Source organism: Flavitalea antarctica, assembly GCF_054461535.1.
Genome location: NZ_JBTLQG010000001.1, coordinates 57,672 through 115,342 on the forward strand (window position 1 = coordinate 57,672; position 57,671 = coordinate 115,342).

47 protein-coding genes (2 of these 47 cut by a window edge) are annotated in these 57,671 nt (G+C 43.6%); 30 read left to right on the forward strand and 17 right to left on the reverse strand.

What is annotated here, in order from left to right:
* The 7 genes from ACX0G7_RS00155 to ACX0G7_RS00185 all read left to right on the forward strand — a co-directional run.
* On the forward strand, positions 1-639 hold the 3' end of the coding sequence (locus ACX0G7_RS00155) for a M28 family metallopeptidase (RefSeq protein ID WP_458921367.1). It extends 1,023 nt beyond the left edge of the window; only the last 639 of its 1,662 coding nucleotides appear in the window; the start codon falls outside the window, past its left edge; the stop codon is at positions 637-639.
* A 575-nt stretch (positions 640-1,214) separates the two neighbouring features.
* A complete protein-coding gene (locus tag ACX0G7_RS00160; protein ID WP_458921368.1) occupies positions 1,215-1,895 on the forward strand; it encodes a DUF6565 domain-containing protein in 681 nt (226 codons plus the stop codon).
* A gap of 184 nt (positions 1,896-2,079) precedes the next feature.
* Positions 2,080-4,263, forward strand: coding sequence for a carbohydrate binding family 9 domain-containing protein (locus tag ACX0G7_RS00165; protein ID WP_458921369.1), 2,184 nt, complete (start codon positions 2,080-2,082; stop codon positions 4,261-4,263).
* 80 nt (positions 4,264-4,343) lie between these two features.
* Positions 4,344-4,691, forward strand: coding sequence for a nuclear transport factor 2 family protein (locus ACX0G7_RS00170; RefSeq protein WP_458921370.1), 348 nt, complete (start codon positions 4,344-4,346; stop codon positions 4,689-4,691).
* Positions 4,692-4,829: 138 nt separating this feature from the next.
* The gene (locus ACX0G7_RS00175) at positions 4,830-5,561 is read left to right on the forward strand and encodes an ImuA family protein (RefSeq protein WP_458921371.1); all 732 of its coding nucleotides are present in this window, start codon (positions 4,830-4,832) and stop codon (positions 5,559-5,561) included.
* Positions 5,536-7,065, forward strand: a complete 1,530-nt coding sequence (locus ACX0G7_RS00180; protein ID WP_458921372.1) for a Y-family DNA polymerase — start codon at positions 5,536-5,538, stop codon at positions 7,063-7,065. The genes ACX0G7_RS00175 and ACX0G7_RS00180 overlap by 26 nt, the downstream gene beginning before the upstream one ends.
* Positions 7,066-7,079: 14 nt before the next feature.
* The gene (locus ACX0G7_RS00185; RefSeq protein WP_458921373.1) at positions 7,080-10,307 is read left to right on the forward strand and encodes an error-prone DNA polymerase; all 3,228 of its coding nucleotides are present in this window, start codon (positions 7,080-7,082) and stop codon (positions 10,305-10,307) included.
* Between the two features lie 645 nt (positions 10,308-10,952).
* Here the strand turns inward: ACX0G7_RS00185 and ACX0G7_RS00190 are convergent.
* Complete coding sequence (locus ACX0G7_RS00190) at positions 10,953-11,738, reverse strand: hypothetical protein (RefSeq protein ID WP_458921374.1); 786 nt, start codon at positions 11,736-11,738, stop codon at positions 10,953-10,955.
* A 227-nt stretch (positions 11,739-11,965) separates the two neighbouring features.
* Positions 11,966-14,587 (reverse strand): GH116 family glycosyl hydrolase, encoded by a 2,622-nt coding sequence (locus tag ACX0G7_RS00195; protein ID WP_458921375.1) that lies wholly within the window; start codon positions 14,585-14,587, stop codon positions 11,966-11,968.
* A 365-nt stretch (positions 14,588-14,952) separates the two neighbouring features.
* On the opposite strand from ACX0G7_RS00195, the gene ACX0G7_RS00200 reads away from it, so the two are divergent.
* From ACX0G7_RS00200 to ACX0G7_RS00215, 4 genes are all read left to right on the forward strand, one after another.
* Positions 14,953-15,501, forward strand: a complete 549-nt coding sequence (locus tag ACX0G7_RS00200; protein WP_458921376.1) for an RNA polymerase sigma factor — start codon at positions 14,953-14,955, stop codon at positions 15,499-15,501.
* A gap of 2 nt (positions 15,502-15,503) precedes the next feature.
* A complete protein-coding gene (locus ACX0G7_RS00205) occupies positions 15,504-16,319 on the forward strand; it encodes a HEAT repeat domain-containing protein (protein ID WP_458921377.1) in 816 nt (271 codons plus the stop codon).
* A gap of 158 nt (positions 16,320-16,477) precedes the next feature.
* The gene (locus ACX0G7_RS00210) at positions 16,478-17,260 is read left to right on the forward strand and encodes a DUF4097 family beta strand repeat-containing protein (protein WP_458921378.1); all 783 of its coding nucleotides are present in this window, start codon (positions 16,478-16,480) and stop codon (positions 17,258-17,260) included.
* 69 nt (positions 17,261-17,329) lie between these two features.
* The gene (locus tag ACX0G7_RS00215; RefSeq protein WP_458921379.1) at positions 17,330-17,974 is read left to right on the forward strand and encodes a DUF4097 family beta strand repeat-containing protein; all 645 of its coding nucleotides are present in this window, start codon (positions 17,330-17,332) and stop codon (positions 17,972-17,974) included.
* A 44-nt stretch (positions 17,975-18,018) separates the two neighbouring features.
* Here the strand turns inward: ACX0G7_RS00215 and ACX0G7_RS00220 are convergent, their stop codons facing one another.
* Entirely contained in the window at positions 18,019-18,402 is a 384-nt protein-coding gene (locus ACX0G7_RS00220; protein ID WP_458921380.1) for a group III truncated hemoglobin, read from the reverse strand.
* 61 nt (positions 18,403-18,463) lie between these two features.
* The gene (locus tag ACX0G7_RS00225) at positions 18,464-21,613 is read right to left on the reverse strand and encodes a glycosyl hydrolase (RefSeq protein ID WP_458921381.1); all 3,150 of its coding nucleotides are present in this window, start codon (positions 21,611-21,613) and stop codon (positions 18,464-18,466) included.
* Positions 21,614-21,958: 345 nt separating this feature from the next.
* Here ACX0G7_RS00225 and ACX0G7_RS00230 point away from each other — a divergent pair, with 345 nt between their 5' ends.
* Both ACX0G7_RS00230 and ACX0G7_RS00235 read left to right on the forward strand, forming a co-directional pair.
* Positions 21,959-24,325: an ABC transporter permease gene (locus ACX0G7_RS00230; protein WP_458921382.1), complete on the forward strand. Its 2,367-nt coding sequence runs from the start codon at positions 21,959-21,961 to the stop codon at positions 24,323-24,325.
* Between the two features lie 202 nt (positions 24,326-24,527).
* Positions 24,528-26,951 (forward strand): ABC transporter permease, encoded by a 2,424-nt coding sequence (locus ACX0G7_RS00235; protein ID WP_458921383.1) that lies wholly within the window; start codon positions 24,528-24,530, stop codon positions 26,949-26,951.
* Between the two features lie 71 nt (positions 26,952-27,022).
* On the opposite strand, the gene ACX0G7_RS00240 is transcribed toward ACX0G7_RS00235, so the two are convergent.
* Complete coding sequence (locus tag ACX0G7_RS00240) at positions 27,023-27,169, reverse strand: hypothetical protein (protein WP_458921384.1); 147 nt, start codon at positions 27,167-27,169, stop codon at positions 27,023-27,025.
* 274 nt (positions 27,170-27,443) lie between these two features.
* On the opposite strand from ACX0G7_RS00240, the gene ACX0G7_RS00245 reads away from it, so the two are divergent.
* Both ACX0G7_RS00245 and ACX0G7_RS00250 read left to right on the forward strand, forming a co-directional pair.
* The gene (locus ACX0G7_RS00245) at positions 27,444-29,330 is read left to right on the forward strand and encodes a sensor histidine kinase (protein ID WP_458921385.1); all 1,887 of its coding nucleotides are present in this window, start codon (positions 27,444-27,446) and stop codon (positions 29,328-29,330) included.
* 184 nt (positions 29,331-29,514) lie between these two features.
* Positions 29,515-30,963: an ATP-binding protein gene (locus tag ACX0G7_RS00250; protein WP_458921386.1), complete on the forward strand. Its 1,449-nt coding sequence runs from the start codon at positions 29,515-29,517 to the stop codon at positions 30,961-30,963.
* 20 nt (positions 30,964-30,983) lie between these two features.
* Here the strand turns inward: ACX0G7_RS00250 and ACX0G7_RS00255 are convergent, their stop codons facing one another.
* The 3 genes from ACX0G7_RS00255 to ACX0G7_RS00265 form a co-directional block, all read right to left on the reverse strand.
* The gene (locus ACX0G7_RS00255; protein WP_458921387.1) at positions 30,984-31,436 is read right to left on the reverse strand and encodes an SRPBCC domain-containing protein; all 453 of its coding nucleotides are present in this window, start codon (positions 31,434-31,436) and stop codon (positions 30,984-30,986) included.
* A gap of 67 nt (positions 31,437-31,503) precedes the next feature.
* Positions 31,504-32,628 carry a glycoside hydrolase family 43 protein gene (locus ACX0G7_RS00260; protein WP_458921388.1) on the reverse strand — a complete coding sequence of 375 codons (1,125 nt, stop codon included), beginning with the start codon at positions 32,626-32,628 and terminating at the stop codon, positions 31,504-31,506.
* A 51-nt stretch (positions 32,629-32,679) separates the two neighbouring features.
* Positions 32,680-33,192, reverse strand: a complete 513-nt coding sequence (locus tag ACX0G7_RS00265) for a RidA family protein (RefSeq protein ID WP_458921389.1) — start codon at positions 33,190-33,192, stop codon at positions 32,680-32,682.
* A 122-nt stretch (positions 33,193-33,314) separates the two neighbouring features.
* On the opposite strand from ACX0G7_RS00265, the gene ACX0G7_RS00270 reads away from it, so the two are divergent.
* Positions 33,315-33,971 carry a mycothiol transferase gene (locus ACX0G7_RS00270; RefSeq protein ID WP_458921390.1) on the forward strand — a complete coding sequence of 219 codons (657 nt, stop codon included), beginning with the start codon at positions 33,315-33,317 and terminating at the stop codon, positions 33,969-33,971.
* Positions 33,972-34,002: 31 nt separating this feature from the next.
* Positions 34,003-35,028, forward strand: coding sequence for a zinc-binding alcohol dehydrogenase family protein (locus tag ACX0G7_RS00275; protein ID WP_458921391.1), 1,026 nt, complete (start codon positions 34,003-34,005; stop codon positions 35,026-35,028).
* Positions 35,029-35,050: 22 nt separating this feature from the next.
* Here ACX0G7_RS00275 and ACX0G7_RS00280 read toward each other — a convergent pair whose 3' ends face one another.
* Positions 35,051-35,803: an NUDIX hydrolase gene (locus ACX0G7_RS00280; RefSeq protein WP_458921392.1), complete on the reverse strand. Its 753-nt coding sequence runs from the start codon at positions 35,801-35,803 to the stop codon at positions 35,051-35,053.
* A gap of 91 nt (positions 35,804-35,894) precedes the next feature.
* Here ACX0G7_RS00280 and ACX0G7_RS00285 point away from each other — a divergent pair, with 91 nt between their 5' ends.
* The 5 genes from ACX0G7_RS00285 (at position 35,895) to ACX0G7_RS00305 (ending at position 41,357) form a co-directional block, all read left to right on the forward strand.
* Complete coding sequence (locus ACX0G7_RS00285) at positions 35,895-37,523, forward strand: carboxylesterase/lipase family protein (protein ID WP_458921393.1); 1,629 nt, start codon at positions 35,895-35,897, stop codon at positions 37,521-37,523.
* A 231-nt stretch (positions 37,524-37,754) separates the two neighbouring features.
* Positions 37,755-38,264 carry a hypothetical protein gene (locus ACX0G7_RS00290; protein ID WP_458921394.1) on the forward strand — a complete coding sequence of 170 codons (510 nt, stop codon included), beginning with the start codon at positions 37,755-37,757 and terminating at the stop codon, positions 38,262-38,264.
* Positions 38,265-38,362: 98 nt separating this feature from the next.
* Positions 38,363-39,139: an exodeoxyribonuclease III gene (xth, locus tag ACX0G7_RS00295; RefSeq protein WP_458921395.1), complete on the forward strand. Its 777-nt coding sequence runs from the start codon at positions 38,363-38,365 to the stop codon at positions 39,137-39,139.
* Positions 39,140-39,204: 65 nt separating this feature from the next.
* Positions 39,205-40,188 carry a S1C family serine protease gene (locus ACX0G7_RS00300; protein ID WP_458921396.1) on the forward strand — a complete coding sequence of 328 codons (984 nt, stop codon included), beginning with the start codon at positions 39,205-39,207 and terminating at the stop codon, positions 40,186-40,188.
* Between the two features lie 146 nt (positions 40,189-40,334).
* Complete coding sequence (locus tag ACX0G7_RS00305; RefSeq protein WP_458921397.1) at positions 40,335-41,357, forward strand: LLM class flavin-dependent oxidoreductase; 1,023 nt, start codon at positions 40,335-40,337, stop codon at positions 41,355-41,357.
* A gap of 14 nt (positions 41,358-41,371) precedes the next feature.
* On the opposite strand, the gene ACX0G7_RS00310 is transcribed toward ACX0G7_RS00305, so the two are convergent.
* Positions 41,372-42,592: a sialidase family protein gene (locus ACX0G7_RS00310; RefSeq protein WP_458921398.1), complete on the reverse strand. Its 1,221-nt coding sequence runs from the start codon at positions 42,590-42,592 to the stop codon at positions 41,372-41,374.
* 103 nt (positions 42,593-42,695) lie between these two features.
* Between ACX0G7_RS00310 and ACX0G7_RS00315 the strand changes: the two genes are divergently transcribed.
* From ACX0G7_RS00315 to ACX0G7_RS00325, 3 genes are all read left to right on the forward strand, one after another.
* A complete protein-coding gene (locus tag ACX0G7_RS00315; RefSeq protein WP_458921399.1) occupies positions 42,696-43,073 on the forward strand; it encodes a YciI family protein in 378 nt (125 codons plus the stop codon).
* Positions 43,074-43,125: 52 nt separating this feature from the next.
* Entirely contained in the window at positions 43,126-44,349 is a 1,224-nt protein-coding gene (locus ACX0G7_RS00320) for an RNA polymerase sigma factor (protein WP_458921400.1), read from the forward strand.
* 120 nt (positions 44,350-44,469) lie between these two features.
* The gene (locus tag ACX0G7_RS00325) at positions 44,470-45,663 is read left to right on the forward strand and encodes an MFS transporter (RefSeq protein WP_458921401.1); all 1,194 of its coding nucleotides are present in this window, start codon (positions 44,470-44,472) and stop codon (positions 45,661-45,663) included.
* Between the two features lie 3 nt (positions 45,664-45,666).
* Here the strand turns inward: ACX0G7_RS00325 and ACX0G7_RS00330 are convergent, their stop codons facing one another.
* Positions 45,667-46,914, reverse strand: coding sequence for a serine hydrolase domain-containing protein (locus tag ACX0G7_RS00330; RefSeq protein WP_458921402.1), 1,248 nt, complete (start codon positions 46,912-46,914; stop codon positions 45,667-45,669).
* Between the two features lie 129 nt (positions 46,915-47,043).
* Between ACX0G7_RS00330 and ACX0G7_RS00335 the strand changes: the two genes are divergently transcribed.
* Entirely contained in the window at positions 47,044-48,018 is a 975-nt protein-coding gene (locus ACX0G7_RS00335; RefSeq protein ID WP_458921403.1) for an SDR family oxidoreductase, read from the forward strand.
* A gap of 4 nt (positions 48,019-48,022) precedes the next feature.
* Here the strand turns inward: ACX0G7_RS00335 and ACX0G7_RS00340 are convergent, their stop codons facing one another.
* Positions 48,023-48,328 (reverse strand): hypothetical protein, encoded by a 306-nt coding sequence (locus ACX0G7_RS00340; RefSeq protein ID WP_458921404.1) that lies wholly within the window; start codon positions 48,326-48,328, stop codon positions 48,023-48,025.
* A gap of 107 nt (positions 48,329-48,435) precedes the next feature.
* Positions 48,436-49,173, reverse strand: a complete 738-nt coding sequence (locus tag ACX0G7_RS00345) for a class I SAM-dependent methyltransferase (RefSeq protein ID WP_458921405.1) — start codon at positions 49,171-49,173, stop codon at positions 48,436-48,438.
* Positions 49,174-49,370: 197 nt separating this feature from the next.
* Between ACX0G7_RS00345 and ACX0G7_RS00350 the strand changes: the two genes are divergently transcribed.
* The gene (locus tag ACX0G7_RS00350) at positions 49,371-50,012 is read left to right on the forward strand and encodes a 3-keto-disaccharide hydrolase (RefSeq protein WP_458921406.1); all 642 of its coding nucleotides are present in this window, start codon (positions 49,371-49,373) and stop codon (positions 50,010-50,012) included.
* An 11-nt stretch (positions 50,013-50,023) separates the two neighbouring features.
* Here the strand turns inward: ACX0G7_RS00350 and ACX0G7_RS00355 are convergent, their stop codons facing one another.
* From ACX0G7_RS00355 to ACX0G7_RS00365, 3 genes are all read right to left on the reverse strand, one after another.
* A complete protein-coding gene (locus tag ACX0G7_RS00355; RefSeq protein ID WP_458921407.1) occupies positions 50,024-51,880 on the reverse strand; it encodes an ABC transporter ATP-binding protein in 1,857 nt (618 codons plus the stop codon).
* 9 nt (positions 51,881-51,889) lie between these two features.
* The gene (locus ACX0G7_RS00360) at positions 51,890-52,663 is read right to left on the reverse strand and encodes a DUF72 domain-containing protein (RefSeq protein WP_458921408.1); all 774 of its coding nucleotides are present in this window, start codon (positions 52,661-52,663) and stop codon (positions 51,890-51,892) included.
* 114 nt (positions 52,664-52,777) lie between these two features.
* Positions 52,778-53,368, reverse strand: a complete 591-nt coding sequence (locus ACX0G7_RS00365; protein ID WP_458921409.1) for a hypothetical protein — start codon at positions 53,366-53,368, stop codon at positions 52,778-52,780.
* Positions 53,369-53,557: 189 nt separating this feature from the next.
* Between ACX0G7_RS00365 and ACX0G7_RS00370 the strand changes: the two genes are divergently transcribed.
* A complete protein-coding gene (locus ACX0G7_RS00370; RefSeq protein ID WP_458921410.1) occupies positions 53,558-54,001 on the forward strand; it encodes an SRPBCC family protein in 444 nt (147 codons plus the stop codon).
* 13 nt (positions 54,002-54,014) lie between these two features.
* Here ACX0G7_RS00370 and ACX0G7_RS00375 read toward each other — a convergent pair whose 3' ends face one another.
* Positions 54,015-54,731, reverse strand: a complete 717-nt coding sequence (locus tag ACX0G7_RS00375) for a GNAT family N-acetyltransferase (RefSeq protein ID WP_458921411.1) — start codon at positions 54,729-54,731, stop codon at positions 54,015-54,017.
* A 188-nt stretch (positions 54,732-54,919) separates the two neighbouring features.
* Between ACX0G7_RS00375 and ACX0G7_RS00380 the strand changes: the two genes are divergently transcribed.
* Positions 54,920-55,375, forward strand: a complete 456-nt coding sequence (locus tag ACX0G7_RS00380; RefSeq protein ID WP_458921412.1) for a hypothetical protein — start codon at positions 54,920-54,922, stop codon at positions 55,373-55,375.
* A 421-nt stretch (positions 55,376-55,796) separates the two neighbouring features.
* Positions 55,797-57,671 carry the 5' portion of a SusC/RagA family TonB-linked outer membrane protein gene (locus ACX0G7_RS00385; protein WP_458921413.1) on the forward strand. The gene runs 1,236 nt beyond the window's last position, so only the first 1,875 of its 3,111 coding nucleotides appear in the window; its start codon is at positions 55,797-55,799; the stop codon falls past the right edge of the window.

A 57,671-nucleotide genomic window follows, 5' to 3' on the forward strand; every position in this document is an offset into this window, starting at 1 on the left:
CTCGATAACGCAACCGGTACTGCCGGCTTACTGGAGCTCGCAAGGGTTTTTAAAAGTCTTAAAGTTAAACCCGAACGAACCATCGTATTTCTTGCTGTAACCGCAGAAGAACAGGGCTTGTGGGGCTCAGCCTATTATTCGCTTAATCCTGTTTTTCCTTTAAACAAAACAATCGCGAACATTAATATGGACGGTCTCAGTCCGTTTGATTCATCGCGTGATATCATTACTATTGGCAAAGGACAATCTGAGCTGGAAGACTATCTCAAAACTGCTACAGAAAAACAAGGCAGGGTACTGGCATATGAAACACATCCTGAAGCGGGATATTATTATCGGTCTGATCATTTTAATTTTGCTAAAGTGGGTGTTCCCGCTTTATATACAAAACGTGGTGTAAACATTGTCGGTAAAGGTGCTGAATACGGTGAGAAGCTGGAAGCTGAATACCGTGATAAACACTATCATCGGCCGTCTGATGAATATGATCCGGCTACCTGGACGATGGCAGGTGGTATTGAGGACCTTAAGCTGATGTTCATGGTTGCTCAACGTCTTGCTTTCGAATCCAGGATGGTCGAATGGAAACAAGGCTCTGAATTCAAACAGATCAGGGACAATTCCCTCAAATCACAATAGTGCCGTTTCCCTCATTTATGTTACGCATAATCTCCCAGCGTTATGCCTGATTTTCTCAACAGCTTTTGGATGCCAGGAGTTGAACCATCCTTTCGAACAGTGGCGATTGATAGTTGTATGCACTTCCATTTATTAGTGATTCTTCTCATATAATTATTCGGGCAAAATATACCCACTTACATGATCCCCGGGTGGCACGATTCTTTTATAAGGCCAAATAATACTTTTAGCACCGATGACATGGTGTATGCTTTTTAGTTATTAGTTGATCGCATCCTCACATAAAACGAATCCTACCGGATTTCGTAATAACTAACCTGTCATCCAATGGAAAATTACACCTGATCGCCTTTAGGTTAATGAGATGATGTAGGTTAATGAGATCATGCTGACAGTTATGATGACCCTACAGCTGGTTTGAAACAGTAAGACCGGTACATGATTAATTTTGGTGAAAACCGGTCCATCTTGCGGTAAATGCAGCGATGTTCAATCCAAAGTGATTTCAATCAAGGTTACAATATTTTCTTATATAACAGTTAATCCCAAAAACACATCACTTAAAATTTATGACAATGAAAATTTCAAATTTGTTAGCTGCAACCGCAATTGTTTGCTTTGGTTTCACAGCTTGTGATTCGAACGATGACAATGAAATTGAACGTGATCTTAGCAGACTCGACTCCTATCTTGATTCAGTTAAATCAGTCACCCCGGTTTATTCAGAGGAAGGTTGGGCAACAATCAAAACCGAATATAACCGCACTATTGATAAGATTCAGGTAGCGGGTAAAGAACTTTCCAGTGATGCCAACAAAAAGCTTGAGGAAGTCAAAGCAGAATACAATAAATTAAAAGACGATTATGAAGTGAAGATAAGAGACAAAAAAAATGAAGCTGCAGCAAGTGATTACAAAGTCACTCTCCGCAGATCATTGTTTGGTGACGAACAAGTTGGTTCTGATATGCAGTTCAATTGGGTTACCGCTAAAAATGCCCTTTCAGTATATGACCGATTTGTAAACACCGTCAAAGAAAACAGGGAGAAATACAGCAGGGAAGATTGGGATGAAATTAAGACCCTTTACGAAGCACTGGATACCCGTAAAAACGAAATAGAAAAAGACCTTCCAACTAATGACAACCTTAAGATTGCTAAACTCAAGGTTCAGTTTGCTGGTTTGAAGGCTGTCAGACGCCCAGCTTCGAAAATTGGTGAGAACGAAGAAGCAAAAGACGATTCCAAGAATAAATAATTATATTCACTGGGTAAAGTCCCGTAACGGGTCTACTTACTCTTTTTAACCCCGCCAGGTCATACAAAAAGCTATCGTTTCTATGAGACGGTAGCTTTTGTAGTTATGACTTTTTTCCAAGCAATAAAACGTTTACCTTTCGCAGTAAATTATCTACTGACTTAATTCCAGGTTGCTGTCTTTCATGCGTTATTCTTACTTTTTAAAAGCGGTAGTATGCCTCTTCTCCGCGGTATGGTTAATCACTCTTACGACCCAGGCACAAAAGCAGAACTCAGGCTTCCGGTACCATATCCGTAAAACCACAACCCCGGTTATTATTGATGGACAAATGCAGGAGCTCGCCTGGCAACTTGCTGATTCCACCTCCGAGTTTTACATGACCTTACCTATGGATACTAGTCTCGCTAATGTGCGGACCCAGGTAAGAATGACTTATGATGATAGAAATATTTATATCATCGTTCATTGCTTTAATAAACTTGCCGGACCATATATGGTTGAGTCTCTTAAACGCGATTTTAACTTCGGCAAAAATGATAATTTCCTTCTTTTTATGGACCCTTTCGATGCACGGACCGACGGCTTCAGTTTTGGGGCCAATGCAGCAGGAGCCCAGTGGGATGGCAGCATGTATGAAGGGGGAAAGGTTGATTTAAACTGGGATACAAAATGGACATCTGCGATTTCACAGGATGAAACAAAATGGATCTGGGAGGCATCAATACCGTTCAAAAGCATCCGCTATAAAAAAGGTATCAACGAATGGGGAATAAACTTCAGTCGGAACGATCTTAAAACAACAGAAAAATCAGCCTGGGCACCAGTTCCGCGTCAATTCCCTACAGCTGCCCTTGCTTATACTGGTACATTGGTTTGGGATACTGCACCACCGGCAGCCGGCACAAATGTTTCCATTATTCCATATGTTCTTGGCGCAGTGGCAACAGATCATATAAATAACCGGCCCACTGATTACCGCTTTGATATTGGTGGTGATGCTAAAATTGCAGTAACCTCTTCACTGAACCTGGATCTTACCGTGAATCCGGATTTCTCGCAGGTCGATGTTGATCAACAGGTGATAAATCTCAATCGCTTCGAATTGTTTTTTCCTGAAAAGCGACAGTTTTTTCTTGAGAACGGGGACCTGTTTAATAATTTTGGATACCAGGACATAAGGCCTTTTTTTTCCCGTCGTATTGGTCTCAACGCACCGATTCAGTTCGGGGCAAGGCTTACAGGAAAGATCAACAAACAATGGAGAATAGGGGTAATGGATCTGCAAACAGGACATTCCAATGACAATGAAGTTGCTGCTCAGAATTTTGGGGTACTTACCCTTCAACGCCGGGTTTTTTCCAGATCCAATATTGGTGTAATCTTTATCAATAAACAGGCTACGGAAACCTGGAAATCAGTAAATCCTTCAGAAAATTACAACCGTACAGCAGGGCTGGAATACAATCTCGCTTCATCAAATAATTTGTGGACGGGGAAATTGCTTGCGTTGAAGTCCTTTTCACCCCAGGTTAAGTCAAGAGATCATGTTGTAGCGGGTCATCTTCAATACCTGAGTAAATACTGGACGATATATCTTCAGCATGAATATGTTGGAAAAAATTACAACGCCGAAGTAGGATATGTGCCAAGAAACGGATTCAATAAAGTCAGTCCGTTGGTTTTGCATAATTTCTTTCCTAAAAAAGGAGCAGTGCTCAGTCATGGTGTGCAGGTGATGGCCGGTTATTATTTTGATGAGCAATTCAATAAAACAGACAATGAAAGTAATCTGTCGTATATTCTTACATTTCGTAACCGCGCTGTTTTTACCCTGAGTGGAATAAATACCTATGTAAAACTCTTAAAACCATTCGATCCTACCAATACAGGCGCACCAATGTTGCCGGCAGGATTTGAAAATCATTGGAATTCAATCCAGGCACAATTTGTATCAAAACCGCAATCGCTATTGACTTATTTGGTTGATGCAGTTTATGGTGGATATTATAATCATGGTAAACGCGTGAGCACAACTTTCCAGGTCGGTTACCGGTTTCAGCCATATGTAAATATTGCATTGAATGCGAATTATATTGACCTTAAAATGCTGCCTCCATATGATCATTATAAGTTCTGGCTGATTGGACCACGGATAGATGTCACTTTTACCAAAACACTTTATTTTACCACATTTGTACAATACAACGAGCAAATAAAAAATGTGAATGTAAATACCCGATTGCAGTGGCGCTACAAGCCTGCTTCTGATTTGTTCATTGTTTATGGTGATAACCTTAATCCAACTCCCTTTACTTCTAAAAGCAGGCAATTTGTATTGAAGTGGACCTATTGGTGGAACATATAATGGTGAATGAATAGTGCCTGTTTTCTTTTGATTATGAATCAGGGATTTGTTAATTTATATCATAATTCAATGTACTAATCATGCAGACAACTACAGAGATAGGCGATACGTTTTCCAAAGGTGATTTCAAGTCAGTTTATGATTCCTTTGATGATCATATCCAATGGAACATTGTAGGATCACCGGCAATAATCGGGAAGGAAAATGTGATCGCCCATTGTAATAAAATGTTGGCTGAAATGGACAATTCTTCAATGACAAACACTCACCATATTGTCACAGATGATACTGTTGTGGTACAGGGTTATTCCAGTTTTACAAACCAGGATAATTCCCCGGGCAAAGTTGAATACTGTGACATTTTTCGTTTTGATAATAACAAACTAGTTGAAATAACTTCATATATAATAGAAGTTTTGGAGTTTTGAGTCATCCTGCATTTTAATTCCCCCAATAACCGATTTCAATTTTGAATTTGTTTCATCCTATTTCATTGATAATCTATAAACTACAATTTTTGGGATAAATTACTAAAATATTTAGTATTATTGTAGGAGAATGAATTGATGTTGACTGACAAAGCCACCATATTAGCGCAATTGCAAAAAGATATCCTTTCACTGAATGGGGTGAAAAAAGTGAGTGGTATCCCATTGAATATTGGTTGGGGACCGATTGATGCTGCTTTTCCCAATAATTCCTTTCCGGTAGGAGCTGTGCATGAGTTCATCAGCGTGATTGCTGAAGACAAAGCTGCAACCATTGGATTTGTTTCTGGGATAATATCTGGCCTGATGAAAAAGGGTGGAGCATGTATCTGGATCTCAGGATCAGGGACGATTTTCCCTCCTGCATTAAAGTTTTTCGGGATAGAACCCCATCATATATTATTTGTAGATCTTAAGAAAGAAAGAGATATTTTATGGGCAACAGAAGAGTCATTGAAATGTGGTGGTCTGGCAGCTGTTGTTTGCGAACTGAGTGAATTAAGTTTCACATCGTCGAGAAGACTGCAACTCGCCGTCGAACAAAGCTGTGTAACCGGTTTTGTTTTACGGCATCAACCCAGGAATCATAATACCAATGCCTGTGTAACCCGCTGGAAAGTTTCTTCATTGCCAAGCACCACCAGGGATGGGATGCCCGGTCTGGGATATGCAAATTGGAAAGTGGAATTGCTAAAAGTAAGAAACGGAAAACCCGGTATTTGGGATGTTGGATGGGAGGCAGGCAAATTCAGAACTGAAACCGAAGTGTTCAACATCATCACAAGTGAGCGAAGCAAGAAAGTGGGGTGACATGGCTGAACGTTTTGTGTCTATATGGTTTTCTCATCTTAAAACAGATTGGTTCGCGATAAGGCAGCCAGATCTGAAAGAACATCCTTTTGTGATTGCTGCCCCGGATCATGGCAGAATGATCATTACGGCATTAAATGCAGAAGCAACTGCACATGGTATTGCAACCGGTATGGCTGTCGCAGATGCCCGCGCAATGGTTCCGGACCTAAAAGTAATGGATGATAAACCGGGACTTTCAGGAAGGTTGCTAAAGGGAATTGCAGAATGGGCTATCCGGTATTCACCAGAAGTTGCTGTTGATTTGCCTGACGGAATTATGCTTGATGCAACAGGTTGTGCACATTTATGGGGTGGTGAAAAACAATTTTTGAAAGAGATAATTACCAGGCTTAAAATTCTTGGGTATACTGTTAGAGCGGCCATGGCTGATACAATTGGTTGTTCCTGGGCAATTGCACGTTATGGCAAAATTACACCTGTTATTGAACCGTCTCAACAATCTGAAGCTTTGCTTACACTACCTCCGGCTTCGCTCAGGCTGGAACCTGAAATAACGGAACGTTTGTTCAAACTGGGTCTTCACCAGGTAAGTAATATTATAGGAATGCCCAGGTCAGCGCTTCGTAGGCGATTTGGGCAATCATTGCTCTTGCAACTTGACAAGGCTTTAGGAAATGCAGAAGAAAAAATTATTCCGGTCATTCCTATAGAGCCTTACCAGGAAAGACTTCCGTGCCTTGAACCAATAGTCTCTGCTACCGGTATCAGCATCGCGCTGGAACAGTTATTGGAAAAAATCGCAAACCGGCTAAAAAAAGAACAAAAGGGCATCCGGCATGCAAGGTTTAAATGTTTTCGGGTTGACGGTAAAATTGTTCAGATTGAAATCGGCACCAACCGTCCTTCAGTCAATACAAAACATTTATACAAACTATTTGAGATAAAATTACAGACGATTGAACCGGCGCTGGGTATAGAACTATTTATCCTGGAAGCTCCAAAAGTAGATGACCTCATTGCTGTCCAGGAAAGATTATGGGAAGGTACATGTGGGCTCGAAGACAATGCCCTGGCTGAGTTGATTGACAGGTTGACAAATAAAATTGGTTCAAAAAATATTCATCGTTATTTGCCTGATCAACATCACTGGCCCGAAAGATCAATCCGGCTTGCGTCTTCCGTCACTGAACAACCATCAATTCCATGGCGTGTTCACCGCCCAAGACCCTTGCAACTGTTAAAAACACCTGAACCTATAGGTGTTGCGGCACCTATTCCTGATTATCCTCCTATGTTGTTTCGTTACAAAGGAAAAGTACATAATATAAAAAAAGCGGATGGGCCTGAGCGGATTGAAGCGGAATGGTGGATCGAAGAAGGCCAGCACCGTGATTATTATAGTGTTGAAGATGAAGAAGGACATCGTTACTGGCTATTCCGGATTGGACATTATTCCGCGGAAAGCTCCTATCAATGGTTCTTACATGGAATATTTGCTTAAAATCCTAATCGCGTATGTCATATACCGAACTCCAGGTAACAACAAATTTTAGTTTTCTCCGGGGTGCATCCCACCCGGAAGAGCTGGTTGCTGAAGCCGCAGAATATGGTTATGGTGAAATAGGTATTACCGATAGAAATACACTTGCGGGTATTGTACGCGCTCATAGTGCCGCTAAAAAAAAGGGTATAAGAATCATTCCCGGATGCCGGTTGGACATTTCCGACGGGCCATCACTGCTTATTTATCCAACTACCGGTCATGGATATTCGCAATTGTGCTCCTTGCTCACCATCGGTAACCTCAGGGCAGAAAAAGGCGATTGTCTTCTTTACAAGGAGGATGTTTTCATGTATGCCAGTGAGTGTAAACTCGTTGCTATCCCCCCATCCAGCCTGAATGAGCACTTTGAATTTGACCCCGCATTCAAAATTGCCATAAGAGAATACAGGAAAGCTTTTGGTGAGCATCTTTATCTTGCTGCAACGCGCCAATATTCCGGTGATGATGCCAAACAACTTTATCGTTTGGCTGAAATTTCAAACGAAGTACAGGTTCCATTGGTGGCCACTAATGACGTTCATTATGATAATCCAGACCGAAGGCAACTGCAGGATGTTTTAACATGCATTCGTGAGAAATGCACTATTTATAATGCAGGGTTTCTATTGCATGAAAATGCGGAAAGACATTTAAAAGCTCCGGAGGAAATGATCCGTTTGTTCCGGCATTACCCGGATGCCATCATGCGAACACGCGAAATTGCTGAGGCATGCCGGTTTACCCTTGATTCATTAAAATATGAATACCCGGAAGAAATAACAAGTGAAGGTCGTACACCGCAGGAGGAATTGATTTTTCTTGCCTGGGAAGGAGCAAAAGAAAAATTTGGTGAAACAATACCGGAGAAAACGATTGCAGCTATCAATCATGAATTAGGTTTTATTGACCAGATGAATTATGCGCCTTATTTTCTAACTGTCTATGATATTGTAAGATTTGCCAGATCCCAGGGCATCCTTTGCCAGGGCCGGGGATCAGCAGCTAATTCAACGATTTGTTTTTGCCTGGGAATAACCTCTGTTAATCCAACAAAGTTTGACTTGCTTTTTGAAAGATTCATTTCATCCGCCCGTAATGAGCCACCGGATATAGATGTCGATTTCGAACATGAAAGACGTGAAGAAGTCATTCAATATATTTATCAAAAATACGGTCGCGACAGGGCAGCAATTATTGCAACCGTAACCCAGCAACACCAGAAAGGAGCAATCAGGGATGTTGGCAAAGCAATGGGTCTGTCAGTGGATACTATTAACAGGTTATCAGGATCTATATGGGAATTTACCACTGAATGGTTTGAGGGGAAACGTATCCTGGAACAAGGTTTGAATCCCGATGATAAGCATCTTCGGAAAGTTCTGTCACTTACAGAGCAGTATATTGGATTTCCCCGCCAGCTTGGTCAGCATACGGGTGGTTTTGTAATTACACGTGGCAAACTTTCGAATCTTTGTCCGATTATGAATGCACGTATGCAAAACCGCACCTGTATAGAATGGAACAAGGATGATATAGATGACCTTGGATTTTTGAAAATTGATGTGCTTGGCCTGGGAATGTTAACCTGCATCAGAAAAGCCTTTGAAACAGCAAAGGAAAACTATGGACTTAACCTTACACTCGCGAATATTCCGCAGGACGATAGCAAAGTATATGACATGATCTGCGAGGCGGATACCATTGGAGTATTTCAGATCGAGAGCAGCGCCCAGCAATCAATGCTACCAAGGTTAAGACCTCGTTGTTTTTATGATCTTGTCATTGAAGTTGCAATTGTGAGACCAGGGCCGATCCAGGGGGATATGGTTCATCCATATCTGCGAAGACGAAATGGTGAAGAACCAGTTGAATATCCATCGAAGGAACTGGAAGAAATACTGGGCCGGACATTGGGGGTCCCTTTATTCCAGGAACAGGCAATGAAAATAGCAATAGTAGCCGCAGGATTCACCCCGGCCGAAGCGGATGAATTAAGAAGAAGCATGGCTACCTTCAAATTGAAAGGTCTCGTCACCCAGTTTGAGCAAAAGCTTATAAACGGAATGCTTGAACGGGGCTATACGATTGAATATGCTCAAAGGGTCTTTAAACAGTTGGAAGGATTTGGAAGTTATGGCTTTCCCGAGAGCCATGCCGCAAGTTTTGCGTTGCTGGTGTATGTATCATCATGGATCAAATGTTATTATCCCGATGTTTTTGCCTGTGCCCTTTTGAATAGTATGCCAATGGGATTTTATCAACCGGCACAGATTGTTATTGATGCAAAAAAACACGGTGTGGATGTGAGGCCTGTTGACATTAATTATTCTTTATGGGATAACAGGCTTGAAGGAAAATCCGGAAAATATCATGCACTTCGGTTAGGGTTCCGCCAGGTGAAAGGATTAAGGGAAGAGGATATAAAAGTGTTAACTGAAGGAAGAATTGAATCATATACAGATGTCAATAGTTTAAGAGAAGCTGGAGTGCCGGAAGCTGCCCTCGAAAAGCTCGCAGATGCGGATGCGTTCAGATCACTTGGTCTTGACAGAAGACAGGCTTTATGGGAAGTTTCCACAAAAGATGATCGTCACAGGGCACTTTTTGCTGGCCAGGATGCTGCTGATATTTCTGAAAAAAGCATAACACTGCCAGGTATGTCATATTCGGAGCATGTTGTGCAGGATTACGCAACTACGTCATTGTCCTTGAAAGCTCACCCGGTTAGTTTCGTAAGAGAAAAACTCACCCAGTTATACATAACATCTACCAAAGGACTGGCCGACATGAAGGACGGGCAACCGGTAAAAGTTGCGGGTCTTGTACTTGTGCGACAAAGGCCCGGAACGGCTGGTGGAGTTTGCTTCATGACTATTGAAGATGAAACCGGTTTCGCTAACCTTGTTATTTTTGAAAGCCTGTTTGAAAAATTCCGTAAAGAGGTATTGCAATCACGACTTATAATGGTTGAAGGGAAATTGCAAAGGGAAGGGGAGGTGATACATGTGATTGTCAGAACATGCCATGATTTCACAAAATTACTTCGTAATCTCACTCAATCAAGAAACGAAAACCTGCCTCTGTTAACCTTATCACGTGGCGATGAAAAAACCATTCCCATTCATGCTCAGAACAAACGATCCCAGGTAAGGGAGAATGCAGGAGAAAAAGTTTTTCCTGAAGCAAGAAATTTTAAATAATTGAAACAGCATCCACAAGTGAACTAACAGGATCCACAAGCGTACTAACAGCATCCATAAGTGCGCATTACCAGGTTATAAATAATACACAGCAAGAGGATATCATATGGAGCAATAATAGGATATAAATATTGCACATTACCTAAGACAAATACTGCACGTTAACCGGGGGATAAATAATGAACTGTAAGTAGACAGGAGACGACACATATTAACTAGGTAAAACTAAGAGGACAGGATACTTCACATTAACAAGGGATAAATAATGAATATTATAATGACAGATACTGCACATTAACAAGGGACAAATAATGAACGATAAGACGACAGGATACTTCATATTACAAGGGATAAATAATGAACATTAAAATGACAGAATACTGCACCTTAACAAGGGATAAATAGTAAACATTAAAATGACAGAATACTGCACCTTAACAAGGGATAAATAATAAACATTAACTGGAGTATATAAAGCGTATTCCCGTAAAAGATTAAAGGGATTTGGATAACCAAACCCCTTTTTCATGTTTATGTTGGGTTAAATAATGTCCTGCAATCAGATGGGTCATAATGTCCTTCTATCTGGCAAATGCTAGCCATTTACGCTGAACCAAATTCGTGCCTGTGAGTAAGTAAGAAAGTTTAAGACTGTGTACGATAAGTCATTCCATCCAGGATTATATCAGTTACACCATCATGCTTTACGATCCTGAGCTTTGTTGGATAGTATCCGCTTTTCTGGACTTTAGCAGGTTGAGGAATGGATCTTTCAAAATTGTTGTTGTTCTTAATGAAATCCAATGTGATCATGGGTTCATAAAAATTTACTTTACCATTGAAAGAGCCATAGATAAATGTTTGGGTAAAGGGCTGTCCGTTAAATTCTGATGAAGTAATATCCACCCAATGTGCGCCCATTTTTGGAACACCGCCACCAGGATTGATATATTTTGCAGGAAGGTATTCTGGTGCAGGTGAATTCTTAAACTTTGCACTATCTACTTCATAAGGAGGGATTGCATCAACTTCTGCCTGGGTCATCATATAAAAATGGAAATCAAAATGCGATTTTCCATATATAGGATCCGGCTCGTGGCCAATTGGATTCCAGTCAAGTCCCAGGTAAGTGAATGGATAAATATTTGCCTTGGGATGAAATTTCAGAGCCCAGTTATTAATTCCACTGTGCCCCTTGTGATGACCATCATCTCCTCCTTTAGTAGGCAAACTTTTCAATGCTGCATCGTTTATGGAAACTGCCATTTTTTGTGGATTGCCATTTTTATCCACCTGAACCCAGGTCCATGCTTTTCCTTCATGTACCTGAACTTCGTTTCCTTTTAAAATTCCGCTGTTATCATCTTTTTCTTTGTCGCAGGATGTAAATATTACAGCTGCCAATACCAGTAGTAATCCAGTCTTTTTCATAAATTTTTTTGTTTTTTTTATGAGTCAAAACTCGGTCGCGCACAGCCGAAGATCAATGGCTAAGAAAATAAAACGGGATAAATGATGTATGAATTGAGAAAGGTTAACAATTCGATATAACCGTTACCGGGAGATTAATAAATGTTCGCGGAGTTCTATGCCTGATCGGAGTTGATCGATCTGTTCATGTGAAGTGCATGGTATTTTTATGAGGATACATTTTGGATTTATGGCTGGATACGGATCTCTGAGTAGGGAATTTTTCCATACACAACATCAACGGTCACCCTGCCTTTTGCAAGTGTAACCGTACCGAACCCGGTCCCGGTTGAAATGAAAGATTTGAAGTCGCCAATTTTGGAATCGACATACAATATCTTATCCACTGCGTCGAAACGGACACCGGTTAAGCATTGCAGGTACCCATAACTTGAAAGGGCCCTGGCATACCAGTGTCCGCATTCATACTCGTTAAAAGGATTGCGGATACGTCCATCATAACGGTTTCGGCTTGTCCTGACGATCTCAAGTCCTTTCTTTACTTCACCCATCAACATGAGATGGGCCGCAACCTGGTGTTCAATGCCAGTCCATACTTCATCGCTATATACAAATGGCAGTGACAGTTTTCCGCCTTTTGGCCAGGAACATAATAACAGCCCGCCTTCTTCGCCCAGCGCATAAGAAGGCCGCTGTGGATTCGCATGATCACTCAGGTTTGATTTCAGGTTGTATTTGTGAACTGCCACCAGGTGGCTTTTGATTTTCATGGAATCAACCGGGTCCGCAAGCCCGCACATCCGGGCTATCCACGCCCCGAGAATGCCATCGGACAAACATCCCTTTCCGTATTGATACTTTGGCCCTTCTTTTTCCAACAGTTTTTTTGCTTCGTCGGAATAGGAACCTCCCATAGACTTAGCTGAAGCTTCAACCGGATTTTTCGCTTTCAGACCCGTAAACTTTATTTCCTGGATGAAATATTCGCCATCATATAATTTCTCCTCCATGTAATTGCCGCCTTTTTCGAATAAGGCTTCATATTTTGATACATCCTCTCCCAGGTAAGCACCAATTTCTGTGATCGCTTTTAATGCACCCAGGTAAAAGGATGAGTGCATGCCATCCGGACCCCAGAATTCTATATCATAGGTGTTATGATGTGGCTCTTCGATAATACCTTTTTGTTCCGGATCCCAGGTACGGATACAATACTCAAGACTGCTCCTTACCATCGGGTACATTTTTTTTACCCATTCGTTATCGCCACTGATCCTCCACTCGCGGTAGACTTTCATGATGCCTCCGAGCTGACCATCGGCTGCCGGATGAAAATCGTGGGTAGCGGGTTTGATCGGCAATGTAGACCTGAAGTTCTGATGACCTTCTTCATTCTGGCTCTCACAGAACTCTGTGTGACGCAAACTTCTTTCCAGCGCGGGAAACAAATGAGCAATAGCCTGTGCATAGTTCCAGACATGCGTACACGAACCATGACAACAGCCAGCGTTGTCACTACAACCTTCAAAGCTCCACAGCCGCCCATCAAACTGGCGGAGCACCGTAGGAGATTTCAGAATAGAGAGATTTGAAGCAACCGCTTCCATAACTTCGGGTGGTAGAGTACCTGAAAAAAAAGCATCACTGAAAGTGCGGGAGTTTTTCCTAAGCTCCTGATATTTCATTGTCCAGAACTTACAAACTTCTTCTATTGATGTGAAAACACTGCTATACCAGGGCTTATAAAAAGGGGCGTCAAAATCTTTGTCATATTTATCAAGAGCAATATCAGCAGGTGAAGAGCAGCAACCTGTTCGCGGATCACAGTCTTTTTTCTCACCAACTTTTCCATGCGCCTGGTCCGATCCCGGAACGAACCATGAACAATAAACGACGATTGTTTTCCTGCTTCCGGGATTTAATCGGAAAGGCACAAACAATGAAGCTCCGGGAGCGCCGGACTCAACCGGGTCAACCGCTGTCAGATCGCCACTTTTTATTTTATTCCAGGCCATTGTCAGTGGATCCCACCAGCCACCCCTGAACCATGAATGATCCACCTCGGTATCAGCCTGGTCAGTATAGATCGCGAAGTCTCCTTTCAAAAATGGTTTCTCTTTTGTGCCATTTTCAGATAAGATAAAACCATTTTGATATTTCCGGATTTCGCTTTTACCGTTATCTACCTTAAGAAAATTTTTTGCATTGTAAGAAAACACCAAGTCAACGGGAGCACTGCCCGGGTTTGAAAACGTATATTCCAATGCACCAACCGGCAGGCTTGAATTGTTTTCATCTGTCGGTATAAAGGGACTCCAACCCGTGAGCTGCACAGTGACCGGGATTTCAGGATCAGTAAGATGCATAGTTGCAAAAGGAAACCTTGGTTTAAACGTTGCTTTTTGAAAACGTGGTAGTCCCGTAACAGAGCCGGCTGAACCGTTACCGGCATTTGGTTGACCAAATTTTTTCCAGTCCGGAACAGGGCCTTCAAGAATTTTAGCTCCGGATTTTGAACCTTTGATGTGGATGGCTGCAAACAAGCCTGGTTCATTAAAAACCTCGGGTTTATGCCTGACTGACATATGCGAAATTGCGCCTGCACCTTCGAGACAAAACATGCCCGCGCCAATACCTCCAATAGGGAAAGCTACCCGGTTTAGAAATTCGTCGGTATAACTGTCATTATAGATATGTTTGACTGCAGATTCGAAATTTGGAGCAGCGCTGTGATCTCCCTCGATGTTTTGAAACTCCGGGGATCCTATCATACTGATTGGCGAAACCCCGGCCGCAAAGCCACCCAATCCCAGGTTTTTGATGAATTTCCTGCGTGATTTATTTTTCATCGGTCAACTCATTTATCGTTGATAGCAAATCATTGAAATCTCAGCAGCTTATCCTGATATGTACATTTAAATTAAACAATATTTCGAATACCCGTCAATCACTCATTAATTACATCGCCCGCTCAGTAACCGGATTGCCCGGTCCCAACCTGTTTTATTTTTGTGGCTTCACAACCCCCTGGCTATTGAAATCCGGGGTTTGTTATTTTGCTGGCCAGACAGACATGGCAAGGTTATCATGATCAGATTAATGTTTGGAACACAGTTTGCAAACATCGCAGCCGGAAAAATATTCTGACTTTTTTCATAGATTCCTGTAACTATTTCTTCAAACCGGAGTATACATATAATAAAACAGATCCCTGGTGTCAGCTTTGTCAGACGAAAAAATAATGGTTAGTGTCAAAAACGGTCATTTGTCTGACCTGACTGAGCTGTTCAATCGTTATCATGTAGCGGTTTTCAACTTTTTTCTTAAGCTCACCATGGATAAGCAGAAAAGCGAGGATCTGACTCAAAACTTGTTTTACCGGATAATACGATACAGGGAAGGGTTCCATGTTGAAAAAGGATCTTTCAAATCCTGGATGTATAAAATGGCCCGCAACATGCATGCGGACTATTGCAAACAGGAGAAAAAAATGTCGGACATAGTCGCGGATTCTATTGATTTTTCTGAAAAAGAAATTGCCGTTAGTGATCAGGACTTTGTCGAAAAAGATTTTGAAAAGTTGCATGTTGCGCTTGGCCAACTCGGGCCGGTTGATCGCGAGCTGATCGTACTGAGCCGGTTCGAAGGACTTAAATACCGCGAGATATCACAATTGAAGAACATGTCTGAAGGGTCGGTCAAAGTACAGATTCACCGGGCAATAAAAGAGCTGAAACAAATTTATTTTAAACAAAACAACTGAAGATGCTGAAATGTAGCGATGTGCAATTGTTGTTGATAGATTACCTGGACAACGAATTGCCGGGAAACACGAGGAAGTCTTTGGATCTCCATTTAAATGCATGTGAGACATGCCGCAGGGAGTTATCTGAATATAAAGAGATATTCAGCGCTATAGCCAGCGAGAAGCCGCAATTGCCAGGTGTTACGCTTAAGGAGAACTTTGAAACCATGCTCCAGTCGGAAATAAACATACTCGCAACAACAGGAATTCTTCACCCCTTAAAGGAAAAGGAAGTTCCGGTGTTACCCATCCGGAATATTCTTCTGAAGGTTGCTGCCTGTATCTTATTATTAGCCGGTGGAGTTGTGATCGGCAGTGTTGTAACCCGGGGCAAAACTAAAAACGAAACCAGTGCGCAAATGGCGGTGCTTAGAACCGAAGTTAATGCAATGAAGGAGGCCATTATGCTGAATCTGCTGGATAATGAATCACCGAGTGAACGGATAAAGGCTGTGACCTATGTAGAACAGATGAATAATCCCGGGCAGGAAATTATACAGGCGCTTATCAATACGTTAAATGGGGATCAGAATGTGAACGTAAGGCTCGCAGCTTTAAATACAATATCCAGGTTCAGTGCTAATCAGGCTGTGAGGGATTCACTTGTGAACTCGCTTAAGCAACAGAAAGAACCAATTGTTCAGATAGTACTGATTAATATACTTACAGATCAAAAAGAACCAAGGGCGATCGAACCCATCAAAGAAATTATTTCTGACAAGTCAACACTTGCCCCGGTAAAAGATGCTGCTATAAGAGGCCTCAAGTTACTTTGAGGACCGGTTAGCTTTCTGTTGGATTTTACTATTACACATCAACAAGCGCTTGTTGATAGGGTAGTATTTAGTCTGCTGATCTATGGATCCCGTTTACACGTGCAACAAAAAAATCAAATTACACAATGCCGGATGGCATAATTATTAAACGTAAAAAAATGAAAAATACGAAATTCAAAAATGTTCTCTTCCTCCTTTTCGTCAGTGGGTTTTTGCATGGGTCGACAATTGCACAGGAATACAAGATACAGGTGCAGAATTCCAAAGAAGGTAAATTAACGCTTAATCAATTTCCTGGAAATCTTCCTATAGAGGGATATAGTGGCAATGAAATTGTTATCGTGTCTGATCATTCTACAAAGCCGCCTGAGCGCGCGAAAGGATTAACCCCGGTTTACGCCCAGGGAACCGATAATACCGGAATGGCCATTGCCGTTGAAAAAAATGGAAACCAGATCACATTAAATTGCCTGTTACCAATATATAAAAAAGCAAATTACAAGATCAGGGTACCTGAAAACTTTAGCCTGAAGCTGAGCAATGAATGCGGCAATTCCGGTAAAGTAACCATCTCCAACATCAAAAACGAGGTCGAAGTAAAAAATTGCCAGGATATCATTCTGAAAAATGTCACTGGTCCGCTTGTATTATCAACTATTGCCGGTGATGTCCAGATAGTGTTTACGGAACTGAGTAAGGATAAGCCAATTTCGCTTGCATCTATCAGTGGTGAAATTGATGTAACAATGCCTTCAAAATCGGCGGTTGACCTGGAGATGGAAACAGTGACAGGAGCATTTTATTCAGACTTTGATTTAACCTCAACCGATAAGAAGTTGAAGCAGGTAGGGGGATCAAAGCTCAAAACCCAGTTGAACGGCGGAGGAGTGCCATTGAAAATAACCAACATTTCGGGTAACATTTATCTCCGTAAGTCTTAAGACCACCCCTTGTCTGTTATTGGTTATTCAAACATCATTATCATTTAATTATCCTTAACTTATCAGTGTATGAAAAATATGTCGATCGCATTGCTTTTTTGCTTTACAGCTTTGACGGTAAGCGCACAAAAAATGATCGAAAAAACATTCAATTATAGCAACAACAAAGATGTGAACCTGAAACTGCAGATTGCAGATTCAATCAGGATAAACACCTGGAACAAGAATGAAGTGTCTGTTAAGGCTTCCGTCTCTATTTCGGACAACCGGTACAATGATGAGTATATTGTTGAATTTGATGAATCGAATAATGCCATCACGGTAAATGCAAAAATTGAATCAAAGCGAAGCAATAACTGGAAGGAAGACTCAAACTGTTGCAAAACTGATATCTACTGGGATGTCTATGTTCCTGAAAAAGCACCTATCAACGTAGAAACAATCAACGGCAACATAGTGATAAAAGGGAAAACTGCGGAGGTAAAGGCGAACAGCATCAGTGGTTTTATAGATTTGTTGATCCCCTCTGACCTGAAGGCTGATTTTAAATTGAGCACCATTACGGGGACCGTGTATAGTAACATCCTGGACAATGAGTCCATTACTTCCAAAAAAGGTTCGGCTGATATAAGCAGCCGCTACAAAGGAGGTGGAACGGCAGTAAATCTCAAGACCATCAGCGGTGATATATTTTTAAGGGATCCTTCAAAATAATTCAGAATGATGTATGAAGGTTTGCTTTACAGCGTCCGAATAATTCAGAATGACGAATGAAGGATTTTGATCTGCATGGTAGTTGAAATTCCGATCGCTCTCTGTTTTGCCAGAATAGCCTTATCACCATCGAAGAGTTCGTCAACCGTCGCGCAAAATAAATCGGTCCACCGCTTAAATTGCGCTGCAGAAAGAGGTGTTATTTCGTTTATGTTCCGGTGAATCTGCATCAGGTTGCCACTATAATTTCCCGTAAAGAGAATGGCATTTTCCCAGAAGTTGTATATAGCTGGCAGGTGTTCCTGCCAGTTTATTTTCATGATATCTGTGAATATAAATCCAATAACCGGGTCCGGCTTTACTTTATCATAAAACGAATTGATGAGTAATTCCACGTCAGCCCTGTTTTCAATGTCCTTTTTTGTCATCAGCATCTTTTCTCAATCTGCCTGCAAGATACTGCTTCGGCAATACCTGGTACCTGAAATGTTATTGCTTGCTGAAAATGATCTCCGTAAAAGTCTTTTGCGTCAGTGTTACCGGGCCGAGCAGGCCTGACTCACGTAACATCTTTTCGGAATCGGGTTTATCGAATTTCATGATATTTGTTTTTGTCAGGCGTTTTTCTGACGGCAGTTTACTGTCGCCTATCAGCCTGTTGGGCCAAAGATTTACTACATCAACTTCCAGTGTATTCGTCCCCGTCTTTGTGTACGGGGTGATATCAAATGCGAATGGAGGGCTCCACCTGGCTGGCAACTTATGACCATTGATCGTTATAGAGGCCAATTCTAAAACATTACCGAGATCAAGAACAGTTTTAGAACCAGCGCTGCGTTTTTTAAGAACAAAATCCTTTGTATAAATCGCCCTGCCCGAATAATATTTTACACGATCGTCCTTAAACGTGGTCCAGGACATGAGACTGTCGGTCACTATCCGGGCAGGACCACCCCAAACAGTGTCAAAAATGATATTCCATTTGCCCGTTAGCGGTTGAGGCGAAACGTTAGTGCTGAGTTGATGCCGGGTTGTGGTTCCATCTGACCAGCTTAATTGGTAGTTACCACTTTTTGTTACCGAAACTGAGATGCCGGTTTTCGTTTTCACAAAATCGATAACGGGCTTTTCATCAGGGAATTCATTTGCCGGAAAAATACGTTTGCCTTCAGTCATAATTTGCACTATATGTTTGTTTTTTGCACTTCCGGCCGAGGGATTTCGTTTGCGGAACACGATAAACCTCGATCCTTCCGGTTCAAAAGCAACCGGGATGATCGTCTGGCCATTTTCTTCCCGGTAAACGGGGATCCCGGTAATCTCGCCGGTCATTGGATCCCAACTCTCCGGAACCATACCGGTAATACGAAACCTGCATTCAGTCAGTTCATATCTGTCAGGTAAGCTTGTTAAATAACGAAACTCGAAGTCATTGATATTTTTCCGCCCAAACCTGTTGACTACGAAATAGATTTCCATTGAGTCTGTAGTACGGTGAATATAATCGAGCGCGGTTTGTTGTTTTGTACTGCTGAATGCAAGATCTGGTAATACCTTCATTTCCCTCAACACCGAGTTTACATCACGGCCCCAGATCACCTTGCCCTTGCCATATGCGTTTTCCTTTATCGGGCCTCCATCTATCGGGCCCCATAATCGCGTCGCTATTTCTTTAATCTCAATATCATTTGAGGGATAGTTGGTGAGGCTGTTGGACTTAACCGGCCTGGGCCCGATAACAGTCAGACCGTTTTTTACTAAAGTGTCGAGCTTTCTGAGCACCTGCAGGTCTATTGCTGTCTCTTCCGGTAACACCAATACCCGGTATGTCATACCATCCTTCAACACCAGCCTTTGGTTTTGAACTGCAGTTCGTTCCAGCAAAACCTGCTTTGAACATTTATCCCAGTCGTAACCAAAGGCAAGATTTCTCACCTCTTCTTTGAGAAACACAAAATTTGGAACATCATCACCATAATAGTACAATGCGTCAGCCACAAAAAGGCCTTGTGATAGTAAATGCGAACACCGATTAAGATAATCAATAAAACTTCCGGCCTGGTTCCACCAGGTCACGTTTGGATTCATATGCGTGCCTGCAAAATATTCATTGCCTGGTTTGCCAAATTCTGCGGGAGAAGATGTGAAAGTGTGCCAAACAATCCTGTTAACCCCCGAGCAAAAGACCCGGTCTATATTTGATTTCAGATCTTTCGGAGATCTTTCCCACTGAGGCCCTATCGAAGTGGGACCTTCAGCAGCTACATATCGCTTGCCATAAGTATGTGCCACCGACGCGCTTTGTTTTACAGCAAGCCTTTCATCGTCTTTGATCCGGTGAGTATTCGCCGTTGCCCAGAATTCGCCCTGGGGAAATTCACTTATCCCCAGTACCTTCAATGCGTCAACGGGTGCGGAATGAGGGCCGCCGGATTCAGGATGCATACCAAGGCCATTCTTATGAGCAAGATTGCTTAGTAACTGGTAGTGATTTGCCGCAATACAGTCGCCGATTGTTTTACGGTAATCCTGCAGAAATCGGTTTGATACCTCAACACTTTCCACAACACGTCCGGCAAGTACAGGAAGATATGGAGTGATATCATAGCCACGATATTTCTTAAACTCCCCGGGAAAATTATTGGTCCAGCCTACGTTTCCCATTTCCCAACTGTCAGTCTGAAGATAACGAAGGCTGTTCCCTGCATCTTTTGCTGTCCTGATCAACGGAGTGATTACATCTGTATTGAATTTTTCAAAAGCCGCCGGGTCAAGGTGATCAAGTGACAGGCCATTCCATCCATCACTCGTTGTTGAGGTTATTGCACCGGTTGCTGTCCACCCATATCTTATGATGATCCATTTTCCAGGGGGCGCATCCCAGCTGATCCTGCCATCGATAACTTTAGCAGAAAGGTCAATAATTTCATCCTTGAGGATACCATTTATTTTTTCAGGTTGATCAAATTCTTCGCGGAGCTTGTACAAGGGATAAGTTCCTTTAAATCCAAAGCTCTGATTGAAAGATTTGATTCCCCAATTTTTGATAACGCTGTCCTTTATTAGATGAACACCGGGTTTTTCTTTGTAAGCCTGTACAATAATGTCTTTATAAATCAGCCTGGATGCAGGTTGACGAAGTGTCATCTCTATATGTTTCCCACCTTCAACTGACGTATCTGAATACACGATTTTTTTTTGTGCAAGTTCAGGGGTTATCGTGGGCCCGCCCGGGTTCCATCCACTTTGAATGTTCACACTTAATTCTATACCGAGCCGCTCGGCCTCTTTTATAGCGTGTTTATAGAGTTCCATCCAATCTTTACTCATGAACACTGGTCCCGCGGCTGTCTTTTTTGCCACATCATAGCTCGAACTGCCGGCATCAACAATCGATGCTCCACCATAGCCCTTAGCTTTCATTTCTTCAAGGTCACGGGTAATGGATTGTTTTGTCGCCATGCTGTTTAACCACCACCAGTAACATCTTAGCCGGCTTTCCACTGGTGGAGAATCAAACTCCGTTTTCAGTTGATCATATTGCACTGAGCTTGATGTGCCCAGGTTGTAGCCAGGGTTTTGAGCTGAAAGCTGAACCGAAATGAACAGGTGAAAAACTACTCCAAAGATTCTGATCATAGTCAAACTAATAAATTTCAAAAGGGCGTGACTTAACACACCGGGTTTTATTCCAATTTAACATCTTTATTCACATCAAAAACTAAATTGGGCATCCCCCATCAATTTAATCGAAAGTTACGGTCGCGAATTCAGGCGTATAACCTATAGAACAGGACCCGGCATCTTATTCTTCGTGCATAATTAGATAAGAGCGGTAATTATTGAAAACGCAGTAACATATCTTAGCATGATGTGATAGTAAAAGTAGAAAGCGTTACAAAAAATGTGAAGTTGAAATGTAACAAATGTCAATTCCGGGTCGTCACATGGTTGTATAAATAAACCTCACTCATCGTAACTGCCATGATAAAAAACTATCTCAAAATCGCCTTCCGGAATATTACCCGGCACAAAGCATATTCCCTGATAAATATTTCGGGACTTGCAATAGGGATGGCCTGCAGCATACTTATCCTGTTATGGGTAAACCATGAATTAAGTTATGATCGTTTCCACAAAAATGCGGATCATATCTTTCGTATAACATGTAATGCAAGTGATTTCAAAGCAGCAGTTAACCCGGCAGGTATGCCAGGCGGGCTTAAAGCAGAACTCCCGTCGGTTCAGAATTATGTGAGGTTAAGTCATCTTACAACTACCTTATTCGAAGCCGGCAATAACAAGTTTGAAGAGAAAAATACTTTTTATGCCGACTCCACATTTTTAGAAATCTTCTCATTCCCGTTAATTGCTGGTAATAAGAATACGGCAATGTCCAGGCCGGATGCCATATTGCTGACTCAATCCATGGCCAAAAAATATTTCGGGCGGGAAGCTGCTTTGGGCAGGACCCTGAAGAGAAATAACGGAGATAACGTTACCGTTACGGCCATCTTCGCCGACTTACCTCCTAACTCCCACCTCAAGTTTGACTGTATAATGCCAATGTCGGCAATAGCTAACCGGGAGCGGGATTTAAAAACCAATAGCTGGGGTAATTTCAATTATTATTCTTACCTGCTTTTAGTCAAGAATATAATACCTGGGACGGCTTCGGTGAAGAAGTTTGAAAAGCAGATGGATGCTATTTATAAAACAAAACAACCTGATTTTAAAATCAATTTCTATCTGCAGCCACTCACCAGTATTCATCTTCATTCCAACTTACAGGTAGATCTTCCCGGCCACGGCAATGTTCAATACGTAAACATCTTTTTGATTGTTGCCATTTTTATTCTCGTCGTTGCATGCATCAATTTCATGAACCTTGCCACAGCCAGGTCTGCAAGGAGAGCCCGGGAAGTTGGCATCCGCAAAGTGGCGGGTGCTAAACGCGGTCAACTTATTCTGCAATTTATGGGAGAATCCGTCGTGGTCTCATTCCTCGCCCTTTTGATCGCTGTAGGCTTTGTATTCCTTTTTCTTCCTTCGTTTAATGATATCGCCGGCAAAAAACTGTCGATCAATTTTATGGATGGGAAAATCTGGCTGTCCCTCGTTGGTATGGCGCTGGCTACGGGTTTGATCTCAGGCAGCTATCCGGCATTATTCTTATCCGGTTTTCGCCCCGTGAAAGTGTTGAAGGGCTCACTGAATAAATCAGGTGGCAGCCTCTTTTTCAGGAACACCCTTGTTGTTACGCAATTCATCGTGTCTATTGTGCTGTTGATCGGGACCGTTGTAGTTTACAAACAATTACATTTCATTCACAAAAGGAACATCGGGTTCGACAAAGAAAATCTTCTGTATATGCCGATGACTGGTGAAATGTGGGGTAAACTCGATGCGATGAAGGCCGCCTTAAAACAGAACCCTTTAACAACTGATTTCACAATCATAGATAATCTGCCAACTAACCTCACTTCGGGAACTATAGATGTTGTCTGGGAAGGTAAAGACCCGAAATCACAGGTAGTAATCCCCAGCCTTGCTATTTCCGAAAACTTTATCAGGGTTTTCAAAATGCAACTTCTGCACGGGCGTGATTTCTCAGAATCATTTAAAGCCGATTCTGCGAACTTCATGGTTAATGAAACTGCCCTGAAGGTGATGGGAATAAAATCAGATGAAGCGATTGGCAAAACATTATCAATGTGGGGAAACAAGGGAGTTATCATTGGAGTGGTCAGGGATTTTAATTTTAAGCCAATTCAGCAACCCATTGAACCCCTCGTTCTCAACCTGAACCGTTGGGGTGGTTTTGTTGTAATTCGCACCGCATCAGGAAACAGCGAGGCAACGATTAAAGCGTTAGAAAAAATCAGCACCGATCTTAACCCGGCCTATCCTTTCTCTTTTAATTTCCTTGACCAGGACATAGCCAATCTTTACCAGGGCGAACAAAGACTTGGTACATTGTTCAACATTTTTGCAGTATTGGCAATACTGATATCCGCTATGGGTCTATATGGATTGTCGGCATTTCTTGCGGAACAGCGGAGGCGGGAGATTGGAGTACGGAAAGTGCTTGGGGCGTCCGTGTTTGGAATCATGTACCTGTTATCCACCGGGTTTACCAGGCTGATACTGATTGCAATTGTTATTGCTATCCCGCTATCATGGTACCTGATCAATAACTGGCTCGAAAGTTATGCTTATCATATCAAAATAAACTGGTTGATATTCGTTGTGGCTTCCTTTATTGCACTGTTGATTGCCTGGGTAACCGTCAGTTACGAATCCCTGAAAGCCGCTTTAAGCAATCCTGTGCGAAGCCTGCGTTCAGAATAAGGATGTTTACCGGAACGCCTTAAAGTCGGTCTCCGACATGGGCAAAGCTTACATTGAAGTACTGATTCCAGACAGTAATTGTTCGAAAACGAACAGGTTCGTAGTCGCTGACAAGTTTAACTGTCTGATGATGAGAACATTGACAATTGGCCTTATTTTTTGGGCATGAGCACGTGTTTACTTTCATTAAATCACTGCTCATATGCTGAGAAACTATTTTAAGGTGGCCCTTAGAAATTTGTGGCGCTATAAAGGATTCAGTCTGATAAATATCCTTGGGCTCACGATCGGTATCGTCGGTTGCCTCGCCATCGGGTTGTTTGTGCACGATGAACTGCAATTCGACAAATTCGTAAAAAGGGGAGATGATATCTACCGGGTTTACCTGAGAACAACCACATCTGCCGGCATAAATTCATCTGCAAACACACCACCCGTTTTTGCACCATATCTCCAACAACATTATCCTGAAGTGGAAAGTACCACCCGGTTGTTGATGTGGAGTGGAAAAAAGTTAATGGAAACCGGAGATGAGCGGGGATATGAAGAAAAAGGGTTCATAGCCGATTCCACATTCTTCGACATGTTCCCATTACAGTTTTTGAAAGGCGACAGCAAACATGGCCTTGAAGGCAGGCTGTCAATTGTTATAAGTGACCAACTGGCGAAGAAATATTTCAAAGCAACGGATCCGATCGGGAAAGTAATTAAACTTGACAAAGTAGACTTTATTGTTCGTGGAGTATTCGCCCCGCTGCCTGAACACTTTCACCTTGACTTCAACTACATGTTGTCAATAGCCTCAGCTGATCTCCCGGCAGATAGAATGGAACGATGGGGCTGGCAGCAGTTCTTTACTTATGTGCGTCTTAAGCCCAAATCGGATGTAAAGCTCCTGGAAAATAAGTTTCAACAAGCCGTCGTTGAGGAGGCGCATCCCCAAACCAGGGACCGCGGGTTTACGTTCTTACCCTATTTTCAACCTTTAAAGAATATTCATCTTGGCTCCGCAGCTTTTGGTTTTGACAATGCTAAAAGAGGAAATGAAACTTATGTAAAAGGATTAACAATCATTGCACTGTTTGTACTTGTAATTGCCTGCTTCAATTTTATCAATCTCGCAACCGCAAGATCATTCCGCAGGGCCAAAGAAATCGGATTACGAAAAGTCGTAGGGGCAAACCGGGGTCAACTCGTTGTTCAATATACTGCCGAGACAGTTTTTCTCGCCCTTATTTCCATCATAATTGCTTCGATCGTTACAGTTTTGATCGTACCTCATCTGAACGACTTTACTGGTAAATCCATACAGTTTAATCCTTTCAAAGATCCATTGCTGGGTTTGGCCCTGGTGGCATTTGCAGTGATCATAGGTTTGTTATCCGGTCTTTATCCTGCATTGGTTATGTCAGGCTTTCAGCCTATCCGGGTTTTGAAGGGCCTTAAACCAACGAAAAATACCAACACTTCATCCGGCACGATCCGCCAGGCGCTGGTGATCGGTCAGTTTGCGATCTCCGCCTTCCTGATCGTAAGTACCGTCATCGTTTACCGTCAGATGAATTACCTGCATCAGAAGGACCTTGGCTTTAGCAAAGACCAATTAATCTATTTCAATGTGCAGGGTGGTGTCGAATCAAATCCCCAGGTATTCAAAGATGAACTGAAGTCTTTACCCGGTGTTATAGCAGTTACCGGTGGTTATGGCCTTCCCGGCGATGCAGTGGCAGGGGATGGCATTACGGTGCCGGGCAAAGATGGTGAGCAGTCACATTCAGCGGTCCAACTGATAGTGGATTATGATTATATACCAACCATGGATCTGAAAATAGTGGCCGGACGTGCATTTTCCAAAGAATTTGCAACCGACGAAGAAGAAGCGTTTATCATCAATGAAACCGCGGTCAGGGAACTTGGATTCGGTACGCCTGAAAAAGCAATTGGCCAACGCTTACATTGGGATAAGTGGATTCCGGATTCTATCAACCCGGTGAAAAAAGGAAAGGTAATAGGAGTGGTAAAGGACTTTCATGTAAAGAGCCTGCATGAAAAACTTAGTACTACGGTTTTGCAGATCTATCCTCCGGTTCTGGCAAAGATGGCGGTAAAGGTCAGGACCGAAAATCTGCCTGGTACCATCAGCGCTATAAAGTCGGTATGGAACAGGCTAACACCCGATTATCCTTTTGATTACAAATTTCTCGATGAAAATTTTGCGGTGATGTACAGCCAGGAAGATAAGCTAAGCACCTTGTTATTGATATTCACTGCCATGGCGGTATTCGTGGGCTGCATGGGCCTTTTTGGACTCACGGCTTTCGCTGCAGAACAAAGGGTAAAAGAAATAGGTATCCGTAAAGTACTGGGTGCCAGTGTAGCAGGCATAGTTACCATGCTTTGCGGATCATTTCTCAGGCCTGTCATTATTGCTTTCATTATTGCCTTTCCATTATCATGGTGGATAATGAACGGATGGCTCCAGGATTTCCCGTATCGTGTATCAATCAGCTGGGTTGTATACCTTGTAGCTGCGCTCACTGCGCTGGGAATAGCGCTTATTACCATAAGTTTTCAATCGATCAGGGCAGCTACGGCGGATCCCGTGAAAAATTTAAGAACAGAGTAAATTTATCTTCAATTATTTTCATCATATATTGATATTATAACGGTCATACAAAGCCGCAGTATCGATAGTTGTTAGTGTGCAATGACCAGTTTGCTGGTCATCATTTGTCCACCTGCAACGATCTTTACGAGATAGGTATCATTTGACCAGTCTCCGATTTTCTTAACATGTATAACATGAATATCACTTTCAACTATACTGACAAAGGTTCTTACCATCCTTGCTGAGAATTCGTACACTGAATAACAGGAGGATGGGTAGACGTGTTTTGGTAAGCTGGATTTTGTGGTAAGGTCATTATGTGGCATCGTAAGATGCCCGGATCAGCGAACAAAACAGGTCTTAAATTTTTATGTTATATAGTCAATTTCACTTGTATATTTACAAAAACCGGGGGAAAATACTGCCAGCGACCGCAATAGGCCAGGATGCAATTATCCTGAACTGAACGAGATCGGGCTTTATAGCTTCCTGATTAATATCCTTTTACATATGATTGACGGCGACTATTTGCTGGAAGCTTTTAAAGCCTCCCGCAATCCGTGCTTTATCGTCCTTCCGGATTCGCCGGCTTATTCTATCATGGCAGTCAGCAGGATAGTTTTAAACAGGCTTTCAGTTACCGAGGAAGAAATCCTCAATCAGAGTGCATCCGCTATATTCCCTGTTTCCGCTTCATCAATCCATACCAAACAGGGATTAAACCTTTTCGAGTCATTTCAGGCTGTTATTAAGACCAGCATGGCGCAAGACGTGTTGCCATTGATTCCTATGTCAATGAAGGCGTCCAATGGTCAGGAGGAGATCTCGTGGAAGGGAGAGAGCATTCCGCTGTTTGATCAAAACGGTGCTTTACAATACATTCTGTTTTCGGCCATTGAGATCATAAATAACAAGGGCGATGCCCCCGAATCTGTAAGACCCAAAGCTTACGATGATGTTTTTGATGAAAGGCACACGATCCTTGAAAGCATAGGGGAAGCATTTTACCGGGTTGACAATAACTGGATAGTTACTTACTGGAACAACCAGGCCGAAAAAATGCTGGGTCAACCCAGGGAGAATATCCTGAACAAAAATCTTTGGGAGATTTATCATGACGCAATAGACACGCCCTTCTATCATAACTTTCAAAAAGCGACGCGGGAAAATCAAATTGTAAGATTCGAAGCGCTATACGAAACACTGCAATTGTGGCTCGAAGTAAATGTGTTTCCTTCGAGAAGTGGGTGCTCTGTATATTTCAAAGATATTACAGAGAAGAAAAAAACGGAGGAGAGGATCAGGGACAGTGAAGAACGAAGCCGTTTGATCATGAATGCGGCCCTCGATGCAATTATCTGTATGGATAAAAGAGGATTAGTAACATTCTGGAACCCACAGGCGGCCGCGACTTTTGGATGGGATCAAAAGGAAGTGATGGGCAAAAAACTCTCTGAGTTTATTATACCTGAAAGGTTCAGACATCGTCATGACGCTGGTCTCGAACTGTATTTGCAAAATGGTGAAGAGCAGGTGCTGAACAGGATACTTGAATTGGAGGGCTTAAGACGGGACGGACAGATATTTCCGATTGAACTGACTGTCATCCCCATCAACCAACCCAGTGAGGCTTTCTTTTGCGCTTTTATAAGAGATATATCTGCACGCAAAATTGCAGAAGAAAACATCAGACAACAAGCTATCGACCTTGAAATCTCAAATAAGGAACTGGAGCAATTTGCTTATGTGGCATCACACGATCTCCAGGAGCCACTCAGGATGGTCACGGGTTTCTTAAAGCAGTTGGAAAACAGGTATGCAGACATCATCGATGACAGGGGCAAACAGTATATTCATTTTGCAGTTGATGGTGCAAAAAGAATGAGGCAAATCATCCTTGATTTACTCCGGTTTTCCAGGGTGGGCCGGTGGGAGGAAGCAGCGGAAACCGTGGATACACAAATACTAGCCAAGGAGAGCCTCAACTTATTCTCAAGCCAGATTGACGAAACCGCTGCAAAGATCACCATTCATCCACTACCCGTTATCTCAACTTATAAAACACTGTTGGGCCAGGTGTTTCAAAATCTATTGGGAAACGCCCTGAAGTACAGAAAGACCGGTACAAGTCCGATTATTGACATGAGTGCCCGCGAAAATGGATCAGATTGGGAATTCACGTTTACAGATAACGGAATCGGCATAGCTAAGGAGTATCATGAACGCGTGTTTATTATCTTCCAAAGACTTCACAATCGCGAAGAATATTCGGGAACAGGGATAGGACTTGCTATTGTTAAGAAAATTATCACCAATCTCGGCGGTAAAATCTGGATTGACTCAGAGCCAGGAGAGGGAACTGCATTTCATTTTACTGTCCCAAAACAACACTCCTGACGATAATGTTGGCCACCAGGAAGGTGACCGTAACAAGATTATGCATTTTGGTATCGGTTTTGCGTAAAGAAATGAACATTTCAATTATGAGGGGTTATACATTATTGAGAGGGCACGATCAACGTTATATTTTGCGATCTATTCACCAGGCTGATGTATCGTTCACACTTAAATACTCTCACTGATGTTTAAAGACACAAGGGCGGTTAAGATCTTAATCATTGAGGATAATCCAGGTGATTTTGCATTAATACAGGATTACATTCAGGATCAGTTTGCAAATCCGGACATAATACATACCAGGAGTTTCTCTGGAGCGAAAGCCCTGCTCATGGCCAACAGTGTTCAATATGATGTGATACTATTAGATCTTTCACTACCGGACAGAAGCGGCGAATCTCTTATTTCGGAAGTGAGTGCCCTCAGTAAAGACAGTATAGTAATTGTACTGACCGGCTTTTCTGATATGGGATTCAGCGTCAGGTCGATTGCGTTGGGAGCGGCTGACTATCTGACAAAAGATGATATCAATGCGACCATTTTGTATAAGAGCATAATCTATAACCTCGAGCGGAAAAAAATGAATCATCAATTGACTGAATCTGAAAAGAAGTTCAGCAATCTCTTTCAAATGAGTCCGCAACCAATGTGGGTCTATGATCCTGAGACCTTAATGATCGTGCAGGTAAATTTTGCCGCGATCAGCAAATATGGTTATAGTGAAGAAGAATTTCTTCGGCTGAGTATCATGGATATAAGGCCCGAAGAAGATATTCCGAAAGTGAAAAGTCTTATCGAAAGCCGCGACCATTATTCTATTATCCTGAATGCCAACAGGTTTCGTCATCGTAAAAAATCCCAGGAAATAATTGATGTAGAAATTTATAGCAGTCCGATAGTTTTGGAGGACAAAGTTTACCGTTCGGTCATAGCCATTGATGTGACTGAGAAAATCCTGGTGGATCATAAAATCACTAAAGCAATCATTAAAACGCAGGAAGATGAACGTTATGAAATAGGTAGTGAATTGCATGATAATGTTTGCCAGTTGCTTGCTACCAGTCAGATGCTGCTGGGTATGCTCAAAAATTCGGTTGACCCTGCAGGCACGAGGTTGTTTGATCAGTGTAAACAGTATATTTCAATGGCCTTGAATGATGTCCGAAGTGTCAGCCACAGGCTGGCCCCGGCTTTCCATGAAGAAGCAACCATAGAAGAAACGCTGCGCAACTTACTGGTCAATTCAAATCCGGGAAACAATTATACGATAGAGATGAGATTTTCGGATGAGGTAAAGAAAAGCGGGCTTGGAAGAGAATTACAGTTAAATCTTTACCGGATACTCCAGGAACAACTTCGAAATATTAATAAATACGCCAGGGCACAATCTATAACGATAGATGTTGACATCAAAGAGCAACACCTGATCATGAAGATCATTGATGACGGAGTGGGCTTTGTAACATCGCTTGTAAGAACCGGCATAGGCCTTTCAAACATGAGAAGAAGAGCCGAATTATTTGGAGGCAAGATGTATATTGACTCTTCTCCCGGCAAGGGTTGTAAAATCACGATTGAGATCCCGCTGGAAAATATTGATAATTTCAGCAACAAAATAAAAGCAGAAGTCTAGCGGTAATTGCGGGATCAGCTTTATTCGACCAGTGTTTTTATTTGTACCAATATAGGATTCCACCCCTCGCCGTTATTATAAACGTCTTTGTACCGTTGTTCACCATTCATAACCTTGGAAAAATCTCCCTGGCTGACTGTCAGCATCGTTTTACCGTCAATCTCATGTAAGTCATAAATCACACTAAGATAATTCTCCGGTACATCTTTCATTTCCGGGTTGTTGGGGTCAAAGGTTGTGTACTCAAGCTTTCTTCCAGGTTCAATACTTAGAATATTGCCTTTCACAGCAACCAGTTCCTGTCCATCAAATATCCCTTTCCAGATGAGCTCATCACCTGGTTCCCAACCTGAAACTGCTTCACATCCAAACATGTACAATCTGGTTTTTTGTGGATTTATAAGCGCGTCCCACACCGCTGAGGCCGGGGCATTGATCGTAATTGAATTGCTTACAAACACAGGTGTTGTCATGAGTGATTTTCACCAAAGGTAGAGAAAGATATGATGAGAAGTCGTAGCCATGGAAGCATCTTCACATTCATTTTGCGGTTGTGCTGACAGGAACTGGTTGTGGTTCAGTATTCGGACCTTTTACTTCCAGGGTTCCGTCAGGATTGATCTGCATCCTGTCTACGAATACAACTCTTTCATCTCCCGTAGCTGTAGTCCGGCCATGATATACGCAAAACATTTCTTTTTTATCGGGGGACCAGGTAATGCTGTTATGACCGGTTCCAGTCACATTTCCCCCGGTAGCAGTATTTTGCTGCAGAACGGGATTTCGGGATGACTTAACAAATGGTCCGAGCGGACTTTTCGAAGTAGCGTAGCCTATCGCATAGTTTTTACCTCCAAAGAAATTCGCAGAATACATGATGTAATACAGGTTTCCTTTTTTGAAGGTGACTGAACCTTCTGTCCATCTACGGTTTACTTCTTTGGTGGTGACAGAACGGCTTTCCCATGCATGTAGTGTGTCCTTCATACTGACCGGCGGGCGTAACAGCAGAACGGGTTTGCCAACGGTTCCGCTAAAATCCGGCTTTATCTCTATTCCGTAAACCCAGCTCTCTTCGATCTCATTATACCATCCTTTTTTTCTTGCCCATTCGGACACCGCGGATTTGACCGGATGTTTATAACAACAGCGGGAATAATAGAGATAACATTTGCCTCCCGGATCGAAATAAACATTAGCATCAATGATGGGATAACCAGGGTCAAAAACAGGTTGTTTAGCAAGGTCAATAAACGGACCCGTTGGCTGATCTGCGACCGCAACACCGATCCGGAAATTTTCAAGTTCATTGGTAGGGTTATGGGCCCATTGTGCACTATAGAACATATAGTATTTGTCTTTCACCTTATACACTTCGGGTGCCCAATATGATCCATTTCCCCATCCATTTTTATTATTTCCAAAGTAAACCTGGCCCTCATATTTCCACTCTGCAAGATTTTGCGAAGAGTATGCAGAGAAACCTTCCTTTGCGCCGCCACCGGTACCATACATGAAATACCCTTTTCCTTCCTCGTATAAAACATAAGGATCTCCAAACTCAATGGGAAGAGGGTTTTTGAAAGTTTGTTTTTGATCAGGCTGTTGTGCCTTAGATTCCAAAACACAACTCATTATTCCCAATAAAATTAAAATAATTTTCATGGTAAGCGATTTTTAGTACAGTGATGAATCATCGTAGCCGATTGAACTTACTCAGTATACCTCAACGATCATTTCAACTTCAACGATCATATTGAAAGGAAGTGTATTTACGCCGAGGGCGGTTCTTGCGTGTTTGCCTTTGTCACCAAAGATTTCAACCATAAGGTCGGAAAATCCGTTCATTACTTTTGGCTGATCATAAAAACCGTCATCAGAATTTACATATCCGTTTACTTTTACGATCCTTTTGACTTTGCTCAGATCACCAATCTCCTGTTTTAAAACAGCCAGATGAATGGTTCCGGTTAATCTCGCCGCCTGGTAGCCCTGATCAATAGAAACATCTTTTCCAACCTTCCCTTTTGAATATTCGCCATTTGCGTCCTGCGGACCTTTACCAGACAGGTATATCAATTTTCCGGTGCGGACAGCATGAACATAATTAGCTACCGGTGATTTTAACGGCTGCAGCTTTATTCCTGACCTTGCAAGCTTCTCTTCCGGTGATTGACTAAAGCCGCAGTTGCCGGCCAAAAGCAGGCCAAGGATGATAAATAGTCGCATAAAAAGTTAATTAGGTTGTGAAGATATCGGATTGGCCGTAAACATATATCGCGAATTTGATCAGGAACACTATCGCACAGTTTTCATATTTTCATGATCAAACTTAACCTAAATCTTATTGTATGAATCAACAATTCAACAGGCGAAATTTCATCAGAACTACTTTGTCTGCCGCTGCAATGGGAAGCCTCGGTGTTTTACCGGCAATATCGCTGGCTAATGAAAATTTTGCTGAATCCATTTATATGATCGGGCCAATGGAAGGTTATTCCCCCCAGATCGGTACATTGGTAAGCATGCTGAACTATAACAGAGCTACGATATTACAGATAGTGAAGGGCATGACTATACCACAGCTCGATTTTTTACTCGATGATCAGGCAAATACGATAGGGGGGTTGCTTATGCACCTTGCGGCTACAGAAAAATATTACCAGGTAAATACTTTTCAAGGCAGGCAGGACTTTAATGCTGATGAAAAAAAGATGTGGAACGCAGCATCAGAATTGGGTGACCTGGGACGAAAAGAAATCAAAGGCAAAGAGCTTTCCTATTATCTCGATCTGCTGGAAAGTGGTAGAAAAAACACGCTCCAGGAGTTCAAAAAGAAAGATGACAAGTGGTTATTGGCCGTAGATCCCGTATGGTCAAAAGAAGAAAAACTTAACACGTACTGGAAATGGTTCCATGTATGCGAACACGAAGCTAACCACAGGGGACAAATCTCTTTCTTAAAATCACGGATGCCGGGAGCCAGGAAAGGCGGGGGAGAAGGATAGAGCGAGTGCTATCAATCATTATCTTTAGATCATGGAAAAAATGAACACGCTGGTATGTGTGGAACCCTGGAAATTCGAATACAGGGAAGTATCCAGGCCAGTACTGACTCCCGGACACGCTATCCTCAGAATAAAAAAGATCGGCATCTGCGGCACTGACCTGCATGCCTATGAAGGAACCCAACCTTATTTTTCATATCCAAGAATTTTAGGTCATGAGCTGGCGGCGGAACTGGTTGAATGGGACGGGGCAGAAGGGTTTGTGAAAAACGAGATAGTCACATTCATCCCATACCTGCATTGTGGTAAATGTGTAGCCTGCAGGCTGGGAAAAACAAATTGTTGCCAGTACCTTAAAGTAAGTGGTGTTCACCAGGATGGTGGTATGGTCGAATATTTATCTGTTCCATCGTCACTGCTTGTTCATGGAGATGGGCTCGATACTGATGAGCTGGCACTGGTTGAACCACTTGCAATAGGTGCTCATGCTGTAGCTAAGGCCGGAATCAGGGAAGGAGACTTTGTGCTGGTTGCCGGGGCAGGTCCTATCGGGTTGGGCACTATGGAAATGGCCAGGATTGCAGGTGCAAGAGTGATTGCATTGGATGTTAATATTGAGAGATTGAGATTCTGCAAGGATAAACTAAACGTTTTTCACACCATCAACGCGTTAAGTGAAAACGTGAATGAGCAATTATCGGAGTTGACTAAAGGTGACATGCCAACAACAGTAATTGATGCTACGGGTAACTTAAAAGCAATCAACAATGCGTTTAGTTACGTGGCTCATGGCGGAAAATACCTGCTTATCGGTTTGCAAAAAGGTGAGATCACTTTCAGTCACCCCGAGTTCCATAAAAGGGAAGCTACCTTAATGAGCAGTCGTAATGCTACCCGGGCAGATTTTGAATACGTTATCAAATGTCTTAAGCAGCGCCAGATTGATCCAACCAATTTCATCACTCATCGTGTAGCGTTTAATGATGTCAGGGAACAATTTGAGAAATGGCTGGATCCGCAGAGCGGTGTTATCAAGGCAATGGTGTCTGTTGCATGATATACCAGGCTATGAGCATTTTTCATGCGATGGTTGCGTGATCCGAAGGCTGCAAACGGAAGCTGTATAACCAGGGTGCTTTATGTGAACCACCTGAATATTTCTTTTCAACGCGATTTAATATATTCAACCCAAGTATCCTGCGCTGAAAGCTGGATCTGTTCAGCTTTTCGCCGAGGATAGTTTCATATAGTACCTGGAGATCAGACATAGTAAACATCTCAGGTAACAGGTTAAACCCGATAAGCTGACGATCGAGGTTGATCCTTAACGTGTCCAAAGCTTTTTCCACTATTTTTTTATGATCCTGCATCAGGGTCGGAAGATGTTTCATATCATACCATTCACACCGGTCCGACATAAAATCGGGTCTTGGAACTGCTCTGGTAAAATCTACCAAAGCATAATATCCAACTGATACGAAACGCTTTAAGAGCCAGTGCCCCGGCGTTACTTTGATCTTGTTTTTTTTCATAATGGTTCGCATGCTGGAAGGATCATGCCGCGAACGATCCCCAAACACGGCAAACTGTTCCAGGTAAATATCATTTAACCCAGTCCGCTCAGATAATATCCTGCGTGCCGCTACGTCGAGGTCCTCATTTTCCGGAATAAACCCACCCGGTAAAGCAAACAAACCGGTGTTTTTGTACTCGAGGATCAGTATACGGAGTTGCTTTTCATGGAAACCAAAAATTACCGCATCAATGGCCAGGCCCGGTAAATAGCCATCAGCACCCTGTCCGGGATCAGGTTTAGGCCTTGTTTTTTTCATGGGGGAAAACATTTATTTGGCAATCCAAGGATAATTTTTCAATATTGTTGCAGAATGCAACAATAGTAAAATTTATCAAACATTGCTCATTATGAAATCATTTTTTTTGTTGACGTTGATTGGAGGACTTGCCTTTACTAACGCTGTTGGTCAACCGCCAAAAAGTGCTGCGGGTGGAATGACCGTAACTACAACTTACGGACAGCTTGAAGGGGTAAAGGAAGCCAGTGGTATTTTTGCTTTTAAGGGAATCCCGTTTGCCGCTCCGCCGGTTGGAGAACTCAGGTGGAAAGAGCCTCAGCCACTGAAAAAATGGGATGGTGTCCGCCGTGCTGTAGCGTTCGGCCCCAGGGCTATGCAGAAGCCTATTTTCGGGGATATGGGATTTCGCTCGGATGGAGAAAGTGAAGACTGTCTATATCTCAATGTATGGACCCCTGCAAAATCACCGAAAGAGAAATTACCGGTACTGGTTTATTTTTATGGTGGTGGTTTTATGGCGGGTGATGGTTCAGAATCCCGTTATGATGGAGAACAAATGGCCAAAAAAGGAATAGTATCTCTTACAGTGAACTATCGCCTTGGTGTCTTTGGTTTTTTCACCCATCCGGAATTAACGAAAGAATCTCCGCATAAGGCTTCAGGTAATTACGGACTATTGGATCAACAGGCTGCACTGGCGTGGGTGAAAGAAAACATTGCTGCATTTGGCGGCGATCCGAACAGGGTCACCATTGCCGGTGAGTCAGCCGGATCCATCGCGGTGAGCGCATTAATGGCTTCACCATTGTCAAAAAACCTGATAGCAGGCGCCATCGGTGAAAGTGGTTCCATCATGGGAACCCTTACGCCAGTTGCACTTCCTGAAGCGGAGAAGATCTGCCTTCAGTTTGCAGACGGGCTCGGTGCGAGTTCCCTTGCGGCCTTAAGGGCAATGCCGGCAAGTCAGTTGCTTGACGCTACTGTAAAGCCCGGAGCTCCAAGATTTCCGATAGTTATTGACGGATATTTTCTTCCTAAACAACCCCTGGCCATTTTTGCTGCAGGTGAGCAGGCTAAAGTTCCTTTACTGGTTGGCTGGAACTCTGAAGAAATGACTTACCGGATGTTATTGGGGGCAGAGATTCCGACTCCGGAAAATTACCGGAAAGCGGTTGAAAAAATGTACGGTGAGAAAGCCGAAGAAGTGTTGAAGCTTTATCCTGCCACAACCCAGGAGGAAGTGGTGCAAAGCGCTACCGATCTCGCAGGCGACAGATTCATTGGTTTCAGTACCTGGAAGTGGTCAGACATGCAGGCAAAAACGGGAAGCAAACCAGTATATCGATATTATTTCACGCGTCCAAGGCCGGCAATGAATGCTTCAATGGGCAATGCAACTCCGGGCCTAGCCGGCGGAGTTGTTAAAAATTCAGATGCACCGAAGCCACCCCCGGCACGCGGAGCCGTCCATTCCGCAGAAATCGAATATGCGATGGGTAACCTGGCAGGTAATAAAGTCTATGCATGGACGCCCGATGATTATAAGGTGTCGAAGGTAATGCTCGAGTACTTCGCAAACTTTGTAAAAACCGGCGATCCCAATGGAAAGGGATTACCGAAATGGCCAAAAGTAGGACCCAATGATGCTGACGTAATGATCATAGATGTTAATACCAGAGCAGAAAAAGAAAAAAACCGAAGCCGATATTTGTTTCTTGATCAGGCTGCGGCAAAGTAGGTCCGGCTTTTCGGAATAGTGACATCGTTTAGAACCGGCTTCATCAAAGTATAATACTGCCCGGCACCACCAGTGCCGGGTTTTTTACGTCTTCATACAATTATCATTTGATAAGTGTTTATTCCTGCTTATGTATGCAGTTTGTATTGATGCAATCATGTAATTTGGCAGCGAATACTAATTGCTTAACCTCGACGCGAATTTCGCTTCTAAGAAACCAGAGAAAGTTCAATGAAACAGTTCACAACTGTGACGCTGCTACTATTGTTATGCGCAGTAGTCACCTCATGTAAGAAAGGCTCCAACCTCAGTGCCCGGGAAAAGCAGGAACTCGACGAACAAAGGGCGATATTATTACCAAATGAAATCAGGGAGCAGGAGGGCATCAGGTTCATTCTTAATTATGACCAGCAAAACGCCAGCATCGCACTGAAACTTTACAGGGGCGTCGGAACCGCGTTAACTCCTATACAGCTGGACCAGGAACAACCATTTGTGAATTATTCGGTACTCACCGATTCTTTACAGGAAAATTCAGAATTCACCATCCAGGCAGAGTTTTCCAGGGTAATCCAGGCAGGTACATTTGACATCACGGTCATAGGTTTCACAAACCTCAATACTTCAAAGAGGTTTACGGTGTCAGGTCTGCCATTTTCGTCCACAAGCCAGGGATCTTTTAAAAGCATTTTAAGGATGAAAAAAGGATTGACGCGATATTCTTTTTACAGTTTTCAATAAAAGAAAATAAGGATTTTATCAGTTGTACCGCGAATCGGAATTCTACAACTCTGAGCCGGCTTGATTATTTTAGCACTCAAAATAATCAAACCGCTTTCATGAAAATAGCTACCTATAACGTCAATGGAGTCAATGGCCGGCTTCCCGTTCTGCTCAGATGGCTCGAAGAAGCAAAACCTGATGTGGTTTGTTTGCAGGAGTTAAAAGCGCCCCAGGAAAAATTTCCGGAGACTGCCATTCGTGACCTGGGCTATCATGCTATCTGGCACGGACAAAAAAGCTGGAACGGTGTGGCTATTCTTTCCAAAAAAATAAAGCCTGAAGAAGTGAGAAGAGCGCTTCCCGGTGATCCGGAAGACAGTCACAGCCGCTATATTGAGGCGCTGATTGGTGACATTGTAATCGGCTGCCTGTATCTTCCTAACGGCAACCCGGCACCGGGGCCCAAGTTTGATTACAAACTTGCATGGTTTAAACGTTTGCATGCACATGCAAAAAAGTTGTTGGCCCAGGAGGTACCGGCAATACTTGCAGGCGACTACAATGTTATGCCCACTGAGCTTGATGTATATAAACCTGAACGCTGGCTGGATGACGCTTTGTTCAGACCCGAGGTGCGTTCGGCATATAAAAAACTTGTTGCCCTTGGCTGGACCGACGCGATCCGGACACTTTATCCCGACCAGGTCATTTATACGTTCTGGGACTACTTCCGTAATGCCTATGCACGCAACGCTGGTTTGAGGATTGATCATTTTTTGCTGAGTGAGCAGATCAGTCATCGACTTGTTCGTGGCGGCGTAGATCGTCATGTGCGGGGCTGGGAGAAAACCAGCGATCATGCGCCGACCTGGATCGAGCTGAAAAATAAATAATCGCTTACTCACTGTGTCATAAAGTCAGCAAAATTAATCTGGTGAAAAGTTTGTGATTGCAAAGGATGCTCCAGACAATATCATTTGCCCCAGGCACAGACAAATATTTACTTGATGCATACAGTGAAACCGTAAGTGCTGCATCCGGGCAGGCAGCAGATGCTGTAGTACATATCATTGTTGAAAAAACAGAAAAGAACCGGCAGACAGGTCAAAAATCTAAAACTGCAGGCAGCGGAACCGGCTTCATTATCAGCAGTGATGGCTATATCGTAACCAATAACCATGTAATAGAAAACGCCTCTTCTATCAAAGTGATCCTTACTAGCGGGGCAGAGGTGGTTGCCCAGCTTACCGGCAGGGATGCCAGTACTGACCTGGCCGTGATCAAGATCCATGAATTTGGTTTGAAAAGTCTTCGTTTTGCCGACAGCAAACAGTTAAAACCCGGCCAGATCGCCATCGCCATCGGGAATCCGATGGGTTTACAGTTTACGGTTACTGTAGGAGTGGTAAGCGCCCTTGGAAGAACCCTCAGAGCATCGAATGGAAAACTTATCGATGATATCATACAGACAGATGCTGCGCTTAACCCGGGAAATAGTGGCGGCCCACTGCTAAACAGCAGTGGCCATGTTATAGGAGTGAACACCGCTATCATTAACGGGGGGCAGGGTCTTTGTTTCGCTGTCAGCAGTAACATCGCCGCTTACGTTGCAGGAAAACTTATTCTTGAAGGCAGGGTCAGGCGGGCATTTCTTGGTATCGCCGGCAATACGGTCAACCTTACCGAAAGAATGATCTCATCAAACAGGTTATCCGTAAAAACTGGTATTTATGTCAGTGAAGTGGTAAGAGATGCTCCTGCTATTAATGAACCAATACATGTCGGTGATATTATCGTGTCATTCAATGACCAGCCGGTAGCAGGTATTGATGAACTGCATGGTAAACTTAAGGCGGAAATGATCGGCGAATATGTGCAGCTCGGCGTGTTGCGTGACGGGTATAAAACCGAGCTCACAGTGATGCCGGGCGAATCGCAGTGATGCGTGGGAGTTAAGGGCTTTGTTAAATCGCACTAAACCAGGAGCATTTCCCGGCAGCAGGCTGGCTGGATGCAAACAATACGAGGAGGGATTTGTTGATACACAACAACTAGAAGTTGATACATAAGAAATATAATGATTATCACATGCTGAAAATACCTATATCTGTCCTTGAGCTGGCGACCATAACCGAAGGTGGAAATGCTGCCAGTGCTATAGAAGGCACTGTGGCAGTGGCAAGGCACGCCGAATCACTAGGCTATTCAAGAATCTGGATGGCAGAACACCATAATATGGAACATATTGCCAGCTCTGCCACTGCAATACTAATTGGTCATGTAGCCGGAAAAACCAACAAGATCAGGGTGGGCTCCGGCGGCATCATGTTACCCAATCATACACCGCTGGTCATTGCTGAACAATTTGGCACGCTGGAAACATTGTATAACGGCCGGATTGATCTCGGGCTTGGACGTGCCCCGGGCACTGACCAGGCAACTGCGGCCGCCCTCAGGCGTAACAATATGAACACGTCTTACACTTTCCCGACGGATATCAGGGAACTCCAGACTTATTTCAGCTCACGTAATAGCAGTTCAAGGGTCCGGGCCTTCCCTGCTGAGGGTTTAGATGTCCCGATATGGATTCTTGGTTCAAGTACTGACAGTGCACATCTTGCGGCCCAGATGGGTTTGCCCTACGCTTTTGCCGCGCATTTTGCCCCCGCACAGTTTAAAGCGGCTATCAATATTTACCGTCAGGAATTTCGTCCTTCAGCACAACTGGATAAACCTTATGTGTTGGCTTGTGTGAATATAATGGCAGCAGATACAGATGAAGAAGCTGAATTTTTGTCAACCAGTCTGTACAGGATGTTTCTGGGTATCCTTACTAACAGCCGTCTGCCTTTACAACCGCCTGCGCCATTGGGTCCTGAGTTCCAGTCTCCCGAAGTAAGACATGCTGTTGACAGCATGACGTCCTGTACTTTCACAGGAAGCGAAGAAACACTACGTGAAAAACTTTCCGTGTTTATAGCAGAAACAGGGATCGATGAACTGATGGCTGCCAGCCATATCTACGACATGCAGGCTAAGCTTAAATCGTTCTCAATTCTAAAGCAAGCCATGACCGTTAAAGAATTTAGCCCCAGTGTAACCGCCGGATAGATCCATCCACAGGTTCAAAATGCATTGATGTCTACCTTGGCAGCTTTGATCGATTTTGTCTTAGTATCGGTCCAGGCAAAAAATATGGCGGATCCACTTTTTGTCATTTGCGGAAATCCACTTGCCCTTGCTTGAGAAGACTGTGCGATAGTTAATGGAGCATCTTTGCCACCGCCCCGATGGACTTTTGCTGCTTGTATTTTTGCACCTTCCAGCCAGGAAACTACTGCCGTGGCGCTATCTATCATCAACAGGTCCACGCGGCCCGTGGCACTGGATTCGTTTACCCTGACCGGTTCTTCAAAACTTTCTCCCCCATTATCGGAGAAAGCAACCTTTACCTCCCCGGAATCGCTTTTTACGGTGAACCATGCCGCGGCAAGGGAATTACCGATAGCATCGGCGCGGGGTCCGTTTACCGGGCATCCCTCTATTTTGTAATTATCGGCATATATGATCGCCGGCGCTGTCCATTCCCCGTTTACCAACCTGGCCGATCCCATATCACGTACTTCTGACGCGGACCGGTCCCTATAGATGACAACCGGACCTTGCTTACCCATCGTGATACTCGTCTGGCAACAATCACAAACACGATCATCAATCTCCCATTCTTTTTCTTTCGTGCCGTCACTACCTAACAGGGCGGCCCTGAGAGTCATCTGACCATGATGACCCTCGTGACCGGTTCCGGAATTATCAACGGTATTTCTTCCGTCAAGCCACGACACGAAGTACCTCTCCCCGTAGGGGACCACTGACAAAAACCCGTGTTCAGCCTTCTTACCATCCTGGTTTAATAATCGTGGTTTCGACCAGGTTTTTCCCAAATCATCAGAGGTGAGATATTTCACATCATAAGTATATGCGCCGGAATCACTTTTCTCAAGGTAAAGTGCCAATAAGTGGTTTGTTCCGGTAGCAGCTATCACCGGGTAATCTGCCCAGTTGACAAACCAGTTGTTACCAGAAGCGATAGTAACTGGCACTGACCATTTTTTGTTTGCAAAGGTGGAGAAACGAAAATGATAAGATTTATCTTTTTTTTCAATCCAGGAAAGGTAGACCAAGCCATTTTTATCCGTGAAGAGAAACGGTTCGCCACTCGAATCGGTTGCGGGTGACTGCAGCATCGCTACGGCTGGCCGGACCTTCGCATCATCAGTCCTGCTATTGTCAGCACATCCATAACATAACACTGCCACGCCGATGACCAGAAGAATCTTATTTATCATTACCATGATTAAGCAGTATTTTAAATTATTTTTTATCATGTTGTCCAGCAGTTGAAATGTCGATTGTTATAAGATGGAAAGTACATCATTTTAACGGTCTGCGATGTCAGACGCAAAATTGAATATTATGGAAGAATACATGTTAATTTTCAGGCATGAAGATGGGACGAAGGTTGCCTCACCCGAACAGATCCAGGAATGGATGAAACAAACGATGGATTGGATAGGCGGCATAGCTGCCCGCAATCAATTCAGTCATGGCAACGGGTTGCCATTTGAGGACAGCCGCGTAGTGTGGCATAACAATGTGGTAACTAACGGGCCTTTCGGAGATATTAAAGAAACGATTGGCGGATACATCGTGGTCAAAGCTGGTTCAATAGACGAAGCAGTCGAATTCGCCAAAGGTTCACCTGTGCTGAATGGCGAAGGGAACAGTGTCGAAGTGAGAAAAATCGCAAAAGGGGACGGAGTTCATTAAATGTAACATGGCCATTGTACCATAAAGGTGCAGTGGCTTTATCAATTGAGTAGTGAAAAACGAGATTATACCCGGCCTGTTTAAAACGGAGTTCAGCAAGATTTGTTCGGTACTTTGTAAACACCTGGGCATTGATCATCTCGCTACGGCGGAAGATCTTGCGAGCGAAACATTTTTGTCTGCACTTGAAACCTGGCCTTATAAAGGTGTTCCTGAAAACCCAACTGCGTGGTTGTATACGGTTGCAAAAAACAAGGCGCGCAATCTTATAACCCGGCAACTACTGTTTAAGTCAAAAATTGCGCGCGAAATATCATCGTCAGCGGTGAATAATGAACTGCCGGATGCGGACCTATCCGATTCAAATATCGCGGATAGCCAGCTACAGATGTTATTCGTAATTTGTGAACCATCACTGCCTGTCGATTCGCAGATAGGGCTTGCCTTGCGGATCCTTTGCGGTTTCGGTATTGATGAAATCGCGACCGCTTTTTTAACAAGCAGGGAAACCATTAATAAAAGACTCTTCAGGGCGAGGGAGAAATTAAGAAACAATAACCAGGAAATCCGGTTTCCATCTGAAACGGAGCTGACAACGCGTATTCAACCTGTATTGAAGACGCTTTATCTGCTCTTCAACGAAGGTTACTATTCAGAAAGCGGTGATGAAATCATACGCGAGGAACTTTCTCTTGAAGCAATGCGATTGACCCAATTGCTGATTAATAACAATCATACAAATCATCCGGCTGTCAGGGCATTATTTGCGATGATGTGTTTTCATTCTTCAAGATTCGCCGCGCGAACGGGTGACACCAGCCAGGTCATTCTTTATAGTGAGCAGGATGAAATTCTTTGGAATCACGAACTCATTGCCCGCGGTGTGTACTGGATGCACCAGGCTGCGCAAGGTGAAAGTTATTCTATTTACCATCTTGAGGCAGCCATAGCATACTGGCATACAAATAAAGCGGACCTGAATGAAAAATGGGAGAATATTTTACAGCTATACAACCGGTTATTGCAGGTGCAATATTCCCCCGTGGCGGCCCTCAACCGAACCTTTGCTTTATACAAAGTAAGAGGGAAAACAGTGGCCATTTCCGAAGCGCTGAAACTGAACCTTGAAGGAAACAGATTTTATCATGCATTACTCGGTGAGTTATACACCGGCACCGATAGCCTCAAGGCAAAGGAGCAGTTTCAAAAAGCAATAAATCTTAGCAGCCAGGATGCCGAAAAAAACTCACTGCAAAAGAAACTGGATTCACTTTGAAAAAATATTTTATTATTTACTTCAACCCTTGGCCAACAACTCATCACTCTTTTTTGCATATCTTGTCTGCACATGCTTGCCGTATTATCTAAAAAACGCTGGTACCACTTAATACCTGTTGTGTTTATTACTTATAGTCTTGCCTATCTCGATCGGGCCAACTTTTCTTTTGGAGTTGCCGGTGGCATGGCTAAAGACCTTCAGATCACCGCTGCTACTTCATCGTTATTAGGTTCGCTTTTTTTCCTCGGGTATTTTTTCTTCCAGATCCCCGGGGCACATTATGCAGCAAAGCGAAGCGCGAAGAAACTGGTATTCTGGTCACTGATTATGTGGGGTTCTCTTGCAGCTGCAACCGGCATTGTAAGCAATGTCAGCTGGCTGATCGTGATACGATTCATGCTAGGGGTTGTTGAAAGTGCGGTAATGCCGGCTATGCTTATTTTTCTGAGCCGTTGGTTCACTAAATCTGAACGCTCAAGGGCAAACGCTTTTTTGATACTCGGAAATCCGGTAACCATTTTGTGGATGTCTATCCTTTCAGGTTATCTTCTGAACTCCTTTGGATGGAGATGGATGTTCATCATTCAGGGTATCCCTGCAATCCTCTGGGCATTCCTGTGGTGGATACTTGTGGAAGATCAGCCCCGCGATGTGAAATGGCTTGAGCAGGCTGAAAAAGAAGCACTGGAGACCGCACTTAGCCGTGAACAGCAGGGGTTGAAACCTGTCAAAAACTACGCTGCAGTATTCAAATCTAAAACGGTGATCCTTTTGTCGCTTCAATATGCCTGCTGGAGCATCGGTGTATATGGTTTCGTAATGTGGTTGCCTTCAATCATTAAGTCGGCGCCCGATATCGATATTATCACCACCGGATGGTATTCATCTCTTCCTTATGTATTTGCTGTGATCGGCATGCTGACCGCTTCATATTTTTCAGACAAAACATTAAACAGGAAGATCTTCGTATGGCCATTCCTGTTGGTAGCTGCTATTGCCTTTTATGCTTCTTACCTTATAGGCCCGGGCGACTTTTGGTTGTCTTTTATTTTACTGATTATCGCCGGTACCGCGATGTATGCACCGTACGGACCTTTTTTCGCAATCATTCCAGAAATTCTTCCACAGAACGTTGCGGGGGTTGCTATGGCACTCATTAACAGCTTTGGGGCCCTCGGATCATTTGCCGGCGCTTACATTGTCGGACGTCTGAATGCAGACACCGGGGGTTATGGGGCATCTTATATTTTTATGTCAATGGCCCTGTTGATTTCTGCGCTGATCACAATGATAGCAGTTAAAACGAAGTAGTAATTAACCCCGTTTCAAGGCCTTGATGAGTTCCCTGACTACTGCATCCAGCTTTCTGCTGTCGATCCAGCGAACAACCATCACCAATTCATTCGTGGGATCAACGTAAATAATATTTGCACCATTTCCCAGGTGTATAAAGGCATTAGCCGGGGCGGAAGGCAATAGCTTTTTATCCCGGTTCAGGTACCAGTTCATAAATCCATACCCTGCTTTAACCGGGGTAGGGGTGAGTGCCTGGTTTACCCAGTCCTGGCTGATCAGTTGCTTATCTTTCCATTTTCCCTTGTTCATTGTCAGCAGGCCAAAGCGCGCCATATCATAAGCATTGATGATCATCCCACCGCCCCAATGTCCACCTCCACTCACACTTTGAACGGCATGGCCATCAACAACTATCCACCCATTGGTATAACCGGTCCATCTCCAGGTTGTTGAAGCGCCGATGGGATCCATAATTTTTTCTTTTAGTACCTCAGGTAACGGTCTGCGCCAAACGCTGGTAGCCGCCAGGGCAAGGGCATTTACCCGGACATCATTATATTCCCATACTGATCCGGATTTGTGACGTTGCCGGTTTTTCCAGTCAGCCTTACTGCTATCCGGCCGGTCGGCCCATTCCGGCTTTCCCCAAAGGCTCCCTTCCCAATCGCTGGTCTGCCGGAGCATATCATTCCAGGTGATGGTCCTGTTATGTCCGGTGGAAAACAAATCAAGCAGTTCCGGACTTCTACCGTCCGCATTGTGCATGTTCAACGTTTCGACGGGAGGAACATAAGGCCCAACCCGGTCATTGACATTCCTGATCAGTCCCTTGTCTACCGCAAGACCAACGATGGTACTCAGAAAGCTCTTGGTTACACTATGGGTCATATCACATCTCGAAGGGTCGCCCCATGTTTTCACGATATAACCTTTGTAGACGATCACGCCGGTTGCTTCCCCGCGATCCGGCATCGGCCCGATAATTTCCCCAAAGGGTTCCTTCCCGAATGTCGCCGCCTGTTCATCTTTCAGAATACGTGAGCTTTTGGACTCATTCGACATTGCGAATGCCATTACAGAGTCAATAGCCGCAGCGTTAAGGCCAAGTGAACCTGGAGCACGGATTTCCCAATCACCAGCCGGAGGAAAATATGACGATGCGGCCACACGTTGACCCTGTTGTGCATAGACATTATTCCCCATGCATACGAAAGCCAGCACCAGGCTTAAAAAAGTATACGCGTGCCGTTTAGTTGACCTTTCCAATGATTGCTATTTTATGCCGGGAAGTTAACACATTAGGAGTTGAGTCCGGTTTCATACAAACATTCCGGAGCGGGAAAGTGTAAAGGGTTCGGCTTGGCTTATTTATTGCCTGCCTATCGAAACTCTTGTATGAAACAATGGCAACAACGGGTTATTGTGATCACCGGGGCATCCAGCGGCACCGGTAGGGCAATAGCAACAAAACTGGCAACTATGAAACCTGTTCTCGTGCTGGCTGCACGCCGCGAAAAAGCACTGGAAGAAGTGGCTGCAGAATGCCGCGAGTCCGGAGCAAGGGTACATGTTGTAGCCACAGATACCCGTAATGCAAATGAAGTTCAGCACCTGGCTGAAATCGCGTCAGGCATTTCAGGGTATATTGATGTTTGGATAAATAATGCCGGAGTGCTGGCTGCAGGGGCCCTGGAAGATGTACCACCTGCGGTAAATGAGCAGGTTATTCTTACAAATCTTGTTGGTTATATAAACGGTGCCCATGAAGTGATACCTTATTTCAAAAGGCAGGGTTATGGCATACTGTTCAATAACATATCGGTAGGAGGATGGTTTCCGACTCCCTATGCCGCGGCTTATTCTGCCAGTAAATATGGTTTAAGAGGATATTCTGAATCTCTTAAAGGAGAACTGAGTAACTATGCAAATATTCATGTCGTAGACCTTTATCCGGCCTTCCTTGATACCCCGGGTATTCAGCACGCGGCGAATTATACCGGTAAAGTGATCAAACCTGCACCACCGGTGTATGATCCTTTCAAGGTGGCGGAAGCCATCATCAGGCTTATCGACAATCCTAAAGCCACAAAAACCATTGGTGCTTCTGCAGGTTTTCTGAAACTCGCGTATGCACTGTTTCCAAAATTAAGCAGGAATATAACGGCCATGGTAATACGTAAATATATCAGCCAGGCTGAGCCGATCAGGCATACTGCAGGCAATACGCTGCAACCACTCGAGTATGGGACAAGTATCCACGGTGGTTGGGATAAAAAGGTCAATCCACGAAAATCTGTAATCACGGCAGCAGTATTAGCAGCAGTGACGGCTGGCATCATAACTTATAACAGGAGTAGTTCAGCAAGATAAATTGTCATTCATTTTTACGGTCACCAAGTTTCCAATTACCGGGCTTACCCGGCTCAGCCCTTTTTTTTCCCATAGGTATTACCGGGGGACTCTGCAGATTATTCTTTTTGTTTAAAAATTCCTGCACTTCCTGCGAATACCGGCTTAGCTGAACAATATTAAAGTACTTCAGGTCCCTGTATACCCCGTTTGCTTTCATTTCATATTGATTCCACAGCTTATCGATCGGTTCCTCTTCCAAAACCCTGACCGCGCTGATGGATTTACCGTTTGACGGCACTATAGTAATCTGGTAAAAAGCAGTTTTCATTTCCTGAGTTGATTGCTAAATTATTTAGTATTCCGGAGCCGGCAAAATAATCTTTGAGACTAGACCGGTAGAACCGCAATAGCAAGTGTACAAAGGCCTGCTCTAACTTACTCGGACTTGATTTTTTTGTATAATAAGAAATGTTGAATAGGCAAAAAATCGCCTTTGATATCAGGTTCAAATCCATGGACACGCATCTCTTTGTTCAACTGGGCCACGGTCATCTTATGTAGGGGTTTGATGGGAACAGCAGGATCTTCTCCCCGGTATTCAATTAATAAAATTCTTCCAGTCGGTTTAAGACTCAGGTTTATCGATCGGATGATTTCTTTTGGCCAGGAAAGTTCGTGGTAAACATCAACCATGATCGCAAGATCAACTGTGTTGGGAGGCAAATTAACATTCAGTGTATCGCCTGTTACGATCTCAAGATTTGATATATTCATTTCCTTCCTGCGTTTATTCAGAATAGCAATCAACTCATCCTGAATCTCGACAGCATACACTTTTCCCTGGGGAACCTTCCGGGCAATGCGAAAAGAATAATATCCTGTACCTGCGCCAATATCCGCCACAACGCCTCCCGGTTTTAATTTCATGTTTTTGATGGCCAGCTCAGCGTTTTCTTCCTGTTGCCTCTCTGGTCTTTCCAACCATTCTGCACCGGCTGCACCCATAACAAACGCAATCTCTCTTCCCATAAAATATTTGCCGGTTCCATCGCGGGTCCCCTTATCATAAACATAGGACGTGTCTGCGGATTTGCCGTTTGCTTTTGCCGGAGATGACTGACCATGGCAGGACAGGGTAAGCATTAGTGATAAGAATAGCGCAATGTTTTTCATACAAATCCTATACATAATTAACGTGCAGTTTGTTGATAGATCCTGATGTTGGGATAGTTTATTTCGATGTATTCCATGGGAGGATGGCAATGCGAAGAACATGCTATCGAACCGGCCGGGGGTTAGTTTTGGATTGAAGTGAAACAGATTTAGCGGGGATAATTTTCTATATCTTTAGACTGATAAGCCTTTAATGTATGAAGCTAATAACGATTGTATTTTTCCTTGCCACAGTCTACTGTTGTTCTACAGCGAAAAAAACCACGGCAAAGGATGGCTGGATCCCGCTCTTCGATGGTAAGACCCTGTCTGGCTGGAGGGTAAATGAAAATGACTCTACATTTTCCATTGAAAATGGTGCAATTAAAGTGAACGGCCGTATTTCACATATATTTTATGAGGGGCCCGTTATGAACCATAACTTTAAGAATTTTGAATTCAAGGCCCGGGTCATGACCACACCAGGATCTAATTCAGGTATATATTTTCATACGGCGTTTAAGCCGAAGGGATTTCCTTCAAAAGGTTATGAAGTCCAGGTGAATAATTCGCACACCGACTGGCGCCGGACCGGCAGCCTCTATGCTGTGCAGGATGTAAGGAAAACTTATGTCAGGGATGATGAATGGTATACAGAGTATATAAAGGTCCAGGGAAAAAACATCACCATAAAGATCAACGATTCTACGGTAGTAGAATATACTGAACCCGATGGCATTGAAAATACAAAGGGCCGGGCTGAAAAGCGGCTGGGAAACGGGACCTTTGCCTTACAGGGTCACGATCCCAAAAGCAAGGTTTATTATAAAGACATCTTTGTAAAACCGTTGCCTGACTAGTCGGCCGGGATCTACCGGTATCCCTGTGCCTGCAACTGGAACAGTTCGGCATACCGGCCCTCCAGGTCCAGGAGTTCTTCGTGGGTTCCTGATTCGATCAGGTGTCCTTTTTCAAGCACAAGGATTCGGTCCGCCATCCTCACAGTGGAAAACCGATGCGAGATCAACACGGCAGATTTTCCCTCGGTAAGTTCTGCAAAACGCTGAAACACTTCATACTCCGCCCTGGCATCCAGTGCGCTTGTAGGCTCATCCAGTATCAGCAACTGTGCATCTTTCATATACGCGCGGGCTAGTGCGACCTTCTGCCATTCACCACCTGATAATTCCACGCCATTATTAAAACGCCTGCCAAGAGCCTGGTCGTATTGTCCGGGTAACTTCAGGGCCAATAAATCCGCCAGGCTCTTTTCAGCGGCGCTCCTGATAAGTGGCCGGTTTTGTTCCTCCGCGATGTTTCCCACCGCGATATTCTGAGCGAGGCTCATCTGGTACCGGAGATAGTCCTGGAAGATAATGCCCATATTCATACGAAGATCCTTCAGATCGTACTCTCTCAAGTCAATTCCGTCCAATAATATTCGTCCCTCAACCGGGTCATACAGCCTGGCCAGCAGTTTGACCAGCGTCGTTTTGCCAGCACCGTTCTCGCCGACAAGGGCAAGCTTTTCGCGCGGATGGAGTGTAAAATTCAAATGCCGGTTTGCCCATCTGTCTGAGTGAAGATACCGGAACCCAACGTTTTCAAACCGAAAGCCCTCCCTGATTGGATTCGGAAAAGGCAGAGGATTGCCGGAGACCTTGATTTTCGGTTCGATCCCAAAAAAATCAAAAAAATCGCGGAGGTAAATGGCACCCTGGGAAACGCTGGTAAAGCGGTTAAGTATTCCTTCGAGTAACGACCTGAGTTGCCTGAATGAACCGGCAAGAAATGTGAGGTCACCGATTGACAACTGGCCGCGGGCGGTTTTGAGGATCATTATCACGTAGGCCGTGTAATAACCCACGCTGCCGATGATGGCAAAAAAAGTACCCCATAAAGATCTTTTGATCGTCAGCTTTTTGTTGTCGATGTAAAACTTATCGGAAAGCGTTTTGAACCTGTCAATCAGGAAACCGGACAGGTTAAAGATCTTTACTTCCTTGGCAGTTTCATCACTCGCCCCGAGGTACCTGACATAGTCGAGTTCCCTCCGCTCAGGGGTTTGGCCACGGCTCAGCGCATAACTACGGTCATTGAAATAAGACTCTCCAAGGAAGGCAGGAACTATCGCAATAATCAGCAATAGGATCAACCACGGATTAAAAGTCATCAATCCGGCAGCAAGAAAACCCATGGTGATAAAATCCTGTACCTGGGTCAGCACCTGGGAAAGAAGTACAGTTCTTCCAACGGTTTGTTGCCTCGCGCGTTCAAGCTTATCGTAAAATGCCGAATCCTCGAACTGGTCAAGATCAAGGGTAGCAGCGTGCTCCATAATGGAAATCGAGGTATGATTGGAGAACTGAACGCCAAGCATGGTATCGACCAGGCTGATTGCCCTGCTCAGGGCATCCGATAAAATGGCCAGTCCAAACTCTGCTGCCACCAGTTGCCATAACCAGGTATTGGTATTCCCTGTACTTCCGGCACTCAACCTGACCACTTCATCGATTATCAGTTTGCCAACATATAGTATTGCAACGGGCATTGCTGATTTTGCAATACGAAGCAAAGCATTTGCAACCGTGAGCCAGCGATTAGTTTGCCAGACAAGGGTAAAAAAACGTGGGAGATTTTTTAGCGCCGCATATTTTTCTTTGAGAGAGGGCCTTTCAGTAATTATATTCTTTGATCTCCGTTCATGGGGAGCTCCCGGCTTCATCATCCTGCAAATTTAAGCAAACCGCGGTTCGGATAACCCGTTCACCAGCTTCTTTAATAATACAGCATTGTCAAACGCAGAACCGATCGTATTGTTGAAGTAAGCATAGACGTCCTTGCCTTTCCTTAGCCATTTCTGGATTTGCTTCGCCTGTTGAGCCAGAAACTCGTCAGGATAAGAATCACGGTAATCGCCTTTTTCACCATGGAACCGCATGTACACGAAGTCTGCTTCTGTAAGATGTTCCGTTACCCTGGAAGCAGGTATATCATGAATGACCATCGCGGCATCATATTCGTTAAGCAGCTCGTAGATTTCACGAAAGTACCAGCTGCTGTGCCTGAACTCAACAGCGATTCGCCATTTCTCACCGTGATCTGAAAGACGGATATCATTGAGCAGATCAAACACTTCACCCGACCGCTCTGCCCTTATACTGGCGGGGAACTGTATCAACATACAACCCCGGTTTCCTGCTAAATGACCGGCAGCATACATAAATCTCTGGAGATCTTCTGGCTGATACACCAGTTTATTATGTGTCATTCCTTTCCAGAGTTTCACAGTAAATGTAAAATCCGGGCTCACCTCCTTAGTCCATCTCTCAAAAGTCCGGGGAAGTGGTACTTTGTAAAAACTACTGTTTACTTCAAGGCTGTTGAATAAAGTTGAGTAATAATGAAGCCGGCTTTTCGCCCGGTATTCATCGGGAAAACTTGCCCGGTTTCCAGGCAACACAATATTGCTTGTACCGATATAAAGTTTACCCGTGTGTGGCTTTGGCATCTACTATCGAATTATGATCTTGAGTATATGAAAAAGAGTTCAACAAGTGTGCCCCGACACCTGCTAAACTCTATAGACGTATTCTTTAAATCGAAACAGTTCAATTCGCTGTGATCACTTCGCGTCTTGTTTTATCTGATCCCTGAGTGCCCGGGCTCTTGAAGAGGTCAGATAGATCTGGAACCCAACAGAAAAGTTCAGATCGTTCGAGGTGGGTTTTGTACCGAATCCAATAATACCGTTATACTTCAGCAATGCTTCAAGACCGATATTAGGAGTAAGAAAATACGCAATACCGGGACCGATACCAAGTCCAAGACCATTCGTATTGTCGCCGGTAGCCGGGTTATCACCGTTGATGCCCACGTTACCTTCAACAAACACGCGTGAATGGCGTATCAACTCAGCAGATGACCCCTCAAAGTAATAACGGCTAAGTGCGCCAACTCCATATTGAACGCTGGCACCTTCGCCCTTCGCTGTTGTTAATCCTGTCAGCAGGTATGCACCAACCGCAACATTATCGCGGATAAAGAATGCTATTTTGGGACGAATGAGAAAGGAGAAATTGCCACCCTCATCAAGACCAAGATTAACATTGGCGAGGTCGGCACCGATGAGGATATTTCCCCGCTGGATCTGGGCACTTACCGAAACAGAGAATAAGCTGATAAACACGATAAGGCAAATAAAATTTCTTTTCATACACTTCCTTTTTTTGGTTTGAACAGATACTCATAAATATTATGCCTTCCAACACGATTACCGGAACCATACATGTTGTTCTCAGTGTACAACATGTAGGGTTAGTGATACAGGTGGGGTGGAGGATTGGAAAAATACAGGTTGGCAGGATCGGTTCTTTCGCTTACATTAACTTTATTATTTACTTTAATGGATATCGTCAATATGGCAAACATCGAGCACATCAATTACATTAAGGTTCCGGCAGCGGTTGTGTACGAAGCATTAACCACCCAGGATGGGCTTGGAAAGGTGTGGACAAACAAGCTTATTGTAAAGCCTCATATCAACTTCATTAATCAGTTTGATTTTGATGATAATTATGGGACGAAGATGAAGGTGATTGAATTATCAGAATATCAAAAAGTCGTATGGCATTGTGTGGAATCGGATGCAGAATGGGTGGGAACGGAGATCTCCTTTGAATTGACTGAAACGGACAAGGTAACCTCCATTGTTTTAAAACATACAGGGTGGAAAGAAGTCACTGAGTTTTATCGTTGGTGCAACTATAACTGGGCGATGTTCCTGTTGAGTCTGAAAAGTTACTGCGAAAAGGGAAAGGGAGAAGTGTACCAGGAGAGATCATTCTGACAATATTTTTAAGTTATTCTTTCCTGAAAATAATTACGTCCAGTTTCCGGCGGATGGTGAAGCCAAGCGATTCGTATAATGCCAAAGCATTGTGGTTATCCGTCTTGACATGAAGCATTGGTTTCCGGCCTTCCTGGCGAATCAAGCCGATCTGATGTAAGATAAGGCTACGGGCATAACCCTTCCCCTGGTGATGGGGATGGGTGCAAACAGCACTTATTTCCGCATATTCATGAACCTGCAAACGCTGACCGGCCATTGCAACTAACTGTTTACCGACAAATACACCATAGAAATTTCCGAACTCAATAGTCCTTACATTGAAAGGACCCGGGTTAGTAAGCTTCGCAAGGGTTAACATTGCGGGTACGTCTTTTACACCGAGTGATACCAACATAATATCTACGGCGCTTTTATTTGCGGTGCCTGCGTTCTTATCATTATCGCCCGCAATCTTATCATTATTATGGATCATCTGGTAAATCTCAGCCCCGGGTAATGGGATCCAGGGATCTACTACATCAACCTTATGAGGTACAAAAGTTGCCCTCACGCTGCCAGAGGGCAACATTTCGTGTAACTCCTTAAAATGTTTCAGGGAGAAGCTCCGGAAACCAGCAAAAGTAGTTATCTCATCAGGAAAATATTTTACCTCGTCACTCCCAAGTGCAAGATGTTTGTTTCCTGACTGCAGCCCTTCCCAGATCGGGTTGTCCAACACATGATCCATGTAAAACCTTATTAACAATAATTAAGGGGTCAAATGTAGTTATATAGCACTGTAAACGTCTCTGTGGCCCGATTATGGCAGCATATATATTTTGAACGGAGGTACCGCAGTTACATAGCGGTGTATTTAAGAACAATCTTCCCCGTTTTTTATGTTCTCTGCACTTTTACCTCAAACCATTATTTATTATGACTTGTAAAATTTTATTACCTGCTTTTCTTATTGTTTTTACCTCTTTGAGTTTCACAAACGGATATTCCCAGGATTCTACCAAATCGCTTAAAAAACAACAGCAGATTCTTACCGTCGAAAAACGACTGGTCGACAATAAGCTAAAATTAGAAACACTGCAAAAGTCTCTTATTGAGAAATCGGATGACCTGGACAAATCGATGAGTGATGTACAGGCATCTGCTGATAAAAACCAGGATGCGGCTAATGTGTTACAGGACAACGCAACCAGTAAAAAAAATTCGCGCCGTGCTAAGAATGCCGCAAAAGATGCAAAGCGTACAGCAAAGCAGGCCAGGAAAGCCGAGGGCCGCAAAAGCGGAGTAGAAGGCGATATCGAAAGCCTTGAGAAGACGATCCGGAATGATGAGTCTGAGTTACAGAAACTGAGATCAGAAAGTAGTTCCGGATAGAGTCAAGACATTCATATGAAAATCATCTGAACTTACCGGGTCAGTTGATTAATGATACCAGCCCTGTTAATACGGGGCTTTTTTTATTCAAGTATACCCTTGCAAACACGTTTTCAGTAAAGACGGGATATTATTTTCTATTACATCTCCAACTTTGTTGGCCTCCGATCCTTCGTAAGAACTGATAGCTACCCACACTCACCTTTCTATACGCAACTATCCAATACATTTATCATACTCCGAACACTTTCCGCATCCATGTGTATATCCCTATCGCACACTGATGTGGTGAATATATTCCCCGCTCCTGATCTTCAATAATTTAATTGAGATATTCAAGGTCTGCAGGCAGCGAATATATCAAATGCTTTGTCCATTTGTATTGCACCACCTTTTCCTCATTGCCAAATGAAATCATACTATGAAAAGAAAATTCTTTTTACCAGTACTAACTGTATTGTTTTTCTTTTTTTCACTTTCAACACTATTCGCTCAGCAAACTATTAATGGAACACTAAGGGCACCTACCGGTGACGCTATCGTGGGGGCCACTGTAAATGTCAAAGGCACCGATAGGGCGGTAATCACGGATGCTAACGGTCGCTTTTCAATAAGCGCCGACTCCGGAGCCACCCTGGTTGTCAGTTTTGTTGGTTTCCAGCCAAAAGAAATCCTGGTTACCGGTGCAACTATAAACGAAGTGTTGCAGGTAGCTGCAAACTCGCTTAACGAAGTAGTTGTGATTGGATACCAGGCCGTGAGGAAACGCGATCTCACAGGGGCCACAAGCGTTGTCAATACACAAAACACACAGCGACTTGTCTCGCGTTCACTACCCGAACAGCTGCAGGGCCAGGCGGCAGGGGTCTTGGTAAGAACGGGTGGCGCCCCCGGTCAGGAAGCGGTTGTTAATATCCGTGGCCTAAGCACTGTCTTTGGTTCTGGTAGCCCGCTTTATGTAATTGATGGAATGTTCAGCGATCCGAATACAACAGTTAATCCAAACGATATAGAAAGCATACAGGTATTGAAAGATGCTTCAGCTGCCGCCATTTATGGGTCGAGGGCTGGAAATGGTGTTATTATCATCACAACAAAAAAGGGCAGGGAGGGACCCTTGAAAGTTTCTGGCTCTATTCGCTACAGCAGAACCTCTGTTCCGAAAACATATGACATGCTCAGCGGTCCTGAATATGTTGCCGTAAACAAACAGGCTTATCAGAATGCAGGTTACGCTTTGCAAAACGACGTGGCAAACTATAACGGTATCAATACCGATTGGGCTGATATTATTTTAAACAACGGATCAATCCAGGATTATAATCTGACATTATCGGGTGGAGGTAAGAATTCCAGTATTTTGGTTTCCGGTTCTTATTTTAAAGATGTGGGAACCTTACTCGGGCACAGCTTCGAACGTGCTGCTTTAAGAATTAATTCGGAAGCTTCAAGGGGACGTTTCAAGATCACAGAAAATCTTATGTTGTCTAATTCAAACCGGAATAGCCCTCAACAAGGAAACTTTGAAGTAGGCAATCCCTGGTATGACCTTTTCAATAACCTGCCAATACTACCGGTACAGGATCCGAAATATATTACTACTGCAAATCCTTCCGGCTATGCGTTCGGAAGCAATGATGCCAGGACGTTTTCCCGCAACCCTGTGGCCATTGCGGATCTTTGGAACGTGAAGTCGAGCTTCTTTAAAGTAATAGGAAACATATACCTTGACATAAGACTTGCCAGCTTCCTTTCTTACCGCTTCAATATTGCCGGTGAAACAAGTTTCGATCGCACAAGCACGATCCGTGAGACAGGAATCTGGTACCAGAACCAGGCCGAGAAACCTAGTTCTGTTGATGATGCCAGGGGCCAATACCTCAGCACATTGCTTGAGCATACATTAAATTTTAATAAGAATTTTGGTGAACACTCTTTTTCCGCAGTGGCCGGTCTGTCTGACCAGGTCATCAGGGATGATGGTAACCTCGCCAGCCGAACAAATCTTTCAACTTACGGCGGCACTACGTTTACAACTATCAATTCAGCCGGTGGAGCTTTCGGTGCCGGAGGGTCAGAAGGAAAGACATATATCAACTCATATTTCGGACGACTGAACTATAATTTTTCTGACAAATACCTGGCATCATTCACATTCCGTTCCGATAAAAATTCACTTTTTTCCCCGAATGAAAGAAGAGGATATTTTCCTTCAGGAGCACTTGCCTGGAGAATAAGCAAAGAAGAATTTTTTAAGTCCGGCCTCATCTCAGATCTAAAGCTGAGAGGTTCTTAT

Excerpts from the sequence above, each read along its gene's own strand:
- ACX0G7_RS00160 (WP_458921368.1), top strand. The coding sequence starts at position 1,215 with ATGAAAATTTCAAATTTGTTAGCTGCAACCGCAATTGTTTGCTTTGGT.
- ACX0G7_RS00165 (WP_458921369.1), top strand. The coding sequence starts at position 2,080 with ATGCGTTATTCTTACTTTTTAAAAGCGGTAGTATGCCTCTTCTCCGCG.
- ACX0G7_RS00170 (WP_458921370.1), top strand. The coding sequence starts at position 4,344 with ATGCAGACAACTACAGAGATAGGCGATACGTTTTCCAAAGGTGATTTC.
- ACX0G7_RS00175 (WP_458921371.1), top strand. The coding sequence starts at position 4,830 with ATGTTGACTGACAAAGCCACCATATTAGCGCAATTGCAAAAAGATATC.
- ACX0G7_RS00185 (WP_458921373.1), top strand. The coding sequence starts at position 7,080 with ATGTCATATACCGAACTCCAGGTAACAACAAATTTTAGTTTTCTCCGG.
- ACX0G7_RS00190 (WP_458921374.1), bottom strand. The coding sequence starts at position 11,738 with ATGAAAAAGACTGGATTACTACTGGTATTGGCAGCTGTAATATTTACA.
- ACX0G7_RS00195 (WP_458921375.1), bottom strand. The coding sequence starts at position 14,587 with ATGAAAAATAAATCACGCAGGAAATTCATCAAAAACCTGGGATTGGGT.
- ACX0G7_RS00205 (WP_458921377.1), top strand. The coding sequence starts at position 15,504 with ATGCTGAAATGTAGCGATGTGCAATTGTTGTTGATAGATTACCTGGAC.
- ACX0G7_RS00210 (WP_458921378.1), top strand. The coding sequence starts at position 16,478 with ATGAAAAATACGAAATTCAAAAATGTTCTCTTCCTCCTTTTCGTCAGT.
- ACX0G7_RS00215 (WP_458921379.1), top strand. The coding sequence starts at position 17,330 with ATGAAAAATATGTCGATCGCATTGCTTTTTTGCTTTACAGCTTTGACG.
- ACX0G7_RS00220 (WP_458921380.1), bottom strand. The coding sequence starts at position 18,402 with ATGACAAAAAAGGACATTGAAAACAGGGCTGACGTGGAATTACTCATC.
- ACX0G7_RS00225 (WP_458921381.1), bottom strand. The coding sequence starts at position 21,613 with ATGATCAGAATCTTTGGAGTAGTTTTTCACCTGTTCATTTCGGTTCAG.
- ACX0G7_RS00230 (WP_458921382.1), top strand. The coding sequence starts at position 21,959 with ATGATAAAAAACTATCTCAAAATCGCCTTCCGGAATATTACCCGGCAC.
- ACX0G7_RS00235 (WP_458921383.1), top strand. The coding sequence starts at position 24,528 with ATGCTGAGAAACTATTTTAAGGTGGCCCTTAGAAATTTGTGGCGCTAT.
- ACX0G7_RS00240 (WP_458921384.1), bottom strand. The coding sequence starts at position 27,169 with ATGGTAAGAACCTTTGTCAGTATAGTTGAAAGTGATATTCATGTTATA.
- ACX0G7_RS00245 (WP_458921385.1), top strand. The coding sequence starts at position 27,444 with ATGATTGACGGCGACTATTTGCTGGAAGCTTTTAAAGCCTCCCGCAAT.
- ACX0G7_RS00250 (WP_458921386.1), top strand. The coding sequence starts at position 29,515 with ATGTTTAAAGACACAAGGGCGGTTAAGATCTTAATCATTGAGGATAAT.
- ACX0G7_RS00255 (WP_458921387.1), bottom strand. The coding sequence starts at position 31,436 with ATGACAACACCTGTGTTTGTAAGCAATTCAATTACGATCAATGCCCCG.
- ACX0G7_RS00260 (WP_458921388.1), bottom strand. The coding sequence starts at position 32,628 with ATGAAAATTATTTTAATTTTATTGGGAATAATGAGTTGTGTTTTGGAA.
- ACX0G7_RS00265 (WP_458921389.1), bottom strand. The coding sequence starts at position 33,192 with ATGCGACTATTTATCATCCTTGGCCTGCTTTTGGCCGGCAACTGCGGC.
- ACX0G7_RS00270 (WP_458921390.1), top strand. The coding sequence starts at position 33,315 with ATGAATCAACAATTCAACAGGCGAAATTTCATCAGAACTACTTTGTCT.
- ACX0G7_RS00275 (WP_458921391.1), top strand. The coding sequence starts at position 34,003 with ATGGAAAAAATGAACACGCTGGTATGTGTGGAACCCTGGAAATTCGAA.
- ACX0G7_RS00280 (WP_458921392.1), bottom strand. The coding sequence starts at position 35,803 with ATGAAAAAAACAAGGCCTAAACCTGATCCCGGACAGGGTGCTGATGGC.
- ACX0G7_RS00285 (WP_458921393.1), top strand. The coding sequence starts at position 35,895 with ATGAAATCATTTTTTTTGTTGACGTTGATTGGAGGACTTGCCTTTACT.
- ACX0G7_RS00290 (WP_458921394.1), top strand. The coding sequence starts at position 37,755 with ATGAAACAGTTCACAACTGTGACGCTGCTACTATTGTTATGCGCAGTA.
- xth (WP_458921395.1), top strand. The coding sequence starts at position 38,363 with ATGAAAATAGCTACCTATAACGTCAATGGAGTCAATGGCCGGCTTCCC.
- ACX0G7_RS00300 (WP_458921396.1), top strand. The coding sequence starts at position 39,205 with ATGCTCCAGACAATATCATTTGCCCCAGGCACAGACAAATATTTACTT.
- ACX0G7_RS00305 (WP_458921397.1), top strand. The coding sequence starts at position 40,335 with ATGCTGAAAATACCTATATCTGTCCTTGAGCTGGCGACCATAACCGAA.
- ACX0G7_RS00310 (WP_458921398.1), bottom strand. The coding sequence starts at position 42,592 with ATGATAAATAAGATTCTTCTGGTCATCGGCGTGGCAGTGTTATGTTAT.
- ACX0G7_RS00315 (WP_458921399.1), top strand. The coding sequence starts at position 42,696 with ATGTCAGACGCAAAATTGAATATTATGGAAGAATACATGTTAATTTTC.
- ACX0G7_RS00335 (WP_458921403.1), top strand. The coding sequence starts at position 47,044 with ATGAAACAATGGCAACAACGGGTTATTGTGATCACCGGGGCATCCAGC.
- ACX0G7_RS00340 (WP_458921404.1), bottom strand. The coding sequence starts at position 48,328 with ATGAAAACTGCTTTTTACCAGATTACTATAGTGCCGTCAAACGGTAAA.
- ACX0G7_RS00345 (WP_458921405.1), bottom strand. The coding sequence starts at position 49,173 with ATGAAAAACATTGCGCTATTCTTATCACTAATGCTTACCCTGTCCTGC.
- ACX0G7_RS00350 (WP_458921406.1), top strand. The coding sequence starts at position 49,371 with ATGAAGCTAATAACGATTGTATTTTTCCTTGCCACAGTCTACTGTTGT.
- ACX0G7_RS00355 (WP_458921407.1), bottom strand. The coding sequence starts at position 51,880 with ATGATGAAGCCGGGAGCTCCCCATGAACGGAGATCAAAGAATATAATT.
- ACX0G7_RS00360 (WP_458921408.1), bottom strand. The coding sequence starts at position 52,663 with ATGCCAAAGCCACACACGGGTAAACTTTATATCGGTACAAGCAATATT.
- ACX0G7_RS00365 (WP_458921409.1), bottom strand. The coding sequence starts at position 53,368 with ATGAAAAGAAATTTTATTTGCCTTATCGTGTTTATCAGCTTATTCTCT.
- ACX0G7_RS00370 (WP_458921410.1), top strand. The coding sequence starts at position 53,558 with ATGGATATCGTCAATATGGCAAACATCGAGCACATCAATTACATTAAG.
- ACX0G7_RS00375 (WP_458921411.1), bottom strand. The coding sequence starts at position 54,731 with ATGGATCATGTGTTGGACAACCCGATCTGGGAAGGGCTGCAGTCAGGA.
- ACX0G7_RS00380 (WP_458921412.1), top strand. The coding sequence starts at position 54,920 with ATGACTTGTAAAATTTTATTACCTGCTTTTCTTATTGTTTTTACCTCT.